This window comes from Streptomyces europaeiscabiei (genome assembly GCF_001550375.1).
GTDB classification, from domain to species: domain Bacteria; phylum Actinomycetota; class Actinomycetes; order Streptomycetales; family Streptomycetaceae; genus Streptomyces; species Streptomyces europaeiscabiei.
The window spans coordinates 1-51,913 of the sequence record NZ_LRTR01000687.1; the positions used below are offsets into that span (position 1 = coordinate 1).

At 71.1% G+C, this 51,913-nt stretch carries 47 protein-coding genes; 21 read left to right on the plus strand and 26 right to left on the minus strand.

Annotation, left to right across the window (positions count from 1 at the left end):
* The 6 genes from AWZ10_RS33905 to AWZ10_RS33930 all read left to right on the plus strand — a co-directional run.
* Window positions 1–762: DUF6177 family protein (locus tag AWZ10_RS33905; protein ID WP_244172633.1), on the plus strand; the 762-nt coding region annotated here is incomplete at its 5' end.
* A 128-nt stretch (window positions 763–890) separates the two neighbouring features.
* Window positions 891–2,099, plus strand: coding sequence for an ABC transporter substrate-binding protein (locus tag AWZ10_RS33910; RefSeq protein ID WP_046704076.1), 1,209 nt, complete (start codon window positions 891–893; stop codon window positions 2,097–2,099).
* Window positions 2,100–2,141: 42 nt separating this feature from the next.
* The gene (locus AWZ10_RS33915) at window positions 2,142–3,914 is read left to right on the plus strand and encodes an ABC transporter permease (protein ID WP_046704077.1); all 1,773 of its coding nucleotides are present in this window, start codon (window positions 2,142–2,144) and stop codon (window positions 3,912–3,914) included.
* Window positions 3,907–5,034 (plus strand): ABC transporter ATP-binding protein, encoded by a 1,128-nt coding sequence (locus AWZ10_RS33920; RefSeq protein ID WP_046704078.1) that lies wholly within the window; start codon window positions 3,907–3,909, stop codon window positions 5,032–5,034. The genes AWZ10_RS33915 and AWZ10_RS33920 overlap by 8 nt, the downstream gene beginning before the upstream one ends.
* 175 nt (window positions 5,035–5,209) lie before the next feature.
* Window positions 5,210–5,920, plus strand: a complete 711-nt coding sequence (locus tag AWZ10_RS33925) for a hypothetical protein (RefSeq protein ID WP_244172634.1) — start codon at window positions 5,210–5,212, stop codon at window positions 5,918–5,920.
* Between the two features lie 132 nt (window positions 5,921–6,052).
* A complete protein-coding gene (locus tag AWZ10_RS33930; RefSeq protein WP_052769556.1) occupies window positions 6,053–6,532 on the plus strand; it encodes an RICIN domain-containing protein in 480 nt (159 codons plus the stop codon).
* Here AWZ10_RS33930 and AWZ10_RS33935 read toward each other — a convergent pair whose 3' ends face one another.
* Entirely contained in the window at window positions 6,533–7,021 is a 489-nt protein-coding gene (locus AWZ10_RS33935) for an ATP-binding protein (protein WP_060892923.1), read from the minus strand.
* Window positions 7,022–7,178: 157 nt separating this feature from the next.
* On the opposite strand from AWZ10_RS33935, the gene AWZ10_RS33940 reads away from it, so the two are divergent.
* The 4 genes from AWZ10_RS33940 (at window position 7,179) to AWZ10_RS33955 (ending at window position 9,946) form a co-directional block, all read left to right on the plus strand.
* On the plus strand, window positions 7,179–8,036 hold the full coding sequence (locus AWZ10_RS33940) for a helix-turn-helix domain-containing protein (protein WP_078935281.1): 858 nt from the start codon (window positions 7,179–7,181) through the stop codon (window positions 8,034–8,036).
* A complete protein-coding gene (locus AWZ10_RS33945) occupies window positions 8,033–8,284 on the plus strand; it encodes a DUF397 domain-containing protein (protein ID WP_046704081.1) in 252 nt (83 codons plus the stop codon). The genes AWZ10_RS33940 and AWZ10_RS33945 overlap by 4 nt, the downstream gene beginning before the upstream one ends.
* A gap of 7 nt (window positions 8,285–8,291) precedes the next feature.
* Entirely contained in the window at window positions 8,292–9,293 is a 1,002-nt protein-coding gene (locus tag AWZ10_RS33950) for a helix-turn-helix domain-containing protein (RefSeq protein ID WP_060892924.1), read from the plus strand.
* A 119-nt stretch (window positions 9,294–9,412) separates the two neighbouring features.
* Window positions 9,413–9,946, plus strand: a complete 534-nt coding sequence (locus tag AWZ10_RS33955; protein WP_244172635.1) for an RICIN domain-containing protein — start codon at window positions 9,413–9,415, stop codon at window positions 9,944–9,946.
* Window positions 9,947–10,099: 153 nt separating this feature from the next.
* Here AWZ10_RS33955 and AWZ10_RS33960 read toward each other — a convergent pair whose 3' ends face one another.
* The 6 genes from AWZ10_RS33960 to AWZ10_RS33985 all read right to left on the minus strand — a co-directional run bounded on the left by AWZ10_RS33960 (window position 10,100) and on the right by AWZ10_RS33985 (window position 15,319).
* On the minus strand, window positions 10,100–10,492 hold the full coding sequence (locus AWZ10_RS33960; protein ID WP_060892925.1) for a PIN domain-containing protein: 393 nt from the start codon (window positions 10,490–10,492) through the stop codon (window positions 10,100–10,102).
* Window positions 10,489–10,770 (minus strand): Arc family DNA-binding protein, encoded by a 282-nt coding sequence (locus tag AWZ10_RS33965; protein ID WP_046704084.1) that lies wholly within the window; start codon window positions 10,768–10,770, stop codon window positions 10,489–10,491. Before AWZ10_RS33965 ends, AWZ10_RS33960 begins: the two co-directional genes overlap by 4 nt.
* A gap of 73 nt (window positions 10,771–10,843) precedes the next feature.
* Complete coding sequence (locus tag AWZ10_RS33970; protein WP_079104545.1) at window positions 10,844–11,959, minus strand: S1 family peptidase; 1,116 nt, start codon at window positions 11,957–11,959, stop codon at window positions 10,844–10,846.
* A 227-nt stretch (window positions 11,960–12,186) separates the two neighbouring features.
* A complete protein-coding gene (locus AWZ10_RS33975) occupies window positions 12,187–12,984 on the minus strand; it encodes a sugar phosphate isomerase/epimerase family protein (RefSeq protein ID WP_060892942.1) in 798 nt (265 codons plus the stop codon).
* Between the two features lie 32 nt (window positions 12,985–13,016).
* Complete coding sequence (locus AWZ10_RS33980; RefSeq protein WP_060892927.1) at window positions 13,017–14,171, minus strand: dihydrodipicolinate synthase family protein; 1,155 nt, start codon at window positions 14,169–14,171, stop codon at window positions 13,017–13,019.
* On the minus strand, window positions 14,168–15,319 hold the full coding sequence (locus AWZ10_RS33985) for a Gfo/Idh/MocA family protein (RefSeq protein WP_046704088.1): 1,152 nt from the start codon (window positions 15,317–15,319) through the stop codon (window positions 14,168–14,170). The genes AWZ10_RS33980 and AWZ10_RS33985 overlap by 4 nt, the downstream gene beginning before the upstream one ends.
* Window positions 15,320–15,554: 235 nt before the next feature.
* Between AWZ10_RS33985 and AWZ10_RS33990 the strand changes: the two genes are divergently transcribed.
* Window positions 15,555–16,598, plus strand: coding sequence for a LacI family DNA-binding transcriptional regulator (locus tag AWZ10_RS33990; protein ID WP_060892928.1), 1,044 nt, complete (start codon window positions 15,555–15,557; stop codon window positions 16,596–16,598).
* Window positions 16,599–16,956: 358 nt separating this feature from the next.
* Here the strand turns inward: AWZ10_RS33990 and AWZ10_RS33995 are convergent, their stop codons facing one another.
* From AWZ10_RS33995 to AWZ10_RS54275, 3 genes are read right to left on the minus strand one after another with little or no spacing between them, the layout of a single operon-like run.
* Window positions 16,957–19,236, minus strand: a complete 2,280-nt coding sequence (locus AWZ10_RS33995; protein ID WP_060892929.1) for an FtsX-like permease family protein — start codon at window positions 19,234–19,236, stop codon at window positions 16,957–16,959.
* Window positions 19,233–19,925, minus strand: a complete 693-nt coding sequence (locus AWZ10_RS34000) for an ABC transporter ATP-binding protein (RefSeq protein WP_234360619.1) — start codon at window positions 19,923–19,925, stop codon at window positions 19,233–19,235. Before AWZ10_RS34000 ends, AWZ10_RS33995 begins: the two co-directional genes overlap by 4 nt.
* Before the next feature lie 57 nt (window positions 19,926–19,982).
* Window positions 19,983–20,363 carry a hypothetical protein gene (locus tag AWZ10_RS54275; protein WP_234360620.1) on the minus strand — a complete coding sequence of 127 codons (381 nt, stop codon included), beginning with the start codon at window positions 20,361–20,363 and terminating at the stop codon, window positions 19,983–19,985.
* A gap of 526 nt (window positions 20,364–20,889) precedes the next feature.
* On the opposite strand from AWZ10_RS54275, the gene AWZ10_RS34010 reads away from it, so the two are divergent.
* The 8 genes from AWZ10_RS34010 to AWZ10_RS34045 all read left to right on the plus strand — a co-directional run bounded on the left by AWZ10_RS34010 (window position 20,890) and on the right by AWZ10_RS34045 (window position 28,094).
* Window positions 20,890–21,087, plus strand: coding sequence for a CsbD family protein (locus tag AWZ10_RS34010; RefSeq protein WP_037703320.1), 198 nt, complete (start codon window positions 20,890–20,892; stop codon window positions 21,085–21,087).
* A 211-nt stretch (window positions 21,088–21,298) separates the two neighbouring features.
* Window positions 21,299–22,294 (plus strand): iron-containing redox enzyme family protein, encoded by a 996-nt coding sequence (locus tag AWZ10_RS34015; protein ID WP_046709340.1) that lies wholly within the window; start codon window positions 21,299–21,301, stop codon window positions 22,292–22,294.
* A 7-nt stretch (window positions 22,295–22,301) separates the two neighbouring features.
* Window positions 22,302–23,189 carry a methyltransferase gene (locus AWZ10_RS34020; RefSeq protein ID WP_079104546.1) on the plus strand — a complete coding sequence of 296 codons (888 nt, stop codon included), beginning with the start codon at window positions 22,302–22,304 and terminating at the stop codon, window positions 23,187–23,189.
* On the plus strand, window positions 23,170–23,418 hold the full coding sequence (locus AWZ10_RS34025; RefSeq protein WP_060892930.1) for a CDGSH iron-sulfur domain-containing protein: 249 nt from the start codon (window positions 23,170–23,172) through the stop codon (window positions 23,416–23,418). The genes AWZ10_RS34020 and AWZ10_RS34025 overlap by 20 nt, the downstream gene beginning before the upstream one ends.
* A gap of 422 nt (window positions 23,419–23,840) precedes the next feature.
* Window positions 23,841–24,647: a sugar phosphate isomerase/epimerase family protein gene (locus tag AWZ10_RS34030; protein WP_046709347.1), complete on the plus strand. Its 807-nt coding sequence runs from the start codon at window positions 23,841–23,843 to the stop codon at window positions 24,645–24,647.
* A 234-nt stretch (window positions 24,648–24,881) separates the two neighbouring features.
* On the plus strand, window positions 24,882–25,838 hold the full coding sequence (locus tag AWZ10_RS34035) for an MHYT domain-containing protein (RefSeq protein ID WP_060892931.1): 957 nt from the start codon (window positions 24,882–24,884) through the stop codon (window positions 25,836–25,838).
* 148 nt (window positions 25,839–25,986) lie between these two features.
* On the plus strand, window positions 25,987–27,201 hold the full coding sequence (locus AWZ10_RS34040; protein ID WP_060892932.1) for an NAD(P)/FAD-dependent oxidoreductase: 1,215 nt from the start codon (window positions 25,987–25,989) through the stop codon (window positions 27,199–27,201).
* On the plus strand, window positions 27,198–28,094 hold the full coding sequence (locus AWZ10_RS34045; RefSeq protein WP_046706602.1) for an RNA polymerase sigma-70 factor: 897 nt from the start codon (window positions 27,198–27,200) through the stop codon (window positions 28,092–28,094). The genes AWZ10_RS34040 and AWZ10_RS34045 overlap by 4 nt, the downstream gene beginning before the upstream one ends.
* Before the next feature lie 53 nt (window positions 28,095–28,147).
* Here AWZ10_RS34045 and AWZ10_RS34050 read toward each other — a convergent pair whose 3' ends face one another.
* Window positions 28,148–28,888: a Type 1 glutamine amidotransferase-like domain-containing protein gene (locus AWZ10_RS34050; protein ID WP_046706601.1), complete on the minus strand. Its 741-nt coding sequence runs from the start codon at window positions 28,886–28,888 to the stop codon at window positions 28,148–28,150.
* A 28-nt stretch (window positions 28,889–28,916) separates the two neighbouring features.
* Window positions 28,917–30,158: a 3-phosphoshikimate 1-carboxyvinyltransferase gene (aroA, locus tag AWZ10_RS34055; RefSeq protein ID WP_046706600.1), complete on the minus strand. Its 1,242-nt coding sequence runs from the start codon at window positions 30,156–30,158 to the stop codon at window positions 28,917–28,919.
* 857 nt (window positions 30,159–31,015) lie between these two features.
* Here aroA and AWZ10_RS34060 point away from each other — a divergent pair.
* Complete coding sequence (locus tag AWZ10_RS34060) at window positions 31,016–32,818, plus strand: glycoside hydrolase family 3 protein (RefSeq protein ID WP_060892933.1); 1,803 nt, start codon at window positions 31,016–31,018, stop codon at window positions 32,816–32,818.
* 200 nt (window positions 32,819–33,018) lie between these two features.
* Window positions 33,019–33,666, plus strand: coding sequence for a hypothetical protein (locus tag AWZ10_RS34065; protein WP_208618600.1), 648 nt, complete (start codon window positions 33,019–33,021; stop codon window positions 33,664–33,666).
* Window positions 33,667–33,747: 81 nt separating this feature from the next.
* Here the strand turns inward: AWZ10_RS34065 and AWZ10_RS34070 are convergent, their stop codons facing one another.
* The 14 genes from AWZ10_RS34070 to AWZ10_RS34135 form a co-directional block, all read right to left on the minus strand.
* Window positions 33,748–35,178, minus strand: coding sequence for a S28 family serine protease (locus tag AWZ10_RS34070; protein WP_060892934.1), 1,431 nt, complete (start codon window positions 35,176–35,178; stop codon window positions 33,748–33,750).
* Window positions 35,179–35,377: 199 nt separating this feature from the next.
* The gene (locus tag AWZ10_RS34075; RefSeq protein WP_046707392.1) at window positions 35,378–35,728 is read right to left on the minus strand and encodes a hypothetical protein; all 351 of its coding nucleotides are present in this window, start codon (window positions 35,726–35,728) and stop codon (window positions 35,378–35,380) included.
* 119 nt (window positions 35,729–35,847) lie between these two features.
* Window positions 35,848–39,600 carry an ABC transporter ATP-binding protein gene (locus AWZ10_RS34080; RefSeq protein ID WP_107417552.1) on the minus strand — a complete coding sequence of 1,251 codons (3,753 nt, stop codon included), beginning with the start codon at window positions 39,598–39,600 and terminating at the stop codon, window positions 35,848–35,850.
* A 126-nt stretch (window positions 39,601–39,726) separates the two neighbouring features.
* Window positions 39,727–40,638, minus strand: coding sequence for a TIGR04222 domain-containing membrane protein (locus AWZ10_RS34085; RefSeq protein ID WP_159015158.1), 912 nt, complete (start codon window positions 40,636–40,638; stop codon window positions 39,727–39,729).
* 81 nt (window positions 40,639–40,719) lie between these two features.
* Window positions 40,720–41,163, minus strand: coding sequence for a hypothetical protein (locus AWZ10_RS53100; RefSeq protein ID WP_205576288.1), 444 nt, complete (start codon window positions 41,161–41,163; stop codon window positions 40,720–40,722).
* 319 nt (window positions 41,164–41,482) lie between these two features.
* The gene (locus AWZ10_RS34095; protein ID WP_060892935.1) at window positions 41,483–42,709 is read right to left on the minus strand and encodes an MFS transporter; all 1,227 of its coding nucleotides are present in this window, start codon (window positions 42,707–42,709) and stop codon (window positions 41,483–41,485) included.
* Entirely contained in the window at window positions 42,706–44,040 is a 1,335-nt protein-coding gene (locus AWZ10_RS34100; protein WP_060892936.1) for an amidohydrolase family protein, read from the minus strand. The genes AWZ10_RS34095 and AWZ10_RS34100 overlap by 4 nt, the downstream gene beginning before the upstream one ends.
* On the minus strand, window positions 44,037–45,290 hold the full coding sequence (locus AWZ10_RS34105; RefSeq protein WP_060892937.1) for an ATP-grasp domain-containing protein: 1,254 nt from the start codon (window positions 45,288–45,290) through the stop codon (window positions 44,037–44,039). Before AWZ10_RS34105 ends, AWZ10_RS34100 begins: the two co-directional genes overlap by 4 nt.
* 46 nt (window positions 45,291–45,336) lie before the next feature.
* A complete protein-coding gene (locus tag AWZ10_RS34110) occupies window positions 45,337–46,293 on the minus strand; it encodes a transketolase family protein (protein WP_060892938.1) in 957 nt (318 codons plus the stop codon).
* Between the two features lie 56 nt (window positions 46,294–46,349).
* Window positions 46,350–47,183: a thiamine pyrophosphate-dependent enzyme gene (locus tag AWZ10_RS34115; protein WP_079104549.1), complete on the minus strand. Its 834-nt coding sequence runs from the start codon at window positions 47,181–47,183 to the stop codon at window positions 46,350–46,352.
* Window positions 47,180–49,192, minus strand: coding sequence for a M20/M25/M40 family metallo-hydrolase (locus AWZ10_RS34120; RefSeq protein WP_244172636.1), 2,013 nt, complete (start codon window positions 49,190–49,192; stop codon window positions 47,180–47,182). The genes AWZ10_RS34115 and AWZ10_RS34120 overlap by 4 nt, the downstream gene beginning before the upstream one ends.
* Window positions 49,189–50,262 carry an N-acetyl-gamma-glutamyl-phosphate reductase gene (argC, locus tag AWZ10_RS34125; RefSeq protein WP_046710105.1) on the minus strand — a complete coding sequence of 358 codons (1,074 nt, stop codon included), beginning with the start codon at window positions 50,260–50,262 and terminating at the stop codon, window positions 49,189–49,191. Before argC ends, AWZ10_RS34120 begins: the two co-directional genes overlap by 4 nt.
* Complete coding sequence (locus AWZ10_RS34130; RefSeq protein ID WP_060892939.1) at window positions 50,255–51,574, minus strand: DegT/DnrJ/EryC1/StrS family aminotransferase; 1,320 nt, start codon at window positions 51,572–51,574, stop codon at window positions 50,255–50,257. The genes argC and AWZ10_RS34130 overlap by 8 nt, the downstream gene beginning before the upstream one ends.
* The coding region (locus AWZ10_RS34135; protein WP_244172637.1) for a DegT/DnrJ/EryC1/StrS family aminotransferase at window positions 51,571–51,913 on the minus strand (343 nt) is incomplete at its 5' end. The genes AWZ10_RS34135 and AWZ10_RS34130, both read right to left, overlap by 4 nt.

Here is a 51,913-nt window from a genome sequence, read left to right on the forward strand (position 1 = left end):
GCCGCGTTCACGCGCCCGGCGAGCGGCACGGCGAGCAGCCCGGCGGACGGCCCGGCAATTCGCCCGGCGGACGAGGCGCCGGGACGGCAGCTGATCGTCGCCCTCCGTACGGTGCACCGGGCCGACGAGGGGCTGCTGCTGGGCGGCGCCCTGGAGGCGGCGTGGGAGGCACTGACGGGGACGGCGCCGGCGGGCTGGGGTACGGCCGAGCCCGTCAACCTCCCCTGGTCGCCACGGCAGTTGACCGATCTGGCCCGGGAGCGGATGCCCGAGCCGTCGCAGCTGGTCGTCGTCGGCACCCCGGACCGGCCGGCCATGGCGACGGTCCGGGTGACGCGTACGACGAAGGGTGTGGAGGAGGACGTGGTCCTGACCGTCGGATACGCGGCCGGCGAGGACGTGCCGCTGGACCGGATCGAGCCGCTGGCCGACACGCTGGTCCGGGAGCACGGGCTGCGGACCCTGCTGACCTCGGTGCGGGTGGCGCGCGCCGACCTGACGACCGCTCCCCGCCTGGAGGGGCCGCCGATCCCGTACGCCTTCACGCTCGGCCCGGACGACGTGCACACCATCGGGCTGGACCACGCGCGGCGGCCCCCGGTCGAGGTCCGGGCGGTCCATCTCGGCCCGACGGCCCGTCCGGCGCTGCACTACCCCCTCGGGGACGGTGAGGACACCGAGGCGTGGGGGCGGCTCCAGCAGCTCACGGCCCATCTCAAGGGTGATCGTTCCCAGCCATCCGCCCCTGCTCGGCAAGGGTGACTCGCGTCACTAACACAACGACCAATACCACCAGTACGAGTTCTGACCGGCAAAGGATGTACCGGCCTGACCTGGGTCTCTAACCTCCCGGCAACAGCTGCCAGAAGGCACGCGCCAGGAGGAGAACCATGGCCAGATCCAGCCACGTCGGCACCGGGCACACCATCGGCCCCGTCATCGGACCGGCGTCCGTGTACCGGCGTCCCGTCCGGCGCCCCCTCGCGGCGGCGTTCGCCGCGACCCTCGCGCTCGGCACCCTGGGCGCCTGCGGCGGTGGCGACGCCGACGCGCCGAAGGTGGCGGAGAACAAGATCTCGGCGGGCCAGGTGCCGGACTACTACCCGGCGGACTACGCCGACCTGATCGCGGCGGCGGAGAAGGAGGGCGGCAAGCTCACCGTCTACTCGAACCTCGGCGACGAGAACATGGCGCCGATCGTCCGGGACTTCAAGAAGAAGTACGACTTCATCAAGACCGTCTCCGTCAACGAGCTGGACAGTGACGAGCTGTTCCAGAAGACCCTGTCCGAGAACGCTGCCGGTTCCTCCCCGGCGGACGTGCTGATCTCCAGCGCGGCGACCGCGTGGGCGGACTTCTCGGCCCGCGAGGACACGGTCCTGGAGTACAAGTCGCCGGAGCTGGAGGAGCTGGGCGAGAGCGCGGAGCTGCTGCCGAGCGTGTACTCGATGTCGCAGGACCCGATGACGATCGCGTACAACACGTCGCTGATGGAGACCCCGCCGACCAGCCTGACGGACTTCGCGAAGATCGTGACGTCGGACGAGGACAAGTACAAGAACAAGGTGACGGTCCGCGACCCGGAGGGCTCGTTCGGCTTCACGGTCACGCGGGCGCTCACCGAGGGCAACCCGGAGTCGTGGGAGGACCTGGAGAAGATCCTTCCGCTGACCCGCCCGGAGACCTCCTCCGGCACCCAGTTGGAGAAGATCGTCGCAGGTGAGTACACGGCCGGCTTCCTGATCAGCGCCTCCCCCGCCTACCCCGTGGTGGAGGACAGCGCGGGTCTTGTGAAGATCGTCTTCCCGAAGGACGGCACGGTCGTCCTGCCGCGCGGCCTCGGTATCGCCGCCGAGGCGCCGCACCCGGCGACCTCGAAGCTCTTCCTGGACTTCGCCCTCTCCGACGAGGGCCAGCGCGCGGTCGCCGAGGGCGGTCTGGCCTCGTACCGCGAGGGCGTGAAGGGCGAGGGCCTGCACACCTACCAGGAGGTCGTGGACGCGGTCGGCGAGGAGAACATCATCCACGTCGAGTACGAGCCGGTCTCGAAGGACGACTCCGAAGCCTGGCTGGAGCGCTTCGACGGACTCCGCAAGTAGTCCGTCAGCAGGCAGCCACCGGGACGATCGGAGTCAGAGCACATGTCAACCCTCACCCAACCGCCGCGCACCCCGGCGGACGAGTCACCGGCGGAGACGTTCGAGCCCCCGCGCTACCGCCGCCCCCTCGGCATCGGACGGGACACGGTCGTCCAGTACGCGGTCCTGGCGTTCCTCGCCGTCCTGGTGCTGGCCCCGATCGTCCCGACCCTCTACCAGAGCATCCGCAACCGCCCGCTCTACGAGGCGGGCGGGGCCTTCACCCTCAGCGGCTACACCGACCTCTTCACCAAGGCGGGCTTCGGTGAAGTCGCCCTGAACACGCTGCTGTTCGCCTCGCTGACGACGATCCTCAGCCTGGCGATCGCCATCCCGATGGCGATCGTGGTGGTCCGGACGAAGCTGCCGGGCGGCCGGCTGGTCGCGCTGGCGATGCAGTGGCCGTTCTTCATCTCGTCGCTGATCCTGGGCTTCGGCTGGATCATCATGTACGGCCCGGCCGGGTTCGTCAGCGTCAAGGTGCAGCAGGTCTTCGGCGGGGTGCCGTGGAACCTGTACTCGATCCCCGGCATGGCGCTCACGGAGGCCGTGGCGCTCGCCCCGATCGCGTACGTCTTCTGCGCCAACGCGCTCCGGCAGTCGGACGCCTCGCTCGAATCAGCCGCGCAGGTCTGCGGTGCCGGTCCCTTCCGCATCCTCGCCCAGGTGATCGTGCCGCTGCTGCGCCCCCCGATCGTCTACTCGGCGATCCTCGTCTTCTCCGTCTCCATCGAGACGCTGAGCGTGCCGCTGCTGTACGGCCAGCCGGTCAGCATCGACGTCTTCTCGACCTTCCTCTACCACAACGGACTTCAGTCGGTGGACCCCGACTACACGATGCTCGGCGCCGCCTCCACGGTGATCCTCGTGCTCACCCTCAGCCTGGTCGCCGTCCAGGCGAAGCTGCTGAAGGACGCGGCCCGGTTCGTGTCCGTGCGCGGCAAGGTGACCCGGCCGCGCAAGCTCGACCTGGGCTGGCTGAAGTGGGTGAGCATCGCGTGCATCTGGTTCTACGTGATCGTCGGCGCCCTGATCCCGATCGCGGGCCTGGTGATGCGGTCCTTCACGCTCGTGTTCACGCCGCTGCAGTCGCCGTTCAGGACGGTGACGACGAAGAACTACGAGCTCGTCTTCGACTCCGACAACTACGTGCAGTCGCTGTGGAACAGCCTCGTCGTGGCCGGCGTCGGCTCGGTGGTCGTCAGCGTCCTCGCCGTGTTCGCGGTGATGGTGGCCCGCCGCTCCACGTTCAGGTGGGGCCGGGCGGTGGAGTATCTGGCCCTCATCCCCCAGTCCCTCCCCGGCATCATCATCGGTATCGGCTTCTTCTGGGCCTTCGCGCTCGCCCCGTTCGGGATGGGCTCGGTCCTCCAGGGCACGATCTACGCCGTCGTCATCGCCTTCGGCATGCGGGCCCTGCCCAGCGCGTTCGGCTCGGTCGCCCCGGCGATCATGCAGATCGGCGGTGAGCTGGACAACGCTGCCCGGGTCTCCGGCGCCGACTGGCTGATGACCTTCTTCCGCGTCCTGCGGGCCCTGATCACACCGGCGTTCGCCGGAGCCCTGGTACTCACCTTCGTGATCATGCTCAAGGAGTACTCCCCGGCCGTCTTCCTCAGCTCGGCCGACAACAACATCCTCGGCACCACCATGCTCAGCCTCTGGACGCAGGGCAGGGCCGGATCCGTCGCCGCGCTGGCCACCCTCCAGATCGGCATCACCGCGGTCTTCGTCGCACTCGCGGGACTGCTCATGAAGGGAAAGCACCATGCCTGAGGTGACCGTCAAGAACCTCGCCAAGACGTTCGGCGACAACTCCGTCCTGCGGGACGTCACCTTCACCATCAAGGACGGCGAGTTCTTCACGCTGCTGGGCGCGAGCGGCTGCGGCAAGTCGACGACGCTGAACTGCATCGCGGGGCTTGAGCAGCCGACGGAGGGCTCGATCGCGGTGGGCGGGAGACCGTTCGTGGACGCCGGGGCCGGGATCTTCCTTCCCCCCGAGGAGCGCAACCTCGGCATGGTCTTCCAGTCGTACGCGCTGTGGCCGCACATGACCATCGCGAAGAACCTCGCGCTGCCGCTCACCATCCGCAAGGTGCCGAAGGACAGGCAGAGAACGCTGATCCACGAGGCTCTGGACAAGGTGGGGTTGGCCGCGCTCAGCGGTCGCTACCCGCACCAGCTGTCAGGTGGCCAGCAGCAACGGGTCGCCCTGGCACGGGCGTTGGTGTACTCGCCGTCGGTCCTGCTGCTCGACGAGCCGCTGTCGAACCTGGACGCGAAGCTCCGCGAGCAGGCGCGTGCCTGGCTGAAGCGGCTCCAGGAGGAGCTGGGCATCACGACCGTCTACGTCACCCACGACCAGGACGAGGCCCTCGCGCTCAGCGACCGGATCGCCGTGATGGAGGGCGGCAACATGATCCAGATCGGCACCCCGCACGAGATCTACGAGCGGCCCGCGGCCCCGGCCGTCGCCGCGTTCGTCGGCCGCTGCAACTTCCTCACCGGCAAGGTGGTGAGCCTGGACGGCACCCGGCACACCGTGCTCCTCGACGCCGGCGGGGAGGTCGTACGGGTCGACAGCGACCGGCGCGTCCCGACCGGTGACTCCGTGACGGTGGCCGTCCGCCCCGAGCGCCTGGAGGTCGTCTCCTCGGCCGAGACCCCGGCCGGTGTGAACCGGCTCGACACCCAGGTCATCACCAGCTCCTACGTCGGCTCCCGCTACGAGTACGACGTCCGCCTCGGCGACCAGGTGGTGCAGGTGCTGAGCAGCAACGGGGGGCTCGCGGGCGAGGTGGCGCTGGTCTTCGACCCGGGGCACGCGCTGCTGTACGCGGACAAGGTCGAACTGCCGGAGGATCAGCGGGACTTGCTGACCGTCACCGCATGACGTGCGGCTTCTGAACCATCCTCCCCTCCCCCGGTCCCCTGGAAGGCCGTCGAGCCCGGCCTTCCAGGGGACGCCCTCATGAGCGGTGTCTACCGGGACACGGCAGCCAAGAGCGGGGCGAGGCTGCCCGACACCTCCGTTGTCTGCCCGGTCGCCGCCGGGTGAGGCTGTGGCCATGAGAATCGGCGCGACGCTCCTCACGTTGTCCCTGGCCCCGTTGCTGGCCTGCATCCTGGTGTTCGCCGTGTGGCTGCCCCAGGACATGAACCGCTACGAGGAGTACGGGGCGGCCGAGCCGTGCGGCGCCGACGCCCCGGCGAAGGAGTGGGAGGACTGTCTGCGTACGGTCTCCTTCACCGTCGACAGCACCCGGAACACATCGAGCAGAAACGGCGGTTACCGGGCGGCCCTGTCCGGCGCGCCCCTCTGGAACCGGACCGTGGAGTTCGGCGGCCCGGACCCGCTGTTGGAGCGCCTGCGGCCGGGGGACCGGGTCACCGGCACCGTCTGGCGCGGCGACATCACCGCGCTCAGCCGGGGAGGCGTCCGGCAGAGCACCTCCGGGGAACCCCGCGACGAACCCCAGATGACGGCCGCGATCGGCACGTTCGCGGGCCTTCTGGCGGCTCTGGGGTTCTGGCTCGGCGCGATGCGGCTGACCCGGCCCCACGACCGCGAGACCTTCACCTGGGCCCAGTACGGCAAACCACTGCTCATCGCGCTGCTCGTCGCCTGCTGCGGCGTGGGGCTGCCGTTCGTGTGGCTCGGCCTCCCGTGGTGGCTCGTGCCCGCCGTCGTCGTACCGCTCATGGTGTACACGGCCGGGCTGGTCCACCGGTACCGACAGCCGCGTGCCGCTCAACAGCCGGCTCCGGTACCGGAGTAGACGCAGAGACAAGCAGCCACGGGACTCATCGATAACGACATCTGCGGAACTCGCGCCGCATTCTGGTCATTCCCGCTCTCCGAGCGGACTGTTCCGTTCCCCGTCCTCCGGCCCCTGATCCAGGAGATACATATGTCCCGTGCTCTGAAGGCCGCACGAAGAACCGCCGCGGCGGTGCTCGCACTCGGTTCCGTTCTGTTCCTGTCCCCGTCGCCGGCTCAGGCCGCGGGTTACCAGGAGCTGAAGAACGTGGAATCCCGGAAGTGCCTGGCCATTGCCCACTCCGATCCCGGATTGGCAGTCAGTCCGATCCAGTGGACGTGCAACAACGACGATGAACAGCGGTGGGAGCTGCGTCATGTGAAGGACGAGTGGTACCAGCTCGTCAACAAGGCCACTCAACGGTGCCTCACCGGCGTCAACGACGGCATCAAGCCCTTCCAGCTCTACTGCAGCGAAACCGACAGTCACCTCTGGCTCAAGGACAGCATCGGCCGACTGCGCAACAACCGCTACGACTACTGCCTGGCCGTTCCCCACTCCAGCCACACCAACGGCGTCGAGCCGGTCATGTGGACCTGCACCCTGGACTACGACCAGCGCTGGACCTGATCAGCCAGACTCCCGAGCCGGGAGGAGCCTGACCAGGGACAGCCAGCGGGGCAGGTCGATCTCGGCCAGGACGGTCTTGCCGGGCGGGTCGCGGTCCAGCACCTGCCAGCGGTCGGCGAGCGCGCCGACGAGGGTCAGGCCCCGGCCGCCGTCGTCGAGCGGGCTCGTCGGCCGTATGGCGCCGGGGCCGGGCGGATGGCGTTCGGCGCGGGTGTCGGTGACCTCGATGCGCAGGGAGCCGGTGGGGAGGGAGAGGCGGAGTTCGAAGTCCCGGCCGGGGACGCGGCCGTGGGTCACCGCGTTGGCCGCCAGCTCGGCCACGACCGCCGCCGCCCTGTCGGAGGCGTCCGAGCCGTGCGGGATGCCCCAGGTGTGCAACTGGTTCAGGGCCAGGTGCCTTGCCAGCCGGGCCCCTAAGGGGGTGGAGCTGAAGCGCTGGGTGAACACGTGCACGGTGACGGGGTGTTGCTGGGCGGGCGGTGCGGTCATGCCGCCAATGTGACCGCCCCGACCGCCGGTTCACCAGCACCGGGCCGCGTACGCTGCGCGAGCGTACGCGGTCACTCAATGGACGGTACTGGTGACGCGCTGCGACCATGGGCGTTGAACGGTGTGGTTCGGCGGGCGGGTGCGCGGGAGGTGGCCCATGGTGGCCGACAGCGGCGGCGGCATGGCGGCGACGGGGATGGGCGGCGGGGAGCCGGAGGCGTCCGACAGTCTGCGGACGTTCGGGGCGATGGTCCAGGCGTTGCGGGAGCACGCGGGGCTGGGCCGGGAGGAGCTGGCCGACGTCATCGGCTACTCCAAGCACATGGTGGCGTCGGTGGAGTTGGGGCGGCGGATGCCGGACGCGGCGCTTGTGGAGGGGGTGGATCGGGCGCTCGGAAACACCGGGGCGCTGGTCCGTGCGGCTCAGCATCTGGGGAGGCAGCCGGGATTGGCGGCTTGGTTCAGGAAGTGGGCCGGGCTGGAGGCGTCGGCGATCGTGCTCCACACCTACGAGTGCCGCCTCGTTCCTGGGCTGCTGCAGACTGAGGCGTACGCGCGGACGCTGTTCAACAACCAGTTGCCGCCGCTGGGCGAAGAACAGGTGGAGGCCCAGTGGGTGGCTCGTGCAGAACGCCAGCGGCTGTTGCGGGAGCGGCCGAACACCGAGTTCAGCTTCATCCTGGAGGAGGGGCTGTTCATCCGGCGTACGGGCGGGCCGGAGGTGACACGCGAACTCATCGATCACGTACTGGAGATCGCCGATCTACGGAACATCGAGATTCAGGTCATGCCCCAGGTACGGGAGACTCACGCTGGGCTCGATGGCCCCATGCGCCTGCTGGAAACCTCGGAAAACCGCTGGTACGGCTACTGTGAAGGGCAACGAGGCGGCCTGCTCGTATCCGACGCGAAAGAGGTCAGCGTCCTGCAGAGGCGATATGCCAGGATGCGATCACAGGCTCTCACCTCCGAAGACTCCGTGAGCCTGTTGCGGCGGATGCGAGGAAACCCATGAGCAGCTCCGAACTGACCTGGTTCAAGAGCAGTTACAGCGGCGGAGACGGCGACGACTGCGTCGAAGTGGCCCTCTCCTGGTTCAAGTCGAGCTACAGCAGCACCGGCTCAGGCGACTGCGTCGAAGTGGCCGTCGCCCTCCCCCACACCATCCACATCCGCGACTCCAAGCACACCACCGGCCCCCTCCTCACCCTCTCCCCCACCGCCTGGGCCGACTTCGTCCCGTACGCCGCCGCTCAGGACTGACCCCGACATGATCGGAACGGTCTTCCGGAGCGACGACGTGCCGAAGGAGCACCGGTTCGAGTACTGGGGCGAGTTGATGCACCGGGCGATCGCGCCCAGTCACATGAGCAGCCTGTTCGCCGACGACTTCTGGGCGGAACAGCGGCTGATGGAGCTGGGCCCGGTGCTGGTGTGGCCGACGTCGCACCTGCCGACGGAGTTCCGGCGTACCGAGAAGCAGGTGCGGCAGTCCGACCCGGAGATGTACCACCTGTCGCTGGTGCTCGGCGGTGACCTGGGGTTCGAGCATGTGGGGCGGGCCGAGGCGTACGGCCCGAGCGACCTGTGGCTGAGCGACACGTCACGGCCGTACGAGGTGCACCTGCCGGCCGACCGGGGCCGTCAGGTGATCACGGGGGTGGGTGTGGACTTCCCCAAGGCGCTGGTGCCCCTGCCGCCCGCTCGCATCCGGCAGTTGCTGGGGCGGCATCTACCGGGACGGGAGGGGGTGGGCGCCCTGCTGACGGGGTTCCTCGCCGGCCTGGAGCGTCAGGGCGACATCCTCCAGCCGTCCGACGCGCCCCGCCTCGGCACCGTCCTGATCGACCTGCTGTCGGCCTGGTTCGCGCAGGTGCTGGAGGCGGAGGACGCGCTGCCGCCGGAGACCCGCCAGCGGGCTCTGGCGACGCGCGTACGGGCGTTCATCCGCCAGAACCTGCACGACCCCGAGCTGGCACCGCCCGTGATAGCGGCCGCACATCACGTCTCACTGAGCTATCTGCACCGGATCTTCCAGGAGGACACCCCCGGCGAGACGGTCGCGGCCTGGATCCGCGTCCAGCGCCTCGAAGGCGCCCGCCGCGACCTGGCGGACCCCAGCCTCGCCTCCACTCCCGTCCACACCATCGCCACCCGCTGGGGGATGGTCCGCGCCTCCGACTTCACACGGGCGTTCCGGAGCGCGTACGGGGTGTCACCCATGGAGTACCGCGTGCTGGCACAGGCGGGGGCCGTGCGGGAGGCGGGGTAGACCCGTCGACAACGTGCCCGTGGACGCACAGGTAACGACAGCCCCAGGACCCGCCGGGCATGCTGATCAGGCTTTTGCCGCACAACTCCCTGACCAGGAAAGCGAGTCACACCCCAACCATGTCCAACAAGATGCGCAAGATGATGCTCGGCGCCACGGGGTTCGCGCTCGCGGCCACGTCCGTACTGTTCTCGTCGCCGACGGCCAGTGCTGTCAATGAGAACATGAAGATCACGAACGGAAACTCCGGAAAGTGCCTGGCGGTTCCCGGCAGCAGCGAGGTCAGCGGAAGGGCCGTGGCTCAGTGGGAGTGCACCGCCAACCACGACCAGATCTGGTACGCCCAGAGGCTCTCAGGAGGAAACGGGGACCGCGTTCGCCTCATCAACTACAACAGCAAGATGTGCCTCGCCATCGCAGCTGAGAGCAACGGGGCCGCCGCCATCCAGCGGACGTGCAGCGGCAGCGAACAGCAGGCCTGGATCTGGGACTCCGCCGATCGGCTGCGCAGCGTCAGCAGCGGCTACTGCCTCGCCGTTCCCCACTCCAGCAAGGCGAACACGGAGCTGGTCCAGTGGACCTGCACGCTCGGCAGCGAGCAGAGATGGATCGGAGACGGCATCATCGTGATCGACCCGTCGGCGTCGGGCTGACCCGGGTACTCCACGAGGCAAACCCTTGCTCACCTCCCTTTCCTCCCGTACCGAGTGATGGATCACCGCCGCGGCCGGGGGCACCCTGACCGCGGCGTTGGCATCACTGTTCCCCGCGAGGAAGGGCAGGTGGAAGGTGGTCCTGCCCGTCCGTCAGCGATTCAGGTCCATGACCCCGACCCCGAGTCCCCGATAGGCGTCCGGCTCCACCGTGGCGATCAGCGCGCCCATGGGAATCGTCTGGTTCGGTCTGGCGGCGTGGACCGCGGCCGAGGCGCCGTGGGAGACGCCGGCGCGGCTCAGGTCGGCGATGGTGACCGCCATGGCGTAGTCGTCGTCGAGGACATGCAGTACGTCCACCAGTACGCCCACGTGCTCCACCATGCCCGAACGCAGACGCTCGGCTTCCAGGAGACACAGAACAGGCACCCACAGGCGAACGTCATCGCTCGCCGCCGCCGCGTGGACGAGACCGGAGACCTGTTTGTCGCCTCCCAACGCCAAGAGAGTCGGGGTGTCGAGGACGTAGTGCTCGGTATGACTCAACGGGACGACTCCGCTTCGGCGAGAGCTACCCGGTGAGCCGCGGTGGCCTCCCGCATCTTGCGCCGCATCTCGGCGGACTCCTCGTCGGACACGTCGTGTCCGAACCGATCGGCGAGCAGGGCACGGGTACGGTCGGCCCGTTCCCTGATCTGCTCGGGAGTCAGCGTCTGCGCCGCTATGTCCTGCATCAGCGCACGAAGGCTCGTGCCGCGGGCCTCGGCCACGGCGGCGAGTTGATCACGGACTTCGGCGGGCACGCGGATCATGACATCGGGCATGCGGCGAGTATACGTGACGTATACATCCCGCGCGCCGGAGCAGGGCCCCGCGAACCCTCTCCGCCAACTCCGGCTAGAACGCGCTCAGCCCGTAGCGGGCCAGCACCCAGTGCACCGGCTGGAAGAAGGTCCGGTACTGGTTTTGGGCGCTGTTGCACGACGCGTCCTTCGGAGTGTTGGTCGCGGAGGCAATCCCGAGCGCGTCGGTTCCCGCCCACAGAGGACCGCCGCTGTCTCCGGGCAGGGCGCAGTGCGAGGTCTCGATCATATTCTTCATGACCTTGCCGCTGGGGAAGGTGAGGGTCACGCTCGGATTGATCACCTGGCCCACCAGGTCGCTGCTGACGGCGCCGGCGCGCTTGACGGACTCACCGTCCTCCGGATAGCGGGAGTCGGTGATCTCGAACGTGGCGCCGGCCGCCCGGACCGCCCCGTAGGCGGCGACGTCGTCGTTGAGGTACTCGATGACGGCGTAGTCCTTCTCGACCTCGCCGAAGTCCCACCATTCCGTGCGCTTGCCGAGGTAGACGCCGCCGGCCTCCCGGTGCCAGAACCTCTCGTCGTCGGTGCTCGCGCAGTGCCCGGCAGTGAGGAAGTACTTCTTGCCGGAGGAGTCACGGACGTTGAACCCGAGGGTGCAGGGCGTGGGGCCGTACGGCGCCACGATGCCGATGCCGCCGAGGGATTCGTAGGCGGTCTCCTTGATCCCGCCGGGCAGCTCCTCGACACGCACCCTGTCGCCGTAACCAGCGACGAGATCGGTGAGGCGCTTACGGTCGGCGGCGGAGACGCCGTCGAAGATCGACACGGTCACCTGGTTGGTGCTCTGGTCGACGCCCCAGGCGGTGTTGGGGATCGGGTCGGTGTCGGCGATCCGCTGGTCGAGGGTGGTGCGCACGGAGTTCAGGTCGGCGGTGCTGTGCTCGACGACCTTGGCGGTGCCGCCCTGGGCACGGACGGTCCGCGCGGCGGCCTCGTCCGTGACCGCGACGACGAGCTGCCCGTCGCCGTCGTAGAAGGTGCCGCCGGTACGGTCGGCACCTATCGAGGCGACCAGCGCTCTCACCTGGGCCGGTCCGGCCATCGAGGCCGGGGCCGGGGCGGCGTTCGCGGTTGGCCCGCCCAGCACCGCGAACAGGCTGCAGATCGCCACTGTCATCGACGTGCGAGGGGTCGGCAGTCTTCGCATGGATCGCGCCTCCGTGGGCTCCGTGAGCAGGGACCACGGCGTGATTGATCGCCGTGCACGGAAGCAGCATGCGCCGTGGGCACCACCGTTGTCACTGGCAGAAGATCCACAGAAGTCTTGCCTCTGCGTCCACTCCCGCTCACATGATCCGTGCCGCCGCCCGGACTTGATACGCCGACGGCCTGCCGCCCCCGCGGACAGGCCGTCGTCACCACCTCGCCGGCTCGCTACGCCGCGTGCTCCACGAACCGCGCCGCCGTCTGTGCCAGCAGTTCGCGCCCGTCCCCGGCCCACAACTCGTCGTTGAACAGCTCGACCTCGATGGGGCCGGTGTAGCCCGCCGCCTCGACGTAGGACTTCCACTCGCGCATGTCGATCGCGCCGTCGCCGATCTGGCCCCGGCCGGTCAGGACGCCCTGGGGCAACGGGGTGATCCAGTCGGCGAGTTGGAAAGTGTGGATGCGGCCGGAGGCGCCCGCGCGGGCGATCGCCGCCGGGGCCGTGTCGTCCCACCAGATGTGGTAGGTGTCCACGGTCACGCCCACCTGGTCCGCCGGGAAGCGCTCGGCGATGTCCAGCGCCTGGGAGAGCGTCGACACCACGCAGCGGTCCGAGGCGAACATGGGGTGCAGCGGTTCGATGGCCAGGCGTACGCCGTTGGAGGCGGCGTAGGGGCCCAGCTCCGACAGCGCGTCCGCGATGCGTTCCCGTGCGCCGTGCAGGTCCTTCGAGCCCGCCGGGAGGCCGCCCGAGACCAGGACCAGCGTGTCCGTGCCCAGGGTCGCCGCCTCGTCGATCGCCCTGCGGTTGTCGGCCAGCGCCGCCGCCCGCTCCGTCGGGTCGATCGCCGTGAAGAAGCCGCCCCGGCAGAGGGTCGTGACCGACAGACCTGCGCCGCGGACCAGCTTGGCGGTGGCGTCCAGGCCGTACACCGCCACCGGCTCGCGCCAGAGGCCCACGCCCCCGATACCCAACTCCACGCAACCGTCGACCAGTTCGGGCATCGAGAGCTGCTTGACCGTCATCTGGTTGATGCTGAAACGCTCAAGTCCGGTACTCACTGGGCCACTCCGTACACCGCGAGCAGGTTCTTCATACGGGTCTCCGCCAGCGCCGGGTCCGGGAACAGGCCCAGGCCGTCGGCGAGTTCGTAGGCGCGCGCGAAGTGCGGGAGGGAGCGGGCCGACTGGAGGCCGCCGACCATCGTGAAGTGCGACTGGTGGCCGGCCAGCCACGCCAGGAACACCACGCCCGTCTTGTAGAAGCGGGTGGGGGTCTGGAAGAGGTGCCGGGAGAGCTCGACGGTGGGGTCCAGGAGTTCCCGGAAGCCCTTCGCGTCGCCCGTGTCCAACACCCGTACCGCTTCAGCCGCCAGCGGGCCCAGCGGGTCGAAGATGCCGAGCAGGGCGTGGCTGAAACCCTGCTCGTCGCCCGCGATCAGCTCGGGGTAGTTGAAGTCGTCGCCCGTGTAGCAGCGGACGCCGACCGGGAGCCTGCGGCGGATGTCGATCTCGCGCTGGGCGTCCAGCAGGGAGACCTTGATCCCGTCGACCTTGTCCGGGTGGGCGGCGATGACGGCGAGGAAGGTGTCCGTGGCCGCGTCGAGGTCCGACGAGCCCCAGTAGCCGTCCAGCGCCGGGTCGAACATGGGGCCGAGCCAGTGCAGGACGACCGGTTCGGTGGCCTGGCGGAGCAGGTGGCCGTAGATCTCCAGGTAGTCCTCGGGGCTCGTCGCGGCGGCGGCCAGCGCGCGCGAGGCCATCAGGATCGCCTGGGCACCCGACTCCTCGACGAGCGCCAGCTGCTCCTCGTACGCCTTGCGGATCTCGGCAAGGGAGGCCGGGCCGGTGAGCTGGTCGGTGCCCACGCCGCAGGCGATACGGCCGCCGACCGACTTCGCCTCGGCGGCACTGCGGCGGATCAGCTCCGCCGCGCCCGCCCAGTCGAGGCCCATGCCGCGCTGCGCGGTGTCCATCGCCTCGGCGACGCCCAGGCCGTGCGACCACAGGTGGCGGCGGAAGGCGAGGGTGGCGTCCCAGTCGACGGCGGCCGGGGAGTCCGGGGACACGTCCGCGTACGGGTCGGCGACGACGTGCGCCGCCGAGAAGACCGTACGGGAGGTGAAGGGGGCGCCGGTGGAGAGGGCGAGCGGTTCGGTGCGGGGGGTGTAGGGCTTCGACAGCCCGTCCGCGCCGGGGAGTCGGATCGTCACAGCGAGATCTCCGGTACGTCGAGACGGACGCCCTCGGCCGAGGACTTCAGGCCCAGTTCGGCGAGCTGGACGCCGCGGGCGCCGGCCAGCAGGTCCCAGTGGTAGGGCGCGTCGGCGTAGACGTGCTTGAAGAACAGCTCCCACTGCGCCTTGAAGCCGTTGTCGAACTCGGCGTTGTCCGGCACCTCCTGCCACTGGTCGCGGAAGGAGTAGGTGGCGGGGATGTCGGGGTTCCACACCGGCTTGGGGGTGGCGGAGCGGTGCTGGACACGGCAGTTGCGCAGGCCTGCCACCGCCGAGCCCTCCGTGCCGTCGACCTGGAACTCCACCAGCTCGTCACGGTTGACGCGGACGGCCCAGGACGAGTTGATCTGGGCGATCGCGCCGCCGTCCAGCTCGAAGATGCCGTACGCGGCGTCGTCGGCCGTGGCGTCGTACGGCTTGTCCTGCTCGTCCCAGCGCTGCGGGATGTGGGTGGCGGTGAGAGCCTGGACGGACTTCACGCGGCCGAACAGCTCGTGCAGCACGTACTCCCAGTGCGGGAACATGTCGACGACGATGCCGCCGCCGTCCTCCGCACGGTAGTTCCAGGAGGGGCGCTGGGCCTCCTGCCAGTCGCCCTCGAAGACCCAGTAGCCGAACTCGCCGCGGATGGAGAGGATGCGGCCGAAGAAGCCGCCGTCGATGAGACGCTTGAGCTTCAGCAGGCCCGGGAGGAAGAGCTTGTCCTGGACGACGCCGTGCTTGATGCCGGCGGCGTTCGCGAGGCGGGCCAGCTCCAGTGCGCCGTCCAGGCCCGTCGCGGTCGGCTTCTCCGTGTAGATGTGCTTGCCCGCCGCGATCGCCTTCTTGAGCGCCTCCTCGCGGGCCGAGGTGACCTGGGCGTCGAAGTAGATCTCGACGGACTCGTCGGCGAGGACCTCGTCCACGTCCGTGGTCCAGTGCTCCAGGCCGTGCTGCTCGGCGAGCGCCTTCAGTACATGCTCCCGGCGGCCGACGAGGATCGGCTCCGGCCACAGCACGGTACCGTCGCCGAGATCGAGGCCGCCCTGCTCGCGGATGGCGAGGATGGAGCGGACGAGGTGCTGGCGGTAGCCCATGCGCCCGGTCACGCCGTTCATGGCGATCCGTACGGTTTTGCGTGTCACGGCCGGTCCTTTCGTTGGTGTGCGTTCGTTTCCGCGTACGCGTCCGGCGCCGCGTACGCCCGACGAAAGGGTGAGCGTTACAGCAAGCGCTTTCTATCCAATGAGAAGCTAGCCTCTGAGCAGCGGTCTGGACAAGACCGCGAGGGGGTCGAGTTGTTCGAGGGGGCGAACGGTGATCGCGGCCGTAAGGTTCCCCGACAGCCCGAACATCACGCGCACCGGAGGACGAGCAACGATGACTGTGACCCTGGCGGACGTGGCGGCCCGTGCGCAGGTGTCGCCCGCGACCGTATCCCGGGTGCTGAACGGCAACTACCCGGTGGCCGCGTCCACGCGCGAGCGGGTGCTGAAGGCCGTGGACGAGCTGGACTACGTCCTCAACGGGCCCGCGAGCGCGCTCGCCGCCGCCACCTCCGACCTGGTCGGCATCCTCGTGAACGACATCGCCGACCCCTTCTTCGGGATCATGGCCGCGGCCATCCAGTCCGAGATCGGCGGGCCGGGCGGGCGTGCGGGCGGTGAGCGGCTGGGTGTGGTGTGCAACACGGGCGGCTCCCCCGAGCGCGAGCTGACGTATCTCACGCTGCTCCAGCGGCAGCGGGCCGCCGCCGTCGTGCTGACCGGTGGGGCCATCGAGGATCCCACGCATCTGGCCGCCGTCGGCAACAAACTGCGGAAGCTGGCGGAGGCCGGGACGCGGGTGGTGCTGTGCGGTCGGCCGCCGACGCCGGAGGCCATCGCGATCACCTTCGACAACCGGGGCGGCGGTCAGCAACTCACCGAGCATCTGATCGGGCTGGGGCACCGGCGGCTCGGGTACATCGCCGGGCCGCAGGAGCGGACGACGACCCGGCACCGCCTGGAGGGGCATCGGGCGGCGCTGGCGGCGGCCGGGATCGAGGACGATCCCCGGTGGACGGTGTACGGGCGCTACGACCGGCTCTCCGGGTACGAGGCGACGCTGGAGCTGCTGCGGCGGGATCCGGCACTGACCGCCGTGGTCGCCGCCAACGACACGGTGGCGCTGGGCGCCTGTGCGGCGCTGCGCGATTCCGGGCTGCGGATTCCGGACGATGTCTCCGTGGCCGGGTTCGACGATCTGCCGTTCAGCATCGACGCGGTGCCCGCGTTGACGACCGTGCGGTTGCCGTTGACGGAGGCGGGGGCCCGCGCCGGGCGGATCGCCATGGGGCGCGAGGAGCCGCCGCCGGGTGGGATCGCCACGGTGCGGGGGGAGTTGATGGTGCGGGGGTCCAGTGGGGGGCCTCGGGAGGCCTGAGGTAGGTGAGGCCGGGGGGCTTGGGAGGGTTGAGGCCCGGGAGTCCGGAGCAGGATGAGGCACGGGGACCTGCGGCGCTAGAGACTCAGGAGTCCTGCGGCGGATGAAGCCTGGGAGTCCTGAGAGGGATGGGGTCGGGAATCTTGAGGGGCGGGGTCGACGGCCACCGCCCCGTCGGCCGTTGCCGCTCCGACGGACAGGCAGCGCGCGGTGCTCGGTCGCGCGTCGCCGACCAGGCGGAACAGCGGCCCGGAGTGACGTCTTCGGCCTGTCGTGCCTGGTCGGCCAGCAGTCGGCTCGGCTTGCATGAGGCAGGGCAAGCCGAGCCGGTGAACCGCCGGTGGTCGAGCGCACGTGATCAGTCGCGGCGGATCAGTTCCGGGTCGATGCGCCGTCCCACGAGCGGGAGTGTTCCGAGGGCGGACAGCGCCGCCACGCCCGCCGCCGCGAGGGCGAGCACCGGGAGGCCGGCGAAGTCCCAGTAGATCTCGCTGCCTCCGGTGATCAGATAGCAGGCCTCGGCGAGCTTGCCCGTCGCGAGTGCCAGTACGAGTCCGATACTCAAGGGGAGCGCGACCTGTACGCACTGCACGGTCCGCATCGTCCGCGCCCGTGCGCCGATCAGCGTGATGGCGGTGACCTGGGCGCGCCGCTCCACCGCCCGGTCGGTCGCCGAGACGACGAAGGCCGCGGTCCCGATGACCAGGCCCATGATCATGCCGACGGCGAGCAGGGTTTCGAGGACGGCGATCTGCTGGAGGCCCTCGATGTTCACGCCGACGGGGTCGACTTCGGCGGTCGGGATGACGGTGGCGATGCCGTCGAGGACCTTGCGGACCTGGTCGTGGTCAGAGCTGCTGGTAAGGACGTACTGCGCCGCCTCCGGGCGGGCCGTGGCAGGCAGCGCCGACGGCGGGATGAGCACCTCCGCTCCACCGACCCCCGACGGGCTGTACCCGCTGTAGGCGATTTTGTCCTTCGGAAGTGTCAAGCTCAGGGTCTTTCCCTGACCGCCTTCTGGTATACGGAAGACTAGGGAGTCACCGGGGCGCGCGCCCTGACCGGTACCCGCGTTCGGGTCGCTGAGCCGCATCACCTTGCCGTCCTCGCAGCCCTCGGAGTGCCGTACCAGCTTGGCCAGTTGGCCGCAGGTGGCGACGACGGCGCTGGCCCAAGGCTGGTCGGCAGGACCTTCGGGATCAGTCCAGGACATCATCGTTACCGCATGCGCGCGTACCCCCGGCACGTTGGCGAGCCTGCGCTGTTGCTCCGTGGTGAGGGTGGACAGGACGATGGAGTAGTCCTGCACGGGAGCGGACGGCCGGGTGACCTGTTCCAGCTGGATGAGGACGCCTTGGGCGAGGGAGGCGGAGAAGACGAGCAGTACGAGACCGGTGACGACCCGCATGGTGCTGCCCGGCTCGACCTCGTTGCGGCGCATCGCCAGATTCAGGGTGAGGGACTGGGTGGTTCGCGCCAGTCGGCGGGCGAGGGCGTAGGAGATCAGGGGCAGCGTCAGCACCAGTCCCAGGCCCGTCAGCAGAATGCCTGCCGGCATGACCAACGCGTTCAGGCCGAGGCTGTTAGCGGGGTGGTCGGTGAAGCCGGTGGCGCAGTAACCGACGACGATGCCGAGGCCGGTCACCAGAAGCAGACCGCCCCACTTGGTGGGGCGCTTGGGGGCGGCGGTACGGCGTACCGCCAGTGGGCTGGCGGCGGCATCGCGTGCGCTGGCCCGGCCGACGAACCAGGCGAGGAGCGGGGAGCCGATCAGGCAGACGGCGATGGTCGTCACGGACAGCGCGCCATCGGCCGGGTACCACCGCAGGCTGGGCAGTCCGGTCCGGGTCATCACCTGGTTGAGGACCCAGTACTCGCCGAGGCCGAGAATCGCGCCGAGCAGGGCCGCTACGACGGTTTCGGCCGCGTTGACCCGCTGGGTTCCCTTGGCGCTCAGGCCCAGCAGACGCAGGGAGGCGAGGCGGCGGTTCCGGCTGGCGGCGGAGAGCCGGGCGCAGACGGAGAGGAAGATGCCGAGAGGGAGCAGGACGAGTGATCCCAGGGCGAAGCGGATGTACGTCCGGGTCGAGGGTTCGACGGCGGGGATGGGTGCGTAGCCGTATCCCCAGCTCTTCAGGGTGCGGCCCTCGTCGGCGATCTTGTCGCGGGTCGTGCCGATGTAGGCGAACAGTTCGTCGGGGTGGGCGAGCCCTGTCGCGCCGATCAGGCCCTTCTCGTCGCCGGGCAGGAGTCCCGCGACCGCAGGCCGGTCACGGAGCAGGTCGTGTGCGCGGGGGGAGAGGAACACCTCGCCCGGGTCCGGGAGTTCCTTCAGCCCTGGCGGGGCCGGGTCGGCTCCCTTGGTCCCCTTGGCGATGAACACCCGGGTGAACGATTTGGAGCCGTAGGGGTCGGAGCGCTGGAGGACCAGCGTGGAGCCTGCGGGCTGTGCGGAAGCGGACCGTGGCTGCCGTGCGGCGGCCCTGCCGTCGTGTGCGTCGAGGATCTGCGGGATGGTGAGGACGAGGGCGAGGCAGCAGACCCCGACGGAGCCGCCGGCCGCCATGAGAAAGAAGCGGATACGGTTGCCGCGGCCGGCACCGAACAGCAGGCGCAGCCCGAGCAGGAACTCCCTCACGCCGCACCCCGGGGGGTGAGGACTCCGTCGGACATCGCGTAGTGGCTGTCGGCCTGCGCGGCGACGGCGGGGTCATGGGTGACCAGGATGACGGCGGTGCCCTGGGAGCGCGCCAGATCGAGGAACTCCTTCAGCACGGCGGAGGCGTTGGCACTGTCCAGGGACCCGGTCGGCTCGTCGGCGAACACGACGGCCGGGCGGTGGACCAGGGCCCGTGCGACGGCGACGCGCTGGCTCTGTCCGCCCGACACCTGCGACGGGCGGCGCTCGCGCAGTTCGCCGAGGCCCAGCCGGGTGAGGACCTCGCCGGCGGTCGCGAGCGCGGGCTTCTTGCGCTGCCCGGCCAGACGCAGTGGCAGGGCGGTGTTCTCCTCGATGGTCAGTTCGGGAAGCAGTTCGCCGTACTGGAAGACGAAACCGAAGCGTTCACGGCGCAGCGTGCTGATCTCGTCGTCGGTGAGATCGCCGAGCGACTGCCCTTCGAACCGCACCTGCCCGCGCGCGGGCAGCAGCACTCCCGCGAGGCAGTACAGCAGCGAGGACTTCCCCGAACCGCTCTGCCCGGTGATGGCCACGACCTCGCCCCGGGAGATCGAGAGGTGGGCGTCGCTGACAGCCAGTTGCTTGTCGTAGCGAAGGTCGACACCCTTGGCCGAAAGGACTTCTGACGTACTGATGGCTTCCCCCAAAGAAGCGACCGGGCCCAGAGGTCAACCTGGGCCCGGTACTTGGCGGTGCGCTTTCGCTTACCGCTGGTAGTGCTTGGTGGCCGAGCAGTTGTCCGGGTTGAACGAACCCTTGTCACGGCAGACGCGGATGTACGCGTCGTCGGTGTATTGCTGCGGGGCCGCCCAGTTGAGGTGGTTCAGCGATACGGTCTTCTTCTGCTTGCCGTTGTAGCGGTTCCAGTCGTACCCCTCGACCTTCACCTGCATGTACACGTTGTGGTCGTCGTCGTGGTCGTCATCCTGGAGCTTGCCGGCCCACTCGAAGGCGCCGTGGTTCTGCCCCGACGGGTGCCACTTGTACTCGCCGTGGTGGAACTTCGCACCGCCGGTCGACATCGTCGGAATGTTGTGCCACGAGGCGGCGACCGCCGTGCCCGCCCCCATGGCGAAGAGACTCACCGCAAGGGCACCTACTGCCAACTTACGCATATTTCCTCCCGTTTTTTATTCTTTTGTGCGGCCCTGGCGGTCAACCAGAGCGGCTGTGAAGCTAACACCGGCCAAAGAGGGGGATGGGGATGATCAGTTCGATCTTGCCCCTATCTGCCCGGTCTCCCGGCGGGCGCTCTTTGCGGCAACTTTGCCCTCACCTTGCATGAACATGACGTTCCGCTGCGCCGCGAGCCGCGCCGTCCCAGTGGCGACCCGCCGAATGACCGGCTCATCAATCCCGACGCGGCAATGGCGACGTCTTCACCGGGCGACGTCTTCACCGGGCGACGTCTTCACCGGGCGACGTCTTCACCGGGCGGGCCGAGGTCCGCGCGGGAGACCACGCTCGGTCGGCCCGGATTCCCTCCCCCAGCGGGATCGCCCACACCAGCGGCGATCACACAGCGTGACGCCTCGGCGCGCGACAGTTATCACTCCGCCTTACGTTGGGCGGGAGGGCCATCACCTCACCCGCCACCACCAAGGAGAAACCGTGGCCGCCAAGGACAAGGGCAGCATGGACAAGATCAAGGGCAAGGCCAAGGAGATGACCGGCAAGGTCACCGGCAGCCGGGAGCAGCAGGCCGAGGGCCAGATGCAGCAGGCGCGCGGCGAAGCCAAGAAGATGAAGGGCAAGGCGCAGGAGCGCGTCCAGGAGACGCAGCGCTCGGCGAAGCGCGACGGCATGTGAGGTCGCGTCGCGCGTACGCGTGACGAGTACCGCCGAGGACCGGAGTCTGCCGGTTCCCGGCCGGTGGATGGGGGCTCCCGAGGGCATGGGAGCCCCCATCGCCATGAGCGCCGCGACCGGCGCCTTCGCCCACCGCCGTTGATCGCCGCCATGACCACCATGAGCAGGGGTCCACAGGTGAGTGCTCGCGCATCACGGGTACCCGGCGCCCATGGAGACCCGGGTGACAGGACCGGCGCTGCCGGAGAGCAGGGGCCGGATCTCGGCCGGGGTCGTGGGGTTTCTGCGGGGCAAGGGGGCACTGCCCGACAGCCGGGAGATCGCCGGGGCCCACCCCTTCGGCGACGATCTCCAGCTCGCCCTGTACCTCTGCTACGAACTGCACTACCGGGGTTTCGCCGAGGTCGACGCCGGCCTCGAATGGGACCCGGAGCTGCTGCGCTGCCGGGCGGCCCTGGAGTGGCCGTTCCTGGAGACGCTGCGTGACCGGGCGACCCGGCATGTGAGCGCCCGGGAGGCGCTGGACGACCTGCTCGTGGAACCGGCGGCCGGCGACAACGCCGGTGTCGGTGACTTCCTCCAGGACGAGGCCGAGCTGTGGCAGGTGCGTGAGTACGCGGCGCTGCGGTCGCTGTACCACCTGAAGGAGGCCGATCCGCACGCCTGGGTGCTGCCCCGGTTGTGGGGGCGGGCGAAGGCGGGGATGGCCGCGATCGAGTTCGACGAGTTCGGCGGGGGCCGGGCCGAGCGGGTGCACGCACGCCTCTTCGCCGACCTCATGACCGACCTGGGGCTCGACCCGGCGTACGGCCGTTATGTGGACGCCGCCGGTGCCGAGGCGCTCGCCCCGGTGAACCTGATGTCCCTCCTCGGGCTGCACCGTGCCCTGCGCGGTGCCCTGGTCGGGCACTTCGCGACGGTCGAGATCACCTCCTCCCCCGGCTCCCGGCGCCTCGCCCACGCCATGCGGCGGACAGGGGCCGGCGCCGCCGCCGAGCACTTCTACGACGAGCACGTCGAGGCCGACGCCGTACACGAGCAGATCGTCCGGCGGGAGGTCGTCGCCGGGCTGCTGGAGGAGGAGCCGCAGCTGGACGCCGACGTGGCCTTCGGCGTCGACGCCACCAACCATCTGGAGGACGCCCTCGCCGACCGCCTTCTCGGAGCGTGGAGGGCGGGCCGGTCGTCCCTGCGCACGCCGGTCTGACGATCGGATGACCGGCTCCCCTGCTCCCCCGACCCCCTGTCCCTCCCCCACCGACTCCCCTACCTGGAGGCCCATCCCCGTGATCCTCCTCTCCCTCCCCGTGTCCCTGCCCGGCGTCTACGCCCCGCAGGACGACACCGAACTCCTGGTCCACGCCCTGGGGCGCGAACCTGTCGCCCCGCGGGCCCGAGTGCTGGACGTCGGTACGGGGACGGGCGCCGTCGCACTGGCCGCGGCGCGGCGGGGCGCGCTGGTCACGGCGGTCGACATCTCCTGGCGGGCCGTACTCAACGCCAAGGTCAACGCCGTACTGGCGCGGCTGCCGATGACGGTCGTACGCGGAGACCTGCTGGGCCCCGTGTCCGGGCGTTCCTTCGACCTCATCCTGTCCAATCCGCCGTACGTGCCGGGCCCGGAACCGGCGCGGCGGAGCGGGCCGGGTCAAGGGCCGGGCGCCGCACCGAGGCCCGACAGGCTCAGCCCCGCGAGGGGAGCCGCGCGGGCCTGGGACGGCGGGTGGGACGGCCGGCTCGTGCTGGATCGGATCTGCCGGGACTCGCCACCTCTGCTGCGCCCCGGCGGGGTGCTGCTGCTGGTCCACTCGGCGCTGAGCGGCGCGGAGCGGACGCTGACGCAGCTGCGGGCGGCGGGGCTGCGGGCCGACGTCGTGGAGCACCGCCGGGTCGCGTTCGGGCCCGTCCTGCGGTCGCGGAGCGACTGGCTGCGCGGTCGCGGGCTGCTGCGGGCCGAGGGGGACGGCGACGGCGGCAGCCACGACGGCATCGGCGACGGCGGCAGCCACGACGGCATCGGTGACGGCGGCAGCCACGACGGCATCGGTGACGGCGACGAGAAGGAAGAGCTGGTGATCATCCGTGCCGAGAGTCCCCGCTGAACGCCGCCGCGTCACCCTGCAACGCCCTGGCCCGCTGCTGGTCGAGGGGCCGGTCGAGGTCACATTGGACGACGGTACGACCGTGTCGTCGGACCGCTTCTGCGTGGCCCTGTGCACCTGTCGTCGCAGCCGGATCTACCCGTGGTGCGACACCAGCCACCGGCGCCGTGCCCAGCCGCCGCCGACCGATGCCGACGACCCCGGCAGCCCCCAGCCGCCGCCCGTCTGAAGGGACCCCGAAGCCATGCGGCCCAAGGAGCACAAGCGGCCGGTGCAGCGGTCGTACCGGATCGGGAGCGCGCCGCAGGAGGGCGAGCATCCGGCGCCGGACGGGGACAGTGCCTCTGCCACGGCTCCCGCTTCGGCCCGGACGGGAGCATCGTCCTCGGGAACATCGCCCAGTGGCCGGCTTCGCAGCCGTCGGAGCGGCGGGACCTCCGATGCGGCCGCGGGTCCGTGGGGGCTGGTCGCGGCCCGCGGCGGAGCCGCGTTCCAGCCACGGCCCGCGCCCCTGAGAACAGGGGTGCACCCCTGTCCCGCCGCCCCCGTCAGCCGGCTGGAGTCTTCCGGCCCCCACCCGACAGCCGACCCGCACCCACACACCCCGGCAGGGTGCCGCACATCGCCGGCCGACGTGTACGGTCCGAAGGCATGAAGCTCGCGTTCTCCACCCTCGGTGTCCCCGGTCTCCCCATCGCCGACGTCGTACGGCTGGCCGTCACGCACGGCTATCACGGCGTCGAATTGCGCGCCCATCCCGAGGAGCCGGTGCATCCGGGGATCGGGGCAGACGAACGGGCCGAGGTGGCCGCCGAGTTCAAGGCGGCGGGCGTGGAGATCCTGGGGCTCGCCGGGTACGCGCGGGTCGCGGCGCCGGGCGAGGACGGGCCCGTACTGGACGAGATCCGCCAACTGCTGGACCTGGCAAAGGACTTGGGCGCCCCCTTCGTCCGTGTCTTCCCCGGCGCCGACCTGGCCGGCGGCCAGAGCGTGCGGGAGGCCGACGCGATCGCGGCCCGGCGGCTCGGTACGGCGGCGGAGGACGCGGCCGACCGGGGCGTACGGGTCCTGCTGGAGACCCATGACTCGCACCGCACCGGCGCCGACGCGATCCGCGTGCTCGGCCCCGTCGGCCACGGCAGCGTCGGCTCGCTCTGGGACGTGATGCACACCTGGCTCGGCGGCGAACAGCCCGCCGAGTCCTACGCCGCTCTCTCCCCCTTCCTCGGCTACGTCCAGGTCAAGGACATCGCCTCCCCCGACGACACCACCCCGCTCCCGCTCGGCGCGGGCGTCCTCCCGCTCGGCGAGTGCGTCGAACTCCTCTCCCGCAAGGACTGGGACGGGTGGCTCTGCTGGGAGTACGAGAAGCGGTGGTACGAGGGGGCCGCGCCGCTGCCGGAGCTGCTGGCGGCGGGCCGGGAACACCTCGGACGACTCCTCAACGACGCGGCGTAATCCAATGGCCTGAGCTTGAGGAGACAAGCGAAACCCGGCAGGACATCAAGCTCAGGCCGCTTCCCGCAGGCATTGTGACCGCGAATCAGTATCGACTCACACAAAGTCGATCACCCGTTGAATAAGTACCGTCAGTAACTCTTGGAAAACGGAGCGCTGCGGTACGCGCTTACAGCAGACTTACCTCCCGCAACAGCCATGCACAACTGGCCATGGATCGGGGGGTCTTGGCATATGCAAGGCACAGTAGACGGTTTCAGTTACGGTGCGGTCACCCCAGTGGCGGCCTATGTCATGGCCTGCCTGGGCGCGGCGCTCGGACTGCGCTGCGTCGTCAGGTCGGTCTACAACGAACAGTCCTGGAAGCCCGGCTGGCTGGCCCTCGGGGCCGCGTCGATCGGCTGCGGCATCTGGACGATGCACTTCATCGCGATGATCGGCTTCCGGGTCAAGGAGAGCGAGATCCACTACGACGTCGGGCTGACCGTGCTCAGCCTCGTCGTGGCCGTCACCGTCGTCGGCATCGGGGTCTTCGCCGTGGGCTACCGCGGTGTCAGCCGGTCCACGCTCTGCTCGGCGGGGTGCGTCACCGGGCTCGGGGTGGCGGCCATGCACTATCTGGGCATGGCCGCCATCCAGTTGAACGGCTACATCCAGTACGACATCGCCGTCGTCGCCCTCTCCGTCGGCATCGCCATCGTCGCCGCGACCGCCGCGCTCTGGGCGGCCGTGTCGATCCGGGGCTTCCTCACCAGCCTGGGCGCCAGCCTGGTGATGGGGGTCGCCGTGTCCGGGATGCACTACACGGGGATGGCCGCGGTGGGGGTGCATCTGCACGGCACGGCCCCCGGCGCGTTCACCGGTGAGTCACCCACGTCGATCCTCCTGCCCATGCTCATCGGACCGGTCATCTTCCTGCTGCTCGCTGGTGTGGTCGTGATGTTCGACCCGATGCTCGTGCTGGGTGAGGGCGACTGGGACCGGTCCGCCGTCCGTCGGCGCGAGCGCGAGCGGGAGCGGCAGCGGCCGGAACCTCCGCAGTCCTGGCGCGCCGACCGCCCCGACGTACCGCTGCAGCACCCGGACGACTCCCCCGGCTCCCTCTTCGACCCCTCGACCCGCCGGGCCCGGCAGCAGCCGCAGGAACAGCCCCAGCCGCAGAGCACCGGACGCCGGATCCAACAGTGGTGAGGCCACTCGGTGAGACCACTCGGTGAGACCGTTGCCACTCGGTGAGACCGGCCGGTGAGATCGTTCCGAGAAAATCAGGCAGCCGATGTCACAGCGATCGCGTGGGCGGTGTCTTGAGGTCGAATCCCCTTGAAGCGGAGGAGACACCATGACTGAGAACAGCATCGACGTGGTCGTGATCGGCGGCGGATACGCGGGTGTCATGGCGGCCAACCGCCTGACCCGGCACGACGACGTGACCGTGACGTTGGTCAACCCTCGCCCGGCCTTCGTCCACCGGATCCGCCTGCACCAACTGGTGGCCGGAACCGACGAGGCCGTCGTCGACTACCAGGAGGTCCTGGCCCCGGACGTCCGGCTGGTCGTCGACACCGTGGCCGGGATGGAGACGGCCGAACGCCGCGTGACGCTGGCGTCGGGCGGCACGGTCGGCTACGACTACCTGGTCTACGCGGTGGGCAGCGGCAGCGCCGACCCGGGCGTGCCCGGAGCCGCCGAGTTCGCCCACCCGATCGCCTCCCTGGAGGAGGCCGAGCGGCTGCGGCCGATCCTCGACACCGCGCCCGCGACGGCACCGGTGACCGTCGTCGGAGCCGGCCCCACCGGCATCGAGACCGCCACCGAACTGGCGGAGAAGGGCCACGCCGTGACCCTGGTCTGCGGCGGGGTGCTCGGCCCGTATCTGCATCGCCGGGGCCGGCGCTCGGTCGCCCGGCGGCTGGCCGAACTGGGGGTCGACGTGCTCGACGGCCCCGGCACGAAGGTGACGGAGGTGACGCGGGATGCCGTACGGCTCGACGACGGCCGTGCGGTACCGAGCACGGTGACCGTCTGGACCGCGGGGTTCGGCGTACCGGACCTGGCCGCGCGCAGCGGGTTGCGCACGGACGCCCTGGGCCGCCTGCTCACGGACGAGACGCTGACGAGCCTGGACGACCCGCGCGTCGTCGCGGCCGGGGACTCGGCGGCACCGTCGGGCCTGCCACTGCGGATGAGCTGCCAGGCCGCGATGCCGCTGGGCGCGCGGGCCGCCGACACGGTGCTGGCCCGGATCGCGGGTGAGCGGCCCGCGCCCCTCAACCAGGTGTTCGCCGGCCAGTGCATCAGCCTGGGCCGACGCGCCGGCATCTTCCAGTTCGCCCACCGGAACGACGTGGCGCTCTGGTTCCACATCGACGGCCGCACCGGCGCGAAGCTCAAGGAGTTCGTGTGCGCGGGCATCGTCAAGCATCTGGCCGGCGAGGCCCGCAAGCCCGGTTCGTACGGCCTGCACCGGGTCCCGGGAGGCGCCGGGCGCCGTGAGCTGCTGCGGGCCGAGCGCGGCGGGGCCGCTGCCACCGTTGGGAGGGAAGTCGAGGTATGAGCGAGCACACCACCGACCCGGCGACCGAGACGTTCGTCGCCCACCGCAACCTGCTCTTCACCGTCGCCTACGAGATGCTCGGGTCGGCCGCCGACGCCGAGGACGTCCTCCAGGAGACCTGGCTGCGGTGGGCGGGGGTCGACCTGGCACAGGTACGCGACCAGCGCGCCTACCTGGTCCGGATCACGACCCGGCAGTCACTCAACCGGCTGCGCGCGATGAGCCGCCGCAAGGAGTCGTACGTCGGCCCCTGGCTGCCCGAGCCGCTGCTCACCGCGCCCGACGTGGCCGAGGACGCGCTGCTGGCCGAGAGTGTGTCGATGGCGCTGATGCTCGTCCTCGAAACGCTGTCGCCGACCGAGCGCGCGGTCTTCGTGCTGCGTGAGGTCTTCGACGTCGGCTACGACGAGATCGCGACGGCCGTCGACAAGAGCCCCGCGGCCGTACGTCAAATCGCGCACCGGGCCCGCAAGCACGTCGACGCCCGTCGGCCCCGCCAGGCGGTCTCCGCCGACGAGACACGGGCGGCGCTGGAGTCGTTCCGGCGCGTGGTGGAGACCGGGGATCCGCAGGGCCTCCTCGACGTACTGGCGCCCGACGTCGTCCTGGTGAGCGACGGCGGCGGCATCAAGCGGGCCGCGCCCCGGCCGATCACCGGCGCCGACAAGGTCGTCCGCTTCATGTTCGGCGGCCTGAGCAGGTCCGGCCTCCCGCTGACCGTGTTCCCCACCGTCGTCAACGGCAGTCCGGCCCTCGCGCTGCACCTGGACGGCGAGTTGGACGGCATCCTGGCGATCCGCGTCGAGGACGCTCGGGTCGCAGGCCTGTACTACGTCCGCAACCCGGAGAAGCTGTCCCGGGTGGATTCGGAGACCCGGCTCACCCTGCGGTGAGCGTCGCAGAGGGCGGGGCGGGTTCTTCGGCAGCGGATGCGCGGGGAGGGCACTCAGGTGCGCGGCTCCGGCAGGAGGCGGGGCTCCACCCGCTCCTCCGTCGCCGTATCGCCCTCCCGCCGGACGATGTACGCCCCCTTGCCCGGGAGTTCGGTGACCGCCTCCACCAACCGGGTGCCTCGGTAGACGAGTCCGACACCGTCGTCCGTGCAGTGGGTCTCCGGGAGGGTGCCGTCGGCGACGAGGGTGTGGACCAGCGGCCGTCGGCCCTCGTCGCTGTCGTAGTGGACGCCGTTGCCGTACGGGAGGTGGCCCAGCGCGTCCGTCACCGGCCGGAGCCGGGGGCCGAAGGAGTCGGTCGTGCCGCCCTGGAACCAGCAGATGGAGCCCGCGCTGACGCCGCTGAGGACGACGCCGGACTCCCAGGCACGGCGGAATGTCCCATCGAGGCCGTGGACACGCCAGACGGCCAGCAGGTTGGCGACCGAGCCCCCCATGACCCAGACGACGTCCTGTTCGAGGACGGCCGCCTCGACATCCTCGATGTTGGGCATCGGGAAGAGCGCGAGCGGCGTCAGGTCGAAGCCCGCCACCCGCGCCGCCTCGCTCATGCGGGCGGTCATGTGCTCGGCGTCGCCGATCGCCGTACCGACGTACATGACCTTCGGCCGCCGCCCGTTCACCCCCGACAGCTCCACCGCGTGGTGCACCAGCGAGTGGAAGGTCACCCGGGTGCGGTCACCGAGCCGGTGGCCGCCCGAGGTCGCGACGATGGTGGGCTCGGAGGCGGTCATGACCGGGAGGGTAGCAAGGGCCGCCGCCCTACCCGGCGGTCCGCGTCCCCCGCCACAGCGCCGCGAACGCCTCGTGGAAGCCGGGGAACGTCTTCCGTACGCAGCCGGGGTCGTCGAAGGTGATGCCGGGCGTCCGCAGGCCCGTCACCGCGAAGGACATGACGATGCGGTGGTCGCCGTGGGTCCTGATCTCCGCGCCCCGGGGGGTGCCCGGGCGGATCTCGATCCAGTCCTCGCCCGTCGCCACGTCCACGCCCAGCCGCCGGAGGTTCTCCGCGCAGGCCTCCAGCCGGTCGCACTCCTTCACCCTCGTGTTCGCCACGTCCTCGATCCGCACCGGCCCCGACGCGAAGGGGGCGATCGCGGCGAGCGTCGGCATGGTGTCGGAGATGTCCCGCATGTTGACGGTGACACCGTGGAGTTCGCCGGTGCCCTTCACCGTCGTACGGTCCACGCCGACGTCCACCAGCGCGCCCATCCGCCGCAGGACCTCCACGAAGCCCAGGTCGCCCTGGAGCGCCCCTTCGCCCAGGCCCGGCACGGTGACCTCGCCGCCGGTGAGCGCGGCGGCCGCGAAGAAATAGCTGGAGGTGGAGGCGTCGGGTTCGATCGGGTAGGTGGTGGCGCGGTAGCCGCCCGGCGGGACGACGTAGGTGTCGCCCTCCCGGCCGACCTCCACGCCGAACGCCCTCATCATCGCGATCGTGATCTCCACGTACGGCACCGAGACCAGGTCGGTGACGGTGACGCGCAGGCCGGTGCGGGTGAGCGGGCCGAGCAGGAGCAGGGCGGTCAGGTACTGGGAGGACTGGCCGGCGTCCAGCACCACCTCGCCGCCCTCGACACCGTTCGCGGTGACGGTGAGCGGGTGGTGCCCCTCCGCCTCCTCGTGCCGCACATCCACGCCGAGGTCGCGCAGGGCGCGGGTCAGCGGGGCGAGGGGACGGCGGCGCATCTGGGCGGAGGCGTCGAAGCGGTAGGTGCCGTGGCCGGCCGCGGCGAGGGTCGGCAGGAAGCGGGCGGTGGTGGCGCCGTCCCGGCAGTACACGTCCGCCTCCGCGACCGCGGGGCCCTGCGGGCGGCCGTCGACCTGCCAGGCGTCCGGGGTACGGCCGACGCGGTAGCCGAGGCGTACCAGGCCCTCCGCGAAGCCCTCCGTGTCGTCGGACCTCAAGGGCCGGACGAGGGTGGTGACGCCGTCGGCCGCCGCCGCGAGGAAGAGGGCGCGGGCGGTCAGGGACTTGGAACCGGGGATGTCGACGAGGGCCATGGCGCCATGCTGGACCCCGACCGCGTGGGGGCGCCGGACTGTCCGGCAAATGGACCTCGTGTCCGCGTTCCGGCTCGGGGAGTTGGTGCGTCGGCGGGTGCGGGTGAGTGGGGGCTGGTCGCGCAGTTCCCCGCGCCCCTGAAAAGCAGGGGCTGCGCCCCGTGCTTTTCGGCCCACCACCCCACCGCCCTTCGGCACCACGGCCCCGCCGCCCTTCGGCACCGCAGGCCGTGCGCTTTCAGGCCCGCGGGGCCGTGCGCTTTCAGGCCCGCAAGGCCGTGCGCCTTCAAACCCGCAAGGCCGTGCGCCTTCAAACCCGCAAGGCCGTGCGCTTTCAGGCCCGCAGGGCCGTGGGCTTTCAGGCCCGCAGGGCCGTGGGCTTTCAGGCCCGCAGGGGCCTGATCTTTAGGGGCGCGGGGAACTGCGCGACCAGCCCCCACTCACCCGCACCCGCCGACGCACCGAACCCCCCGAGCTCCCCCGCGCCCCTCCCTCCCCACCCGCACCAACTTCCCGAAACCCGCAGCCTCCGGGAACCCGAACCCGCCCCACCCCGTCCAACCGCCATGCCGCCGGACGAGTCTCCGCAGCGCGGTGTCGGCCTCGCTGCTGGCTGCGAACGCTGACCAACCCTCTCCACCGCCTGCGGCCGGCAGCACGCCGTCACCGGCGCGCCCCCTCCGACAGCGCCGGTGACGGCCCCTCAGGTCACTCAGGTCCAGCAGCACCCCACAGCCTCGCCGCAGGCACCACCGTGCGTTCCCTTGACCGGAAGAAACTTCCCGGATAATCGTGACACCTTGGAAGTTTCCTTCAGCAGCTCCCTCTCTCCCCACCTTCCGGAAGGAGCGACGCACGTGCCCTCCAGACGTACCCTTCTCGCCGCCACGGCCGGCGTCACCACCGCCCTGGCCCTCGGCACCGACGCACACGCCGGCAGCGGCCCCCACGACAAGAGACTTCGCGGCCTCATCTCGCGCATGACCCTTGAGGAGAAGGTCGGCCAGCTCTTCGTGATGCGGGTCTACGGGCACTCCGCGACCGCCCCCGACCAGGCCGACATCGACGCCAACCTCCAGGAGCTCGGCGTCCGGACGGCCGCCGAGCTGCTGGCGAAGTACCGCGTCGGCGGGATCATCTACTTCTCCTGGACGCACAACACCCGCGACCCGCACCAGATCGCCGCCCTGTCGAACGGCATCCAGCGCGCCTCCCTCGGCCTCCCCCGCGGCCTGCCCGTGCTCATCTCCACCGACCAGGAACACGGCATCGTGGCCAGGGTCGGCAGGCCCGCCACGCTGCTGCCGGGCGCGATGGCGCTCGGCGCGGGCGGCTTGGGGGCCGACGCCCGCGAGGCCGGACGTATCGGCGGCGCCGAGCTGCGGGCGATCGGCGTCCGGCAGGACTACGCGCCGGTCGCCGACGTGAACGTCAACCCGGCCAACCCGGTCATCGGCGTCCGGTCCTTCGGCGCCGACCCGAAGGCCGTCTCGGGGCTGGTCGCCGCACAGGTGAAGGGGTATCAGGGGGCCGGGGTCGCGGCCACCGCCAAGCACTTCCCGGGGCACGGGGACACGGCCGTCGACAGCCACTACGGCTTCCCGGTCATCGAACACACCCGGGAGCAGTGGACCGCCCTCGACGCCCCGCCGTTCCGGGCCGCGATCCGCGCCGGCATCGACTCGATCATGACCGCGCACATCATGGTCCCCGCCCTGGACCCGTCCGGTGACCCGGCCACCCTCTCCCGCCCGATCCTCACCGGCATCCTGCGCGGCGAGCTGGGCTACGACGGGGTCGTCGTCACCGACTCGCTCACCATGCAGGGCGTACGGGAGAAGTACGGCGACGACCAGGTGCCGGTGCTGGCCCTGCAGGCCGGCGCCGACCAGCTCCTCAACCCGCCGTCGATCGACGTGGCGTGGAACGCCGTCCTCGCCGCCGTACGCGACGGCCGGCTGACCGAGGCCCGCCTCGACGAGTCGATCCTCCGCATCCTGCGGCTCAAGGCGAAGCTCGGACTGTTCGAACGGCCGTACGTGAGTGAGGCCGGCGTCGACCGGGTGGTGGGGACCCGGCGGCATCTCGACGCCGCCGACCGGATCGCCGAGCGGACCACGACGCTCCTGGTCAACGAGGGCTCACTGCTGCCACTGTCCCGTCGTACGCACCGGAACGTGCTGGTGGTCGGTGCCGACCCGGCGTCCCCGTCGGGCACCACGGGACCGCCGACGGCCGTCCTCGCCGCCGAACTCGCCTCCCTCGGCTTCACCACGACCCGCCTGTCGACCGGTACGGCACCCACCCGGTCCGTCATCGACCAGGCCGTCGCGGCGGCGGCGGGCAAGGACGCGGTGGTCGTGGCGACGTACAACGTGACGGCGGCCGGCACACAGAGGACGCTCGTCACGCGGCTCCTCGCCACCGGGGTCCCGGTGGTGGCGGTCGCGGTCCGGAACCCGTACGACGTGGCCCAGCTGCCCGATGTGAAGGGCTGCCTGGCGTCGTACTCGTGGACGGACGTCGAGGTGCGGGCGGCGGCGCGGGTGCTGGCCGGGCGGGTGGCGCCGCGCGGGAAGCTGCCGGTGCCGGTACAGCGGGCCGACGATCCGGCGCGGGTGCTGTACCCGATCGGGCACGGCCTGACCTACGGACCCTGACCTACACGCCCTGCCGCCCCGGGCCTGACGTACGGACCCTCATGTACGGAACGTGGCGTACGGGTCCTACGTCGCACACCTCGCGCACCACCCCCAAGTGGCGCAAAGCGCACGATATGTCTGACGTGGCCCTCTCCGCGGGGTCACGCTGGGCGGGAGTTCATCGGGGGGTGGCCGTGCGAGGGGTGCGTCGCGTTCGAATGGTGCGTACAGGGGTGCTCGTGGCTGCCGTCGCGCTGGGCGTCGCCGCGCTCTCGGGGTGTCAGGCCTGGTCGGGCGGGGTGGGCGAGGAGTCCGCGGAGTGGACGACCACGACGGCGCCCACCCTGCCGTCCGGGTACGGGACGGTGTTCCTCGGGGTCGACGAGTGCAGTTCGTTCGGGACGACCAGCTTCGCCGAGGTGCCCTGCGCGGGCGAGCGGGCCGCCGCCCGGGTCGTGGCGCGGCACGACGGCCGGGTCGGGCAGGGGCCGCTCTGCCCGCCGACCACGGACTTCGTCCTCCACATCAGCGAGTCCCGGTCCTCCTTCGGCGAGTCCGGCGGGTCCGCCGAGGACGAGGACGGCGACGGGTCCGTACCGCAGGGGTACGCCTGTATGCGCAAGCTCCAGCCGCCGCACCCGGGCGACCCCGGCGGCGGGGGCGGTCCCCGCACCATCGTCGGCGACTGTGTCTACGGCGCCGGGCGGGGCGAGGGCCGCGAGACGGCCTGCGACGGCCAGGGCAGGCACGATCCGGAGTACGAGGTGACGACGGCCGTCGACGCGAAGGCGCGGTGTCCGGCCGCGACCGATCTGTATGTGCGGTTGGGCGGGAACCGGCCGGTGGGGTGCGCGGTGCCGGTGTGAGAGGGGCCGCACGACGGCTGAGCCCCGGTGCCGCCGTACAGGCTCGGCACCGGGGCTCAACTCACGTGCGACGCGGACCGGTTACGGCCGCAGCGCCGGCTCCCGCTCGACATCACGCTTGTCGAGCCTGGAGTCGAACTTCGCCAGCGGCTTCGCCTTGCCCGGGTCCGCCTGGACGGTGGCCGGGGCGACGCCCGCCCACTTCAGGATCCGGGCCGTGGCCAGGTCCTTCTGCGCCTCGACGAGACCGGCGACGTTGGCGCCGTGGTTGGCGCCGGGTGCCGTGAAGACGTACGAGTCGCGGGCCTTCTTGCCCAGGTGGAACGGCTCAGCGCCCCACGGGTCGTTCTGCCCGTAGACGAAGAGCATCTGCTTGGCGTTGTCACGGACCCAGGTGTCGACGTCCCGCATCGCGTGGTCCTGGAACTTCATCTCGATGTCCCGCGGGACGAAGTTCCGGGGCGGCTGGTAGCCGTAGCGGATGTACTTCTTCTCGATGTGCGGGAACTCGATCGTGGGCGCGCCCAGCTGTGTACCGGCCTGGTAGAAGTACGGCGTGTACGGCTCCAGGCCCTGGTCGGCGTAGAAGGAGAAGCCGGAGATCGTGTCGATGGACGTCCAGATCTCGTCGTCCGTCGCGGACTTGGCGTCCTTCGGGATGACGTCGCTGTCGCAGTCCGCGAGCTTGCTGTACTGCCAGAAGCCCCACACGTAGTCGAGGACGACCGCCTCGTACGCCTTGTCGAGGCTGCCGACCGTGTCGAAGGTGTAGCCCTCGGCGGCGGCGACCTCCGCGTACTTCTTCTCCAGCGGCTCACGACGGACGAGCGCCTCGCGCTGCACGGCGTTCAGCCGGTCGCGGCACTCCTTGGTGCCGACGTTCGCGAAGAACCGGTCGTACGCCGAGTCCTCCTTGTTGACGACGTCGTTGGGGGCGACGTACGCGACGACGCCGTCCATGTCGTGCGGGTAGAAGCGCTCGAAGTAGGTGGCGGTCATGCCGCCCTTCGAGCCGCCCGTCGAGATCCACTTCTTGTTGTAGATCTTCCTCAGCGCCCTGAAGATCCGGTGCTGGTCGCTGGCCGCCTGCCAGATGTCCAGCTTGGACCAGTCGGCCGGGTCGGGGCGGGACGGGTTGAAGAAGCGGTACTCCATGGAGACCTGGTTGCCGTCCACGATCTGGGTGGGCTCGCGGCGACCGGGGTTGGTGGAGACGTTGTAGCCGCCGGTGTAGAAGACCGTCGGACGGGCCGTGTCCTTGTGCAGCACCGTGATCCGCTGCTGGAACGTGCCCTTCTTCGGGTTCCTGTGGTCCACCGGCTGGGTGAAGTTGAGGACGAAGAAGCGGTAGCCCGGGTACGCCTTCTCCTCGACCAGGCTCATGCCCCGTACCCCGAGCAGTCGGTCCTTGATGTCAGCGGTGTCCGGCCCCGCGGCGGTGGCCGCCCCCGCCGTGCTCAACGTGCCAATGAGCACCACGAGCGACAGCACCCATCGGAGTGCTTTGCGCATGCGTTTCTCCCCTATGCAGCAGCTGTGCGCCGGAAGCTATCGGAGCCACGGCCGGGGCACCAGGGAAGAATGGGGCCAACTGGACTGCTTTCAGCCGCAGATGGGAGGGATAGGGAAAACCCTGTGTGGCACACCGATCCGCCGAAGCCCCCGAAGGCCCCGGAGGCGGCGGCCCGGTGGGCGTGGCGGGCGTGGTGGTTCAGCGGAGGATCCAGCCCGAGTCGTACGTCTTGCCGCCGGCCCGTGCGTTGATCCACACGGCACGTCGGCCCGCGTGCACGGTCACGGGACCGGCGGGGTGTTTCTCGTTGCGCACCCACTGGCCGCCCCGGGCCCGGATGCGCACGGTCCCCTTGCGGGCCTGCTTCCTGGGCACGAGCACGGCGCACACATACCGGCCGCCCTTGCGGTACACCCGTACGGTCCCGGTGTCGAAGGTCAGCGTCCGCACCTTGCGTCCGCCGCAGGACGCGGCGGCCTCCGCGCTCGCCGGCGGCCCGGCCAGTGTCAGCAGCCCGGCGGTCGTCAGCACGGCCAGTCCGAGCGTCATTCGCCGACGTATCCCACGCCTGCTCACTGCTGCCCCTCCCGCTACACGCCCGTACTGATGTACGGACGCACAACCCCCTCGAACGGTTGCCCGCTCGGAGGGACACGCTACGAAGGTCCCTACGGCTTCAGAACCGGCTCGCCCACGAAGGTCCGCCAGAGTTCCGCGTACCGGCCGTCGCGGGCCAGCAGTTCGTCGTGGGTGCCGTCCTCCGTGACGCGGCCGTGGTCCATGACGACGACGCGGTCGGCGCGGGCGGCCGTGGTGAGGCGGTGGGCCACGACGAGCGTCGTACGGCGGCCGGCGAGGCGGTCGGTGGCCTGGTTGACCTGGGCCTCGGTGGCCAGGTCCAGGGCGGCCGTCGCCTCGTCGAGGAGCAGGATGTCGGGGTTCACCAGTTCGGCGCGGGCCAGGGCGATCAGCTGGCGCTGCCCGGCGGAGAGGTTGCGTCCGCGTTCGGCGACGTCGTGGAGGTAGCCGCCGTCGAGGGTGGCGATCATGTCGTGGGCGCCGACGGCACGGGACGCGGCCTCCACCTCGGCGTCGGTGGCGTCGGGGCGGCCGTAGGCGATGGCGTCCCGGATCGTGCCCTGGAAGAGGTACGCCTCCTGCGGGACGACGCCCAGGCGGTGGCGGTACGAGGTGAGGTCGAGGTCGCGCAGGTCGGTGCCGTCGACCGTGACCCGGCCGCCGGTGGGGTCGTAGAAACGGGCGACGAGTTTGACGAGCGTCGACTTGCCGGCGCCGGTCTCGCCGACGAAGGCGACGGTCTGCCCGGCGGGAATCGACAGCGCCACACCCCTCAGGGCCGCTTCCCCTTCGTGGGCCGCCCCGTACGCGAAGTCCACGTCCTCGAAGGTGATGTCGCCGCGCAGGGAGAGCACCTCCAGGGGTTCGGAGGCCGCCTTCGTCGACGTCGGCTCCTGGAGGAGTTCCTGGATGCGGCCCAGGGAGACCGTGGCCTGCTGGTAGCCGTCGAAGACCTGGGAGAGCTGCTGGACGGGGGCGAAGAAGAGATCGATGTAGAGGAGGTAGGCGACCAGGGCCCCGGTGGTGAGGGTGCCCGCGTCGACCCGGTGGGCGCCGACGACCAGGACGGCCGCCGCGGCCGCCGAGGACAGGAACTGCACGAACGGGAAGTAGAGGGAGATCAGCCACTGGCCGTGGACACGGGCCCGGCGGTAGCTGTCGCTGCCGGCCGCGAACCGCTCGCCTCCCTCGCGCTCGCCCCGGAACGCCTGCACGATCCGCAGCCCGGCCACCGACTCCTGGAGGTCCGCGTTGACCACGGAGACCCGCTCACGGGCCAGCTCGTACGCCTTCACGCTCGCCCGGCGGAAGAAGACCGTGCAGACGATCAGCGGCGGGAGCGTGGCGAAGACGACGAGGGCGAGCTGTACGTCGAGCACGAGCAGCGCGCCCATGATGCCGAAGAAGGTGACGACGGAGACGAAGGCCGTGACGAGGCCGGTCTGCAGGAACGTCGACAGGGCGTCCACGTCGGTCGTCATCCGGGTCATGATCCGGCCCGTCAGCTCCCGCTCGTAGTAGTCGAGCCCGAGGCGCTGCAACTGGGAGAAGATCTTCAGGCGGAGCGAGTAGAGGACGCGTTCGCCGGTTCGGCCGGTCATGCGCATCTCGCCGATCTGGGCCGCCCACTGCGCGACAACCGCGAACAGGCCCAGCAGGGACGCGGCCCAGACCGCGCCGAGGGCCGCCTGCGAGACGCCCTCGTCGATGCCGTGCCGGATCAGCACGGGCAGCAGCAGGCCCATGCCCGCGTCGACGGCGACGAGCGCCAGGCTGATCAGGAGGGGCAGGCCGAAGCCGCGCAGCAGCCGCTTCAGGCCGTACGACTCCTCCGGCGCGACCGCGTGGGCCTCGTCGATGCCGGGGGTGTCGGTCGCCGGGGGCAGCGCCTCGACCTGGGCGAGGAGTTCGGGGGTGGCGGGGGTGCCGTCGAAGGCGGTGTCGCGGGGCTCCCGGTCGCCGGTCCACAGCCGGGGCGTGATGCCGCGCTCGGCGTCGAACTCGGCGTCCAGCTCGTCGCGTATCGAGTCGCGCGCGGGGATGTCGTCGGTCTTGGTCAGGGCGGCCGGGGGGAGGTGGCCGGGTGAGACGCCGCCCAGTTCGTCGGGGTCGGTGAGCAGGCGCCGGTAGAGGGCGGAGCGGCGCTCCAGTTCCTCGTGGGTGCCGATGTCGGCGAGGCGGCCCTCGTCGAGGACGGCGATGCGGTCGGCGAGGTTGAGGGTGGAGCGGCGGTGGGCGATCAGGAGGGTGGTACGGCCCCTCATGACGTGGGTGAGCGCCTCGTGGATCTCGTGCTCCACGCGGGCGTCCACGGCGGACGTCGCGTCGTCGAGGACGAGGAGACGGGGGTCGGTGAGGATCGCGCGGGCGAGGGCGACGCGCTGGCGCTGGCCGCCGGAGAGGGTGAGGCCGTGTTCGCCGACCCTGGTGGCGTAGCCGTCGGGCAGCTCGGCGATGAAACGGTCCGCCTGGGCGGCGCGGGCGGCCGTCTCGATCTGCTCGTCGGTCGCGTCCGGGCGGCCGTACGCGATGTTGGCGCGGACCGTGTCGGAGAAGAGGAAGGAGTCCTCGGGGACCAGGCCGATCGCGGCGCGCAGCGAGTCGAGGGTCAGCTCGCGGACGTCGTGGCCGCCGATGAGGACGGCGCCGCGGGACACGTCGTAGAAGCGCGGGAGGAGGAGGGAGACGGTGGACTTGCCGGAGCCGGAGGAGCCGACGACGGCGAGGGTCTCGCCGGAGCGGATCTCGAAGCTGAGGCCGTCGAGGACCGGGGTGGTTCTGCCGTCGGCGCCGTCATAGCCGAAGGACACGTCGTCGAACTCGACGGTCGCGGGCGCGTCGGCGGGGAGGGCCTTGGTGCCGTCGTGGAGCGTGGGCTCGGTGTCGATCAGCTCCAGGACGCGCTCGGTGCCGGCGCGGGCCTGCTGGCCGACGGTGAGGACCATGGCCAGCATGCGGACGGGGCCGACCAGCTGGGCGAGGTACGTGGAGAACGCGACGAACGTGCCGAGCGTGATGTGCCCGCGCACGGCCAGCCAGCCGCCGAGCGCCAGCATGGCGACCTGTCCGAGGGCGGGGACGGCCTGGAGGGCGGGGGTGTACCGGGAATTGAACCGGATGGTGCGCAGCCGCCCCGCGAAGAGCCGCCGCCCGACCTCCCTCAGCTTCCCGGTCTCCTGCTCCTCCTGCCCGAACCCCTTCACCACGCGTACGCCGCTGACGGCGCCGTCGACCACGCCCGCGACGGCGGCGGCCTGGGCCTGGGCGTACCAGGTGGCGGGGTGCAGCTTGGTGCGGCTGCGCCCGGCGATCCACCACAGGGCGGGGGCGACGGCGATCGCGACCAGGGTGAGCGGCAGGGACAGCCACGCCATGATCACGAGGGAGATCAGGAAAAGCAGGATGTTGCCGATGGTCATCGGCAGCATGAAGAGCAGGCCCTGGATCAGCTGGAGGTCGCTGGTGGCGCGGCCGACGACCTGCCCGGTGGACAGCTCGTCCTGCCGCCGCCCGTCGAGGCCGGTGATCGTCCCGTACATCTCCGTCCGCAGGTCGTGCTGGACGTCGAGGGCGAGGCGGCCGCCGTAGTAGCGGCGGATGTAGGTGGAGACGTACACGAGGAGGGCGGCGCCGATCAGGGCCGCCGCCCAGGGGGCCATGTCCCTGGTCCTGTCCCCGATCACGTCATCGATGATCACCTTGGTGATCAGGGGGACCAGCGCCATCACCGCCATGCCGGCGAGGGACGAGCCGAGGGCGAGGATCACGCCCTTGGGATACCGCCAGGCATATCCGGCCAGTCTGCGCGCCCAACCTCGGTCGCCCCCCTGCTGCGCTGCCACGCCGGTGCCCTCCTGCTGTTCGTCCTGGTCTCCGCACACACCAACGCGACGGGCTGCGGATTTCATCCCGCCGCAACAATCCGGGGCACGATCCGGGGGCGGGGCGGGGCGTGCGGGGTGACCGGGCTATCCGCTCCAGCGCTGCAGGTATTCCTGCCTTCGAGCGTCCAAGATCATTTGGGTGAAGTATCTTCTCGATTCGCCGAAGACCTCCACGAGATCCTGACTGAGGTAGGCGACGGCCTGATCGCCGAAGAGAGCGACGGCGAAGGCCACCTCATCCGGTTCGTACGGCTGGGACCCGGTCCGCTCCGCCGGGTCGAGGTGCGAGAAGCGGGCGCGGGCCTGCCTGACCATCTGCTCACCCCGTTCGGTCAGGGGCGGCAGGCGGAGGCTCTGCGGGTTCGGCTCGTTGGCGTTCACGAACATCAGCAGGGACAGGGCGGCCACCACCATGGCCGCGATGACCGGGCCCTTGCCGAGATAGGGGCCGTTGGGGAACAGGCGACCCACCAGGCAGGTGAACAGGAGACCCAGCACAGCCGCGCTCCTCGCCCATACGGGGCGGGGAGGCCGGAAGGGGATGCGTGGCTCCTCGCCCTCGTGCAGCAGGCCTTCCGAGACCAGACGTCGTACCACGGGATGCACGACGACATCCGCGTGCAGATGGGCCACGTCCCGGTGGGTGTCCCAGATGGCCTTCTCCACCCCTGCCTCGGGAGGCGGCCCGTGCTTCCAGCGCAGCGTCGGCGATCCGGTGTGGCTCACGCTCTTCTCCAGTCGTCCGGTGGCCAGCAGACCGGAGACCACCGCGTGGAAGGCCTGCCACGGTCCGCCGACGAGAACCGCGATCGCGGCGGGTCCCATCGCCACCGCGGCACCCGGGGCGAGGTCGGCGGGCTCCGGCATCGTGGCCGCATGACGGTCCCGGGCCGCGGAGACCGCCTTCCCGTACACCCGGCCGTCGAGCCACCATGCGGCGGCCATGACCCCGATGTAGCCCACCACGCAACCGCTCAGCACCACGACCTGTATCAAGAGCCCCCCTTGCCCGCCGTGCCTTCGGCTTCCCCCGCGGACACGGTCTCCACACCGCGCCCGCGCCTCGTCCGCCGGTTCCTAGCGGGGGCGGGAGCGGGGGCGCGCGGCGGCCTCGGCCCCCTCGACCCAGTGGAGGTACCAGTCCGCGAACCCGACCCTGGCCCGCGGCGGCCCGAGGGGGCGGAACTCGCCGTCCCCCGGGCGGTCGTCCATCCACATACCGCCGCGCTCCGGACCCGACAGGACCAGCCAGGCGCAGTATCCGCAGCCCTCGTGACTGAGCTTCAGCGCACCGGACGTGCACCGGTGGAAGAGCTCGTCACCCGCTGTCATCCAGGCGCTGTACGCGTCGTGGAACGCCTCTTCGCTCGCGAAGCCGGACCCCTGTGGCCTCCTGGCATCGTGCTCGAACAGGACACGCCCTCGTTCTTCCTCTGTCGCGAAGGGAAGCCCCAGGTAGTCATGGCGCAGGGCGATGTCCACGGCGGTCCACCGCCACCCCGCGTCCGTCCGACGCAGCATGCTGAGGCCGTAGCCCGGCCCGGCACCGCCGGCGCCGACTTCGAGCAGGAAGCCCGGTACTCCGCGGGCAGCGAGACACCCCACTGAGCCTCCGCCTCGGCGACCTCCGGCTCCGACAGCGGATCGGCGAACCGGAAGTGATGACCCACCGACCCGAACCCGTCCCAGGCTCCGAAGACCTGCCGCGCCTCGTCCACCCGGGCCAGTGCCTCGACCCGCTCACGGACACCGCTCCAGTTCGTTCTCACAGCCCCCATGAACGGAGAGCGTAGGCCAGGGGAACCGCGCCTCGCGGGGCGTACGGTCACCGTCGTGACGCCTACGCCGGGGCCTCCACCGGTTCCTCGGCGGTGACCTCACGCTCCTCCGCCGGGTTCTCGTCCCGGCTGAACAGGCACACGAACGCGCACGCGGCAGCGATCCCCGCCGCGACGAACCAGTTCCCGCCGGGCACGTCCCACGAGAGGGACAGGTCGAAGAGGATGCCCGCCAGCAGCGAACCGATCATGTTGCCGGCGCTGCGGAAGAAGTGCATGGCGCCCATGGCCTTGGCGAGCCGGTCGGCGGGGACCTTGCGGGCGACCCAGATGTCGAAGGACGGGACGAAGAGGATCTCGCCGAGGACGACGGTGAGGCAGCCGACGACCACCCAGGGCGCGGAGCGGCCCGCGCCGAACGCCGTGAACGCGACGACCATGCCCGCCAGGCCCAGCGCCATCACCGCGCCCGGCCGCAGGTGCTTGATCAGGAACTTGAACAGGGGGTACTGGAGGACCAGGACGGTCAGGCCCGTGATCCAGAAGGGGGCCGAGGGTGCCCACCCGGAGGCGTACTCCTCCATGTGCAGCGGGATGCCGACCATGAAGCCGATGGAGAGGAACCAGAACACGGCGGAGAGAAGGAAGTAGCGGGTGGCGCCGCGGACCTCGATGCCCTTGAAGACCGCCGTGCTGAACAGCGGGGCCCGGTCCACGCCGCTGTCCGGCGTCTTCCCGAAACCGTCCCTCGGGATGAACGCCGACGCCGCCAGGCAGAAGCCGATGAAGATCGCGAAGACGACGGAGAAGAGGGTGCGGAGGTCGACGTCCGCGAGGAGGCCGCCGGCCAGCGCGCCGCCGAAGAGGCCCACCTGGGCGGACATCTGGAACGTGGAGAAGGCCTTCGGGCGCTCGTCGTCGGGGTAGGAGACGAGGATGTTCTTCAGGCCGGGGAAGGCCGTGCCGGAGCCGAGGCCGATGAAGAGGGCCAGCACGCTGTACACGACGACACCACTGCCGAAGCCCATCAGGCCCAGCGCGACCGCCTCCGTCGCGGTGCCCGCGAACACCGCGCCGCGGATGCCGATCCGGGCGGCCACTCCCTCGTAGAAGAAGGTGGCGGCGAGGCGGCCGACGTACGTCATGCACATCACGACGCCGGCCCAGAAGCCGCTGTCGGTGCCGCCGAGGGAGGCGACGAGGACGGGGAACCAGATGAAGTTCCCGATGTGGGCGAGGAAGATGCCGGCGTTCACGCCGATCAGCGCTCGCCTGCGTTCGATGGTCACGCGGCGATTCCCTTCGGGTCGGTCACAGCGTCGGTGGCGCGCAGGGCCGCGATCGCGCGGGCGAGCGCCGGGCGGTCGATGTCCCTGCCCCGGACGACCGTCCTGAGGGGCAGTGCCGACAGCGGGCGGCCGGGGGCGGACGCGTGGAGGAGGTTGTAGGTGGCGGGGGCGCCGACGCTCAGCGGGTGCGCGCCCGTCGGGTCGCCGCTCAGCTCGTCGAAGTAGCGGCGGCCACCGACCGTGGCCTGGTGGCGCAGCGTCCCGTCCAGTGCGGCATCGTCGCCGCGCAGCAGGTCCAGCTCGCCGAGCAGCGAGTAGCCGTGGTAAGCACCGGTGTTGCCGGAGTCGGTGCCGACCAGCAGGTCGCCGCGGGCCAGCGCGGTCAGGGCGTTGCGGCGCATGTCGGCGAGGGCGGCGGTGCGGGTCTCCTGGACGCCGTACTCGATGCCGTACGGCTGCTCGATGCCCTTGACGAAGTCGAGGTTGCGGACGTCCTGGGTCTCGGCGAAGCCCTCGCGGCCGTATTCCGTCAGGAACTCGTCCCCTGTCATGATCATCGGCCGGAGCCCGGCGAGGGTCGACACGAACCGCGCCCCCTCGAACCCCTTCCAGTCGACCGCGTCGAGGGTGCGGTCGCGCACGGTGTGGGCGAAGAGGCGGAAGCCGCACTCGTACGCCCGGCGCGTCTCCTGGAGGGTGTTGCAGTCGATGACCGCCGTGACGCCGCGCTCCGCCGCGATGCGGGCGGTGAAGCGCAGGACGTGCTCCGACAGGCGGGAGAAACGGACCGGGCCGCCCGGCTGTTCCATGCCGTCGGTGAACATCACCTTCAGGAAGGTGCCGCCGCGCTCGGCGTTGGCGCGCAGGGCGTGGTCGAGGTCGGACTCGACGGCGAGCATGTGCACCGGGGCCGGGAACTCGACGCTGTGGCCGGTGCGGCCCGCCGCGTCGGTCGTCGCCGTGACCGCGTAGCCGCAGTGCGTGATCTCCGGGTACGGCCACCAGGAGGCCTCCCGGCCGGCCGCCCAGGCGTCGGCGGCCAGCGGGAAACCGAACATGTCCACGACGTGGGTGACCCCGTGGTAGAGGTACTGGAGGGCCACGATCCGGGGGTCCTCGACCGTGTCGTCCCAGTTGGCGGGGAGGGCGACATGGGCGTGCGTCTCGGTGTAGCCGGGCCACAGCTCGTGCTCCCCGCCCTGCCGGGGGCCGGTCTTCTCGAAGGCCGTGAAGACCCCGTCCCCGGTCGTGACGTCGAAGACCGCCTCGGGGTCGAGGGCCGGGACGGCCACCCCCCACAGCTGCCCACCGCTCCGTGGGGCGGGGGTCATCGGGCCACCTCGACCTTCAGGCGCAGGTCGATGGCGTCCAGGGCCTCCTCGTTGCGCTTGTTGACCTCGTCGCGGTCGGCGCCGGTGAAGATGATGTGACCGATCCAGTCGAAGTTGCTCTTGGAGAGGCGGCCGACCTCGACGCCGGGCTTCTTGTAGGCGAGGGCGCTGTGGAAGCCGGGCAGGTCCCGCAGGCCGTCGAAGCCGATGGACTCGACCGTGCCGGCGACCGGGGAGCCGAACCACTGGCCGCCCGCGATGGTCTCGCCGGGGAAGGGCAGTTCGGGGCGCTCGCCGAGGGCCTGACGGATGACCTCCAGGTAGGCGTCGACGCCGGAGCTGATCTGCATGAGGCTCGGCACGATGCCGCCGATGAGCCGGCCGTTGACCTCGCACAGCACCGGGCCGTCCGGGCCGAGCAGGAACTCGGTGTGGATGAAGCCGAAGTCGACGCCCAGCTCGTTCAGGACCTTCGTCGTCATCGCGAACAGCTCGTACTGGAGCGGGTGTCCGGTGAAGTACGTGGCGCCCATCTCGATGAAGTGCGGGAAGCCGCTGAGCGGGCGGTCGGTCAGCCCGAGGTTGACGACCTCGCCCTTGCCGAGCACGCAGGACTCCACCGAGATCAGCTCGCCGGTGACGAACTCCTCGATCAGGATGTCCGGGATGCGGACGACGCCGCGCCCGTAGTCGACGACCTCCGCCAGCTCGGCGAGGTAGGCGGTCAGGTCGTCCTCGTCCCTGAGGTGCAGGACGTGCAGGCTGGCGGTGCCGTCGGACGGCTTCACCACGCACGGGAAGCCGATCTCGCGGACGGCCGCCTCGACCTTCGTCGGGTCGGAGACGTGCGCGAAGCGCGGCTGGCGGACGCCCCGGCCGTCCAGCGTGAGGCGGGTGAGGTGCTTGTGACGGGCGTTGCGGGCGCCGTCGACGCTCATCCCGGGCAGCCCCAGCGCCTCGGCGACGGCTGCGGTGTGGACCGTGTGGTACTCGCTGTACGTGGTCACCCCGTCCACCGGGCGCTCGGCGTGGACCTCGCGGGCCAGGGCCGTCAGCTCCTCGATGGAGAAGGCCTTCTCGCTCTTGATGACGTGGCAGTTGGGGTGCGCGTAGGCGGCCTCGGTGAGCGGGGAGACGGCGAGGTAGAAGTCGGGGTCGACCGAGACGAGGGTGACGTCGTGGCCGAGATCGAGGACGCCCGCGATGCCGGCCATGCCGTTGGGGTTGCATTCGATCATGAGGATGTGCACGGGGACTCCTTGGGTGTGATGTGGGTGAATTCCGTTGCCGTGACGCTCAGTCGGCGTGGGTCCGGGCGGGCGCCGACGGCGTCCCGGCCTTCTCGATCGCCGCGAGTACGGCGGGCAGGTCCAGGCCCAGCGCGGCCATGACCTCCTCGTGGTCGCCGCCCTGCGAGGGCCAGCTCCGGTCGGCGCTGACCGACGTGACCCGGCAGTCGGGCAGCAGCAGGGCCAGCGCTTCGGCGACCCCGCCCTGGCCCCGGTGCTCCTCGACGACCACGAACCGGGAGTGGTGGCGGGCGAGTTCGGCCGCGGCCTCGGTCAGGTGCTCGTGGTCGAGGTACACGAGGTGCGCGTGGGCGGCGGTGGGCGCGGCCCTCCGGGCGGCGAGGGCGAGCCTGGTGCCCTCCTCGCCGACGGAGACCAGGCACACGCCCTCGTGGCCCGATCCAGCGGTGGGGGCCCCGAACTCCCAGTTGACGAGCGGCAGTTCGTCGCCGAGTACCGGGAGGGAGTCGTAGGTGGCGTTGCGCCCCGTACGGATGTAGTGCGGGCGCCCGGAGCGGACCGCCTCCCGTACGACCGCGCGCATCTCGGCGTCGCCGTACGGGGCCGCGATGGTCACGCCCGGCACGCTGCGCAGGATCGCCAGGTCCTCCAGGCAGTGGTGGGTGGTCCCGAACCAGGCGCCGGAGACACCGGCGTACGGCGCGACGACCGTGACCCCGGCGGCCAGGTAGCCGAGGGTCAGCTTCAGGCTCTCGGCGGCGCGCAGGGCGGCGAACGGGGCGAAGGTGCTGACGAACGGCTTGTGACCGCCGGCCGCGAGGCCCGCCGCCATGTCCACCATGGCCCCCTCGGCGATCCCGAGGTTGAGGAAACGCTCCGGGTGGGCGGCCTGGAAGGGGTGTCCCTTGCCGCCCAGATCCGCCTCCAGGCAGACGATCGTGTCGTCGGAGGCGGCGAGCCGGGTCAGCTCGTCCCGGTAGGCGTCACGACCGGAGAGGGTCACCGGTCGCTGGTCGGTGGGGAGCGCGCTTGCGGTTGCGGTTGCGGTTGCCGGAAGGCTCATCGGATCGCTCGCTTCCACTTGGCGGCGCGCGCCTCGTCGATGGTCACGTAGTGGCTGCCGGCCTTGCCCTCGACGGCTCGGACACCCTTGCCCTTGACCGTGTCGGCGATGACGGCGAGGGGGCGGCGGGCGGTCGAGCGGTCGTCCGCCAGCAGGCCGGTGAGGGCGCGCAGGTCGTGGCCGTCGGCCTCCGTCACGTCGAACCCGAACGCGGTGAAGCGTTCCGCGAGCCGGGGCAGTGGGGAGATGTCGGCGACCATGCCGTCGTTCTGGCCGCCGTTGCGGTCGACGACGAGCACGAAGTTGCCCAGTTGCTGCGCGGCGGCGACCTGGCAGGTCTCCCAGACCAGGCCCTCCTGCAGTTCGCCGTCCCCGGCGACCGCGATGCCGAGCCCGTGCCGCCCCCGCAGCCGCTGGGACAGCGCCCACCCGGCGGCGTACGGGACGCCGTGGCCGAGGCTGCCGGTGGGGAAGCGGACGCCGGGCACCTTGGGGCCGGGATGGCCGGTGTAGGGGTGGCCGGCGAGGCCGTACAGCGGGGCCGGGTTCTCCGGCAGGACCCCGCTGACGTGCAGGGCCGCGTAGAGCCCGGCGGCGGCGTGGCCCTTGCTGAGCACGACCTCGGTGCCGTCGCCGGCGGAGGCGCGGTGCAGCGCGGCGATCAGGATGTCGAGGACGGAGAGGCTGCCGCCGAGGTGGCAGCCGCGTGGGCTCGCCGCCATGTCGACCACCAGCCGACGGGCCTCGACGGCCCGTTCGGTGAGGGTGGCCACCAGGTCGGCCGGGTCACCGTCCCCGACCCGGGGTTCTTCGAGTACGGCCGTGGTCATCGCCGGCTCCCCCCGGGCAGGGCGAACCACCGGTGGACCGCGTCGGCGAGCAGCGTGCGGGCGGTGCGGTACTCCATGGGGTCGATGCGTTCCTCGTCGGTGTGGTCCAGGGAGGAGTCGCCCGGCCCGTACGCCACCATCGGGACGTCGTGCCAGGTCGTGGCCAGTGTGTTCATGTCGGACGTGCCCTTCTTCACCACGAAGCGGGGTCTGATCCCGGCCTGTGCGAAGGCCCGGGTGAAGACCTTGACCAGGGCGCTGGAGCGGCCTCCGGCGTGCCCGGGGGTGGCGCGCAGCACCTCGACCCGTACGTCGTCGCGGACGTGGGCCAGCGCGGCGGCCGTGAGCGCCTCGACGTCCGCCTCGGGCGGCACCCGGAAGTTGAGGATCCCGGTGGCCGTGCTGCGCTTCCGCCCGTTCTCCACCTGGACGTCGATGACCGCGCTGAGCGCGTCCGGCGCCTCGGCGAGCACCGCCGCCCGGATGCGGCCGAGGACGTCGATCAGGTGGTCCGGCGCGGACACGGCGTCCATCCCGGCGGAGTGGCCGCTGGGCACGGACGCGGTCACCCGGAGCTTGAACAGCCCGAAGTAGCCGAGGGTCAGGGTCCCGGAGCCGCTGGGCTCGCCGATGACGACGGCGTCGGCGGGGTACCGGTCACGGACGTGGAAGGCGCCCTTGGAGGACGAGATCTCCTCCTCGACCGCGCCGACCACGCACAGCCGACCGTCCTCGGGGATGTCCGCGTGGGCGAGCACCTCCAGGAAGTTGGCGAGGCTGCCCTTGGCGTCGACGCTGCCCCGCGCCCACAGTTCGCCGTCGCGCCACTCGGCCGGCCAGTGGTGCGGGACCGTGTCGAGGTGGCCGAGGAGCAGGAGCCGCCGGGGCCCGTCGCCGCGCGTGGCGACGAGGTTGCCCGCCTCGTCCACCTGGGCGTCGATGCCGCGCTCCCGGCACCACTCGGCGAGATACGCGGCGAGTTCGGCCTCGTCCCGCGACACCGACGGCACGCACGCGACCCGGGTGAGCAGCCCGAGATCGGCCGCCGGTTCCTTCGTACGCCAGAACCGGGTCCAGCCGGACGGCTCGCTCATCGTGTGCGGGCCGGTGATGGCGACGTCCGCGCCGCTGTCCTTCATGGCGATCTCGGCGGCACGCACCTTCTGCCGCATCCTGCCGCCCGCGTACTTGGCGCCCTCGCCCGGATAGGCGTCGTACAGCGTCGAGCCGGGCACGGCCGGGTCGGTCAGCAGCCCGGCGGTGCCGGTGACCAGCCGCAGATGGTCGGCGCCGAGCGCGCCGGTCAGCACGGCGGCGAGCACGTCCGCGTCCACGTTCAGCGGTGCCCCGCCGGCCGGGTCGGCGACCGGCGGCGACAGACAGACGACGTCGTACGCCTCCAGCAGCGCGGTGAGCCCGTCGACGTCGACCCCTGTCGGCACACCGGCGCGGTGATCCCGTACGACGAGGGTGCGCCCCTCGCCGGACACCGCCTTCAGCGGCCGGTTGGCCCTCCCGGCCACGAGCCCGCCGCGCGCGGCGACGGAGGTGAACACGCTCAGGCCGAGTGCCCGCAGCTCCCGTTCCACGGCGGGCAGGGTCACCCGCTCGTAGGCGTCGACCAGGTGCGTCATCTCCTCCGGCGGGCAGTACCGCACCGAGTCCCCGTTGGCCAGCCGCAGTTGGGGCATCGGCCGTCCGATCGCCCCGTAGTGCCGCTCGATGCCGGTGGCCCCGCCCGCGACGAGCAGCACCCGGGCACCCCGGGCCACCAGATCCGCGAGTTCCTTGTGGATGGTGCCGCGATCGAGGGTGGCGCTGCCGGCCTTGATGACGTACAGGGGGCGGGTGGGCTTGATGACGGGCCGGGTCGGCACGGAGGTGACCCGCGAGTCCGGAGCCGGGGCCGGCGTCGGCGTCACGGCCGGGATCGGGGTCACGGCCGGGATCGGGGTCACGGCCGGGGTCGGGGTCACGGCCGGGGTCGGCCGTTCCATCTGCGTCGTCATGGCGACACCGCCGTGGTCGGCAGGCCGGCCGACTCCTCGAAGCCGCTGATCAGGTTCATCGCCTGGACGGCCTGCCCCGCCGCGCCCTTGATGAGGTTGTCGAGGGCGGCGACGGCGACGACCTGGCCGCCCTGGACCGCGATGGCGACCTCGGCGACGTTCGAGCCGACGACCGCCTTGAGCATCGGGAAGTCCTGCGGGGCCCTGGGCGCCGGGCGGACCCGTACGAAGGGCTTGCCGACGTACGCCTTGGCGTAGGCCCGCTTGACGTCCAACGCGGTGACGCCGTCGCGGAGTTCGGCGTACGCGGTGACCATGATGCCCCGGGCCACGTCCAGGCTGTGGGTGGAGAACCGCAGGTCCACGGCCGCGCCGGTGAAGTCGGCGATGGCCTGCCGGACCTCGGGGGCGTGCCGGTGCCCGTACAGCTTGTGCACCCGGAAGTTGCCGGTGCGCTCGGCGGGGGGCTCGTTGCTGCCCCGGCCGCCACCGGTGGAGCCGGTCTTGGCGTCGACGACGACCCGGTCGGTGGCCAGCGGCTCGGCCCCGGCGAACAGGGGGTACAGGGCGTAGATCGTCGTGACGGCCATGCAGCCGGGCAGGTTCACGAACCGCCCGGTCGGCGTCTCGGTGCTCAGCTCCGGTACGTAGTAGGCGAAGTCCTCCAGCGGCGGGTGCTCGGCGGTCTTCGGGTAGTGGGCCCGCACCTCGTCCTCGGCCCGCAGCCGGAAGTCACCGCCCAGGTTCAGCACCCGCTTGGCCTGCGACGCGATCAGCGGCAGCCGCTCGGGCAGCGCCCCGGTGGGCAGACAGCCGAAGGCCACGTCGACGGGGTCGGTCTCCGCCAGCTCGGCCAGCGGCCGGAACCTCAGCCCGCCCGCCTTCGGATGGTTGCGCAGCCACGGGTGCACGCTGCCGATGGCGGCACCGGCGGCCCGCTCGGCGGACAGGAAGGCGAGTTCGACGTGCGGATGCTCAAGGAGGAGCCGGATGACCTCGCCCCCGGTGTATCCGCTGGCACCGACGACGGCGACGCGGATCCTGTCGTGTGTGAGTCCGGTGTCAGCCAAGGCGGGCCGCCTTCTCGTACGGCCGCACGTACGCGCGGTCCCCGACGAGCTTGCGGATGGCGTCGGGGCGCCGGGCGACCTTGCGGAAGGCGTCGGCGTAACGCAGGATCCGCTCGTACTCGACCGGGGAGCGCAGCTCGCGGCAGAGGACGAGGGTGGAGTCGAGCATGCCGAGCGTGACGGGGAAGTCCTCCGGCCGGTGGTCGCGCACGGCGCCCGGGTTGAGGGTGAACGGATAGCCGTTGCCGAAGCCGTCCCGGTGCTGGAAGGGCAGATGGCACGGGATGGGTGTGTTCTGCCACTCGCGCGCCGGCACACCCTCGGCGACCAGCAGCTCGTGCACGGCCTCCTTGACGGCGTACACGGGCAGGTCGTCCAGGCCGACGGCCTCGGGGTGCAGGGTGACCCGGTACATGTTGTACGCGTGGACGTGCCCGTCCGGCACGTGCGGCGGAGTGAACAGCCCGGTCCCGTGGAGGGCCTCCCCCAGCAGCGCGGCGTTACGGGCCCGGATCTCGTCGTAGTACGGCAGCCGCTTGAGCTGGCTGCTGCCGAAGGCCGCGGCGACCCAGGACATCCCGTAGTCGATGCCGTGCCGGGCGAGGTAGGAGACCGCCCGCTCGTACGACTCCTCCCGGGCGAAGAAGGCGATGCCGCCCTCCCCGCCGAGCGGGAAGTTCTTGTCGGCCATCAGGCTCTGCCCGGCCGCGTCGCCGAGGGATCCGGCGACCCGGTCGCCGATCTTCGCGGAGTGGGCGTGGGAGGCGTCCTCGACGAGGGCGATGCCGTGCCGGTCGGCGAGGGCGCGCAGGGCGGGCACGTCGGCGGGCAGACCATGGACGTGCACGGGCATGAGCGCCCGGGTCCGGTCGGTGATCGCTTCGGCCGCGGCGGCCGGGTCCATGCAGTAGGTGACCGGGTCGACGTCGACGAACACGGGAACGGCGTGGGCCGCGACGACCGCCTGCGCGGTGGCGATGAACGTGAACGCCGGCACGATGACCTCGTCGCCCGGCCGCACCCCGGCACCCACGAGCGCCATGTGCAGGCTGGACGTACCGCTGGCCGTGGGCAGCGCGAACCCGGCGCCCACGTACGCCCGGTAGGCCTCGGCGAAGTCCGCGACGACCTTCTCGGGCGTCTGGCGCTGGGCGAGCATCAGGTTGAACACGTCTTCCTTGGTGATGACGGGGAAGAGCGTGCGGCGCATGGCCTTGGGGATGATCTCGCCGCCGCCCAGGGCGGCGAGTTCGCCGTCGAGGTCCGCCGGATTCGGCAGCGGCAACGGCGAGTTCGGGAAGTCGGTGATCATGACTGGGTCGCTCCGGAGGTCACGGCGGGTCGGTGCTGTGCCGCCTGGGCCTGTGCCGCCTGGGCCTGTGCCGCCTGGGTCGGTGCCGCCTGGGCCTGTGCCGCCTGGGTCAGGGCCATCCGCAGGCAGGCGGCGACCAGCGGGCTGAGCCGGTAGTTGAACTGCACGCCGGGCACGAGGCCGGCGTCCGCCTCCTCCTGCGTCCACATCGTCCGCAGGTCGTAGGCGCCGAAGATCTTCAGCCGCTCGGCGCGGGCCCACAGACGCGGGTCGTCGGTGAGCACGGCGGCGGCCGGGCCGAAGCCGAGGCCGGTCAGGTCCACGACCAGCGCCGGCGCG

What these genes read in the sequence shown, in the direction of transcription:
- AWZ10_RS33910 (WP_046704076.1), top strand. Translation starts at nt 891, where the DNA reads ATGGCCAGATCCAGCCACGTCGGCACCGGGCACACCATCGGCCCCGTC.
- AWZ10_RS33915 (WP_046704077.1), top strand. Translation starts at nt 2,142, where the DNA reads ATGTCAACCCTCACCCAACCGCCGCGCACCCCGGCGGACGAGTCACCG.
- AWZ10_RS33920 (WP_046704078.1), top strand. Translation starts at nt 3,907, where the DNA reads ATGCCTGAGGTGACCGTCAAGAACCTCGCCAAGACGTTCGGCGACAAC.
- AWZ10_RS33925 (WP_244172634.1), top strand. Translation starts at nt 5,210, where the DNA reads ATGAGAATCGGCGCGACGCTCCTCACGTTGTCCCTGGCCCCGTTGCTG.
- AWZ10_RS33930 (WP_052769556.1), top strand. Translation starts at nt 6,053, where the DNA reads ATGTCCCGTGCTCTGAAGGCCGCACGAAGAACCGCCGCGGCGGTGCTC.
- AWZ10_RS33935 (WP_060892923.1), bottom strand. Translation starts at nt 7,021, where the DNA reads ATGACCGCACCGCCCGCCCAGCAACACCCCGTCACCGTGCACGTGTTC.
- AWZ10_RS33940 (WP_078935281.1), top strand. Translation starts at nt 7,179, where the DNA reads ATGGTGGCCGACAGCGGCGGCGGCATGGCGGCGACGGGGATGGGCGGC.
- AWZ10_RS33945 (WP_046704081.1), top strand. Translation starts at nt 8,033, where the DNA reads ATGAGCAGCTCCGAACTGACCTGGTTCAAGAGCAGTTACAGCGGCGGA.
- AWZ10_RS33950 (WP_060892924.1), top strand. Translation starts at nt 8,292, where the DNA reads ATGATCGGAACGGTCTTCCGGAGCGACGACGTGCCGAAGGAGCACCGG.
- AWZ10_RS33955 (WP_244172635.1), top strand. Translation starts at nt 9,413, where the DNA reads ATGTCCAACAAGATGCGCAAGATGATGCTCGGCGCCACGGGGTTCGCG.
- AWZ10_RS33965 (WP_046704084.1), bottom strand. Translation starts at nt 10,770, where the DNA reads ATGCCCGATGTCATGATCCGCGTGCCCGCCGAAGTCCGTGATCAACTC.
- AWZ10_RS33970 (WP_079104545.1), bottom strand. Translation starts at nt 11,959, where the DNA reads ATGCGAAGACTGCCGACCCCTCGCACGTCGATGACAGTGGCGATCTGC.
- AWZ10_RS33975 (WP_060892942.1), bottom strand. Translation starts at nt 12,984, where the DNA reads ATGACGGTCAAGCAGCTCTCGATGCCCGAACTGGTCGACGGTTGCGTG.
- AWZ10_RS33990 (WP_060892928.1), top strand. Translation starts at nt 15,555, where the DNA reads ATGACTGTGACCCTGGCGGACGTGGCGGCCCGTGCGCAGGTGTCGCCC.
- AWZ10_RS34015 (WP_046709340.1), top strand. Translation starts at nt 21,299, where the DNA reads ATGGAGACCCGGGTGACAGGACCGGCGCTGCCGGAGAGCAGGGGCCGG.
- AWZ10_RS34020 (WP_079104546.1), top strand. Translation starts at nt 22,302, where the DNA reads ATGACCGGCTCCCCTGCTCCCCCGACCCCCTGTCCCTCCCCCACCGAC.
- AWZ10_RS34030 (WP_046709347.1), top strand. Translation starts at nt 23,841, where the DNA reads ATGAAGCTCGCGTTCTCCACCCTCGGTGTCCCCGGTCTCCCCATCGCC.
- AWZ10_RS34035 (WP_060892931.1), top strand. Translation starts at nt 24,882, where the DNA reads ATGCAAGGCACAGTAGACGGTTTCAGTTACGGTGCGGTCACCCCAGTG.
- AWZ10_RS34040 (WP_060892932.1), top strand. Translation starts at nt 25,987, where the DNA reads ATGACTGAGAACAGCATCGACGTGGTCGTGATCGGCGGCGGATACGCG.
- AWZ10_RS34045 (WP_046706602.1), top strand. Translation starts at nt 27,198, where the DNA reads ATGAGCGAGCACACCACCGACCCGGCGACCGAGACGTTCGTCGCCCAC.
- AWZ10_RS34050 (WP_046706601.1), bottom strand. Translation starts at nt 28,888, where the DNA reads ATGACCGCCTCCGAGCCCACCATCGTCGCGACCTCGGGCGGCCACCGG.
- aroA (WP_046706600.1), bottom strand. Translation starts at nt 30,158, where the DNA reads ATGGCCCTCGTCGACATCCCCGGTTCCAAGTCCCTGACCGCCCGCGCC.
- AWZ10_RS34065 (WP_208618600.1), top strand. Translation starts at nt 33,019, where the DNA reads ATGGTGCGTACAGGGGTGCTCGTGGCTGCCGTCGCGCTGGGCGTCGCC.
- AWZ10_RS34070 (WP_060892934.1), bottom strand. Translation starts at nt 35,178, where the DNA reads ATGCGCAAAGCACTCCGATGGGTGCTGTCGCTCGTGGTGCTCATTGGC.
- AWZ10_RS34075 (WP_046707392.1), bottom strand. Translation starts at nt 35,728, where the DNA reads ATGACGCTCGGACTGGCCGTGCTGACGACCGCCGGGCTGCTGACACTG.
- AWZ10_RS53100 (WP_205576288.1), bottom strand. Translation starts at nt 41,163, where the DNA reads ATGCTGCGTCGGACGGACGCGGGGTGGCGGTGGACCGCCGTGGACATC.
- AWZ10_RS34100 (WP_060892936.1), bottom strand. Translation starts at nt 44,040, where the DNA reads ATGACCCCCGCCCCACGGAGCGGTGGGCAGCTGTGGGGGGTGGCCGTC.
- AWZ10_RS34115 (WP_079104549.1), bottom strand. Translation starts at nt 47,183, where the DNA reads ATGACCACGGCCGTACTCGAAGAACCCCGGGTCGGGGACGGTGACCCG.
- AWZ10_RS34120 (WP_244172636.1), bottom strand. Translation starts at nt 49,192, where the DNA reads ATGACGACGCAGATGGAACGGCCGACCCCGGCCGTGACCCCGACCCCG.
- AWZ10_RS34130 (WP_060892939.1), bottom strand. Translation starts at nt 51,574, where the DNA reads ATGATCACCGACTTCCCGAACTCGCCGTTGCCGCTGCCGAATCCGGCG.